The organism is Bradyrhizobium sp. LVM 105, assembly GCF_003957705.1.
GTDB lineage: Bacteria > Pseudomonadota > Alphaproteobacteria > Rhizobiales > Xanthobacteraceae > Bradyrhizobium > Bradyrhizobium frederickii.
This window is the reverse complement of the sequence record NZ_QZMV01000002.1, coordinates 457,343-515,013: the sequence shown is the minus strand read 5'-3', so window position 1 is coordinate 515,013 and position 57,671 is coordinate 457,343. Positions and strand designations below refer to the sequence as shown.

The following is a 57,671-nucleotide window of genomic DNA, read 5'->3' as shown; positions in this document are numbered from 1 at the left end:
GAGACGACGTTGCCGGGCTGCTTGTCCGCGATCCAGCGCTTGCCGACCGCATGGGTCACGTAGAACGTGCCGTGCATGACGATGTTGGCGACGGCGTCGAAGCCGCGCGGCGACAGTTCCTCGGTGCGCGAGATGAAATTGCCCGCGGCGTTGTTGATGAGGTCGGTGAGGCCGCCGTCGCGAAAGATGTTCTCCACCATCTCCTCGACCGCGACGGCGTTGCGGATGTCGACGCCGTGGCTGGTGACGCGGCCGCCATAGAGATCCATCAGCTCGGTCGCGGTCTCGTCGCACACGATCTTGCGGCGGCCGCAGATGTGCACCTCGGCGCCGAGTTGCAGGAAGCGCGCCGCCATCGACTTGCCGAGACCGGTGCCGCCGCCGGTCACGAGAATGCGCCGGCCGGCCAGAAGATTTTCTTGGAACATGGTGGTTTCCCCCGTAGGGATTGTCAGTTAATTGGTCGATTGACTAAATCTGGCCGCCAGCGTCCTGTAAAGCGGGAACCGGTCAAGCACAGGGGAGAATTCGTCCATGGAAGATCGCGTCTCGATCTCGATCTCGGAAGGCGTCGCCGACGTGCGCCTGGTGCGCGCCGACAAGATGAACGCGCTGGATCAGGCCATGTTCGAGGCGCTTGTCGCCGCAACCGAGCGGCTTTCCAAGGAAAAAGGCCTGCGCGCCGTCGTGCTCTCCGGCGAGGGCCGCGCCTTCTGCGCCGGGCTCGACATGGGACGTTTTGCCGCCATGAAGGAGAAGGGCGGCAACGGAATTCCGGGTGGCGAAAATCGCGATCTCACCAAGCGCACCCACGGCCAGGCGAACTTTGCGCAACAGGCGGTGTGGGGCTGGCGCCAGCTTCCGGTGCCGGTGATCGCGGCCGTGCACGGCGTTGCCTTCGGCGGCGGCTTCCAGCTCTCGCTCGGCGCCGACATGCGCTTTCTCTCGGCGGATGCGCGGATGTCGATCATGGAGATCAAATGGGGCCTCGTGCCCGACATGGCAGGCACGCCGATCCTCGCGAGCCTCGTGCGCGACGACATCCTGCGCGATCTCACCTACACCGGCCGCATCTTCTCTGCGCAGGAAGCGATGACATACGGTCTCGCCACGCGCATCTGCGACGACCCGCGCGCGGCCGCTCTCGAGACCGCGCGCGAGATCGCGGGAAAAAGCCCCGATGCGATCCGCGCCGCCAAGCGGATGCTGAACAATCTCTCGGTCGATCCGGGTCCGGCGCTGCTCGCCGAGTCGGTCGAGCAGCAGAAGCTGATCGGCAGCCCGAACCAGACCGAAGCGGTGCGCGCCAACATCGAGAAGCGCGCGCCGAATTTTGCGGATTGATGGTCTCTCCGTCATGGCCGGGCTTGTCCCGGCCATCCACGTTCTTGATGCAAGCGATGAACCAAGGACGTGGATCACCGGGACGAGCCCGGTGATGACGGCCAACTGACACCGTCGCTGACAACAAAGAAGAACAACAATGAGCGAAACGTCTGACTTCCTCGGCATCGTCTGCGGCGACCGCCGACGCACCCACGCTGAAATCGCCGCCCGCGCCGACCGCATCGCCTCCGGCCTCGCCAAGCTCGGCGTCCGCCCGGGCGATTGCGTCTGCATGCTGATGCGCAACGACATCGCCTTCCTGGAAGCCGCCTACGCCGCGATGCGGCTCGGTGCCTATGGCGTGCCGATCAACTGGCACTTCAAGCCGGAGGAGATCAACTACATCCTTGGCGACACCGGCACCTACGTGCTGATCGGCCATGCCGACATGCTGCACGCCCTGCGCGATGCGATCCCTGCGGGCGTCACCGTGCTCAGCGTGCCGACACCGCCGGAGATCCTGTCCAGCTACAGGATCGATCCGGATCAACTGACGACGCCAGGCTTCGCGATCGATTTCGAATCCTGGCTCGCGCAGCACCCGCCCTATGACGGCCCGGTGGTGCCGCAGCCGATGAACATGATCTACACGTCGGGCACGACCGGCCATCCCAAGGGCGTGCGGCGCAACGCGCCGACGCCGGAGCAGCAGGCGGCCGGCGAGCGCATGCGCGCGATGATCTACGGGCTCAAGCCCGGCGCCCGTGCGCTGCTGCCGGGCCCGCTCTATCATTCCGCGCCGAATTCCTTCGGCATCCGCGCCGGCAAGCTCGGCGGCGCATTGGTGCTGATGCCGCGCTTCGAAGCGGAGGAGTTTCTGGAAGCGATCGAGCGCTACAGGGTCGACACCATCTTCATGGTGCCGACCATGTTCATCCGCCTGATGAAGCTGCCGGAAGCGGTGCGCAGGAGGTACGACGTCTCCTCGCTGCGCCACGTCATTCACGCCGCCGCGCCGTGCCCGGCCGACGTCAAGCGCGCCATGATCGAATGGTGGGGGCCGGTGATCTACGAATTCTACGGCTCGACCGAATCCAGTGCCGTCACCTTCGCGACCTCGGAGGACGCGCTGAAGAAGCCCGGCACGGTCGGCAAGATCTCGCCCGGCGCCGAGCTGCGCTTCCTCGGTGAGGACGGCCACGTGCTCGGCGTCGGCGAGATCGGCGAGATCTATTCCCGCATGGCCGAGCTTGCCGATTTCACCTACCACAACAAGCCGGACAAGCGCGCCGAGATCGACCGCGACGGCTTCATCACCTCCGGCGATGTCGGCTATATCGACGAAGACGGCTACGTCTTCATCTGCGACCGCAAGCGCGACATGGTGATCTCGGGCGGCGTCAACATCTATCCGGCCGAGATCGAGTCCGTGCTGCACGCCGTGCCCGGTGTGCACGATTGCGCCGTGTTCGGCATCCCCGATGCCGAGTTCGGCGAGGCGCTGATGGCCGTGGTCGAGCCGCAAGCCGGCGTCACGCTCGAGGCCGCCGATGTCCGCGCCGCGCTGAAGGCGCATCTGGCCGACTACAAGGTGCCCAAGCACATCGAGATCCGAACCGGCCTGCCACGCGAAGATTCCGGAAAGATCTTCAAGCGCCGCCTGCGCGATCCCTATTGGGAGCAGGCGGGTCGGAAGATCTGAGGCGGTGCCGTCGGATCGGTAAAGCCGCAGTCTCGTAGGGTGGGCAAAGCGTCCGCCGTAGCTCGAAGAGCGAAGGCGGAGGCGTGCCCACCAAATTCGCTTACGGAGACAGATCGTGGGCACGGCGCAACGCGCCTTTGCCCACCCTACGAGACAACGGATGGGGAAAACACTGTCATGACCGATGAAGCCGTTCATGGAGAACCGCGAGCCGAAATTCGAGGGGCGGTAGCGGGAGACCGGGCGAGGCCGTCTTAGCAGAGACAGATTTCGTGCCTATATGGGCGGTGTCACTGTTTTCTGGATCATGCCATGGCCCCCGTTTCCATTCTCCTCAACATCCTCTGGATCCTCATCGGCGGCGCCTGGATGGCGTTCGGCTGGGTGATCGCCGCGGTCATCATGGCCATCACCATCGTCGGCCTGCCCTGGGCGCGGGCGGCATTCAACATCGCCGTCTACACGCTGCTGCCGTTCGGCTCGCGAGCAGTCAGCCGCTACGAGGTGACCGGTGTCGAGGATATCGGCACCGGCCCGCTCGGGGTGATCGGCAACATCATCTGGTTCGTGCTCGCCGGCTGGTGGCTGGCGCTCGGCCACGTCCTGACGGCCTTGGTGCTCGCCGTCACCATCATCGGCATTCCCTTCGCCTGGGCTCACCTCAAGCTCGCAGGCATCGCGCTGTGGCCGATCGGCAAGGTGATCGTGCCGGCTTGAGGCGCGCGCGGACCGCGCGAGCGCCGCTTTGACCCGTAGCACGTTTGAGGTTGGCTGAAGGACACGATGCTCCCGCCTCTGATCGATGTCGGAAGGAGCCAAGGATGCTGGGGAACGCGAAGGTGGCCACCCGTCTTCCCGCCAAGGATTTGGACCGGGCGCGGGCGTTCTATTCCGAGAAGCTCGGGCTCGACCCGGTCGAACAGCGCGAAGGTGGACTGCGCTACGTCTGCGCCAGCGGCGAGTTCGCGATATTCGTCTCGGCCGGCGTGCAATCCGGCACGCACACCCAGATGGGCTTCGAAGTCGAGGACATCGAGGCCGCGGTGCGGGAGCTTCGCGCCCGCGGAGTCAAGTTCGAGGAATACGACCTGCCCGGGCTGAAGACCGTGAACGGGATCGCCGACATCGCCGGCAATTACGCAAGCAAGGGCGTCGGCGAGAGAGGCGCCTGGTTCCGCGACAGCGAAGGCAACCTTCTTGGAATCGGGCAGCCTGTTCGGAGCTGATAGCTCATAGCATGGGCGGAGCGTGCTGCTCAGCCGCTTCTCGCCTCCCAATCCCTCGCGCTGCCCGACAGGCAAAACACGCCACATCCAGGTCAAGGGACAGGTCCGCAAAATATTCTGATTGACCGAAATCATCGTTTCGGCTAAACCGCATTCCATCCCGGCCCGCCAAAAGGGGCGTTTCGCGATCGTCACGATACGTTGGCCGGGATGCGATGGACGCGGCAGCGCCGGCGCGTGACGGGATGGCAGGGCGGGCGCGGCCTGTGAGCCGTCACGATCCGCGGCACGACACGGCGCGGTCAAAGCGTTTCTTTTCGGCGTCGGGGGCGAGCACGCGCGAGCTTCCGGCTGTCCGGGGAGAAACGTCCGCGGACGGCAAAAGCGTGTGGTCCTGACGCCCGCAGGCTGGCGTCAAGGCTTGCGGTGATGAAGCCGCCCGACCGGGCGCGCGCATCGATCAGCCGCAAGGCGACGGGGGCAATAGTGCATCGCTCCCCGGGGAGAGCGCGCCATAAGCCGTAACACCATTGCGCAGGGAAGGCCGGGAGCCCGGCATCACCTGTGGTCAACCCCGCGTGCGTCTTGTCGCGTGCGGATCTCGGGTGCCAGCCGGCGCCCGGCCTTCCCTGCGCCCTTTCTTCTCGATGGGGCGAAACCGACAGCAAAGCTCGGGCGGAACGCGCCGCGAGGCCGCAAAGGTGTGTGTTTGGGATGAGATTGCAGCTCTCGTGCCCCGGACGCGGCGCATCACGCCGCGTCTTCGTGGCGTGGTGCGCTGCTGAGCCGGGGCCCATCTCTCCACGTGTACCGTGTGGCCTCCTGAGTCCCGGCTCTGCGCAGCAGCGTTGCACGCTGCAGCGCGTCCGGGACACGAGGCGCCAGTGTGCGCCGCGCCAACTTCATCTTGCGCTGCGGTAGAAAAATATCGCACACTCGGCCGTGCCGGGCATCCAAGCGAGCTCGAACCAAGGAGCGAGCCATGTCCCTCCAGACCGTACCCGAGGCCACCGAGCATCGTCCCAACCGCCCTGAGGACGTCCAGGTCACGGAGGCCGAGGCGCGGCTGCGGGACGACATCCGCCTGCTCGGGCGCATCCTCGGCGACACCGTGCGCGACCAGGAGGGCGCCGATGTGTTCGAGCTGGTCGAGCGCATCCGCCAGACCTCGATCCGCTTTCACCGCGACGAGGACCGGCTCGCCCGCCGCGAGCTCGAGCAGATCCTCGACAGCATGTCGACGTCGGAAACGGTGCGGATCGTCCGCGCCTTCAGCTATTTCTCCCACCTCGCCAACATCGCCGAGGACCAGAACAACATTCGCCAGATGCGCGCCCGCAGCGCGGGCAAGAATGGCGGTTCGGGTGTGCTGGCGGAAACGCTCGCCCACGCCAAGGCGGCGGGTATCAGCGCCGACGGCTTGCGCGACTTTTTCAAGACCGCGCTGGTCAGCCCGGTGCTGACCGCGCATCCGACCGAGGTGCGCCGCAAGAGCACCATGGACCGCGAGATGGAGGTCGCGCGCCTGCTCGACCGCCGCGAGCGCGTGGCGCTGACGGCCGAGGAGGCTGATGCCAGCGACGAGCAGCTCCGCCGCGAGGTGCTGACGCTGTGGCAGACCAATCTCCTGCGCCGGACCAAGCTCACCGTGCTCGATGAGGTCGCCAACGGCCTGTCATTCTACGACTACACCTTCCTGCGCGAAGTGCCGCGGCTGCTCAACGCGCTGGAAGACCGGCTGGAGGAGGGCGGCGAGCAGGCCTCCGCCGAGCTCGCCTCGTTCCTGCGCATGGGCAGCTGGATCGGCGGCGACCGCGACGGCAATCCCTTCGTCACAGCCGACGTCATGCGCGGCACGCTGCGGCTGCAGTCGAGCCGGGTGATGCAGTTCTATCTGGAAGAGCTGCACGTGCTCGGCTCGGAATTGTCGATCGCGGCGCATCTCGCCGACGTCTCGGAAGAGCTGCGCAACCTGGCGGAGCGCTCGCCGGACACCTCGCCGCACCGGAGCGGCGAGCCTTATCGCCTGGCGGTCTCCGGCATCTATGCGCGCCTGACCGCGACAGCCGAAAAGCTCGAGGTCGAGATCACGCGCCGGCCGGTCGGCAAGGGTGCGCCCTACGCCAGCGTGAAGGAACTGCAGGCCGATCTCGACGTGCTGCACCGCTCGCTGATCTCCAACAATGCCCGCGTCATCGCCCGCGGCCGGCTGCGGCTGCTCCGGCGCGCGGTGGACTGCTTCGGCTTCCACCTCGCCCGGCTCGACATCCGCCAGAACTCCGCGGTGCACGAACGCACCATCGCCGAGCTGATGGATGCCGCCAATCCCGGCATGTCCTATCTCGCGCTCGGCGAGGACGCGCGCATTTCGCTGCTCACGAACGAGCTGCGCTCGACGCGCGCGCTGGTGTCGCCCTTCGTCAAGTATAGCGACGAGACCATGGGCGAGCTCAACGTGTTCCATGCCGCGGCGGAAGCGCACGCGAAGTTCGGCTCGGACGCCATTCCCCAATGCATCATCTCGATGTGCAAGGGCATGTCCGACATGCTCGAGGTCGCGGTGCTCTTGAAGGAGGTCGGCCTCGTCCATCCCTCCGGCCGCAGCGCCATCAACATCGTGCCGCTGTTCGAAACCATCGAGGATCTGCAGGCCTCATCCGGTATCATGGACCGCATGCTGTCGCTGCACGATTACCGGCGTCTCGTCGACAGCCGCGGCAGCGTGCAGGAGGTCATGCTCGGCTATTCGGACTCGAACAAGGACGGCGGATTCGTCACCTCCGGCTGGGAGCTCTACAAGGCCGAGATCAACCTCGTCGAGGTGTTCGAGCGACATCACGTGCGGCTGCGCCTGTTTCACGGCCGCGGCGGCTCGGTCGGCCGCGGCGGCGGGCCGAGCTATGATGCCATCATCGCGCAGCCCGGCGGCGCGGTGAACGGTCAGATCCGCATCACCGAGCAGGGCGAGATCATCTCGTCGAAATATTCCAACGCCGAGGTCGGCCGCAACAATCTGGAGATCCTCGCCGCAGCGACGCTGGAGGCGAGCCTGTTGCATCCGCGCCAGAGCGCGCCGCGCCGCGAATATCTGACCGCGATGGACGAATTGTCGAACCTCGCCTTCAAGGCCTATCGCGGCCTCGTCTACGAGACCGAAGGCTTCGTCGACTACTTCTGGTCCTCGACCGTCATCAACGAGATCGCGACACTGAACATCGGCAGCCGTCCGGCCTCGCGCAAGAAGACCCGGGCGATCGAGGATCTGCGCGCGATTCCCTGGGTGTTCTCCTGGGCGCAGTGCCGGCTGATGCTGCCGGGCTGGTACGGTTTTGGCAGCGCGGTCGAGCAGTGGATCGCGGAGCACCCCGACAAGGGCATGCCGTTCCTGAAAGAGCTCTACAGCGAATGGCCGTTCTTCCGCATGCTGCTGTCGAACATGGACATGGTGCTGGCGAAGAGCTCGATCGCGATCGCCTCGCGCTATGCCGAGCTCGTGCCCGACGAAGCCTTGCGGGAAAAGATCTTCGGCCGCATCCGCCGCGAATGGCACGCCTCGATCGAGAGCCTGCTCGACATCATGGGCCAGGACCGGCTGCTGCAGGGCAATCCGCTGCTGGAGCGTTCCGTGCGCCACCGCTTCCCCTATCTCGATCCGCTCAACCACGTGCAGGTCGAGCTCTTGAAAGAGCACCGCGCGCAGAACCCGGACGAGCAGGTGCTGCGCGGGATTCAGCTAACCATCAACGGCATCTCGGCGGGCTTGCGGAATACGGGGTAATTTGGGCTGTCGTTCCGGGGCGCCTGAAGGGCGAACCCGGAACCTCGAGATTCCGGGTTCGGCTCTTCGAGCCGCCCCGGAATGACATCATTGATAGACAACCACCCTTACACCGGATCCCAGGTGAAGATGTCGGCGGAGCGGTCGAGCTTGTAGAACGAGCCCTTCAGTGCCGGCATGCCGTGTTCCGCGATCGATTGCGGCGTCCAGCCTTCGCTCCGCTGCACCGAGCGGATCGGGCGGTTCTGGCTGAACAGGAAGATCTCGTTCATGCGCACGCCGAAGATCTGCCCGGTGACGTCCTTGGCGGAATCGCCGAGCAGATAGCCGCAGAGCGGCGCGATCTTCTCCGGGCCCATCTGCTTGATCTTTTCGACCCGCGCCTTCTCGGCCTCGGTCTCGGTCGGGATGGTGCCGATCATGCGGGTCCAGGCGAACGGCGAGACGCAGTTGGAGCGGACGTTGAAGCGGCCCATGTCGAGCGCGATCGACTTGGAGAGCCCGACAATGCCGAGCTTGGCCGCGGCGTAGTTGGCCTGGCCGAAATTGCCGATCAGGCCCGAGGTCGAGGTGAAGTGCACGAAGGAGCCGCTCTCCTGCTCGCGGAAGATCCGCGCCGCGGCGTGGCTGACATAGAACGAGCCCATCAGATGTACCTTGATGACGGCCTCGAACGCCTCCACGCTCATCTTGTGGAAGATCATGTCGCGCAAGATGCCGGCATTGTTGACGACGCCGTCGAGCCGGCCGAAATGATCGGTCGCGGTCTTGACGATCTTGCTGGCCGGAATCGCTTCCGCGACGCTCTCGAAGTTCGCAACCGCCGTGCCGCCGCGCTTCTTGATCTCCTCGACCACCTCCTCGGCCGGCGCCGCGTTCGCGCCGGCGCCGTCGGAGGCACTGCCGGGATCGTTGACGACGACCTTGGCGCCTTCCGCCGCACACAGCAGCGCGATCTCGCGCCCGATGCCGCGGCCTGCGCCGGTGACGATGATGACCTTGTCTTGCAGTGACTTGCTCATGTGGGTTCTCCGCTATCCATTCGAAATTCCGTTGTCATTCCGGGGCGCGCCCCTTGGCGCGAGCCCGGAATCCATGTCTCCGCCGTCGCTTGCTGCACGATGGATTCCGGGCTCGCGCTGCGCGCGCCCCGGAATGACGGCGCGTTACCTCTCGTTCGTAAACACGATCGTGCCACTTGCCGCGAACATGCCGCCGACGCCGTGGCACACCGAAATCCTCGCGTTCGGCACCTGCGCCGGCGCGATGCCGCGCATTTGCCGCACGCTCTCCTGCAGCGCGTACATGCCGTACATGCCCGAATGCATGTAGCTCAATCCGCCGCCATTGGTGTTGAGCGGGAGCTTAGCCCCGGGCCGGGTATTGCCGTCCGCGATGAACTTTCCGGTCTCCTCATAGGGCATGAAGCCGAGGTCGCCGAGCCCGAACAGCGGCAGATGCGCGAACGCATCATAGATCATGAGATGATCGACGTCCTCGTGCGCGATGCCGGCCTCCCTGAAGGCCAGGGGCCCTGCGGTCTTGAACGCGCGCGAGGAATTGAAGGTCTCCATCTGGCTGACCATCGGCGTCTCCACGCTCTCCCCGGTGCCCATGATGTAGACCGGCCTCCGCGGAAAATCCCTGGCGCGGTCGGCCGAGGTCAGGATCAGCGCGCCGCCGCCGTCGGTGACGAGGCAGCATTGCAGCAGACGGAACGGATAGGCGATCATGCGCGAGTTGAGCACGTCGGCGACCGTGATCGGCTCCTTCATCATAGCACGCGGATTCTTCGCCGCCCATTCCCGCTGCACCACGGCTACCGAAGCAAGCTGCTCGTGGGTGATGCCCCAGGTCTTCATGAAGCGCAGCACGGGGATGGGGAACATGCTGGGCGGCCCATAGACGCCGTAGGGCGCCTCGAACTGGCCGTTGAGGCTGTCGGCCGGCGTCGAGCGCGGCAATTTGCCGATCATCGACTTGCCGCTCTCGGCGTGGGTGATCAGCACGGTCTTGCAGAGGCCGGCCTCGATCGCGGCGGCGGCATGGCGGACGTGCAGCATGAAGGAGCAGCCGCCGACCGATGTGCCGTCGACCCAGGTCGGCTTGATGCCGAGATAATGGCAGACCTGCTGCGGCGTCTCGACCGCGGTGGCAAAGCCGTCGATATCGGACAGCTTCAGCCCGGCGTCCGCGATGGCGTTGAGCGCGGCATCCGCGTGCAGCTGGAGCTGCGAGGCGCTGGGGATGATTCCGAGCTCGGTGGTCTCGGCCGCGCCGACGACGGCAACCTGGTTCTTGCGCATGGCCTAACCCTTCGCCGGACGGAAGACGGGAAGGGTGATGTTGTCGTCGAGCGCCTGGAAGGCGACCTCGAGCTTCATGTCGAGCTCGAGCGCTTCGGGGGTCTGCGGGCAGTCGATGATGTTGCTCATCATCCGCGGACCCTCGTCGAGCTCGACCACGGCGATGGCGTAAGGCGGCGTGAAGCCGGGCGCGGCGGGCCGGTGGTTGATCACGTAGCTGTAGAGGAAGCCCTTGCCGCTCGCCTTGAAGATGCTGACCTTGCGCGAGGCGCAGGACGGGCAGAACGGCCGCGGCGGGAAGTAGACATGCGCGCAGGCGTCGCAGCGCTGCAGGCGCAATTCGCCGGCTTTGGTGCCGTCCCAGAAATGCTGGGTCTCCGGCGTCGGTTTCGGTCGCGCGCGCTGCGGTTCGGCCATGTTGGCGGCTCCTCCAGGAGACAGGCTTGGCGCCCGCCTGTTTCGATCTTGATGCGACAATCGGCTATCGTGCGTCAACGGTCCAGCAATACGCATGCATGCCATCATGCGCACAGTGCTTGTGTCGAGCTGAGCCAGCGCTATAGATTGCGCGCGCAAATATTCCGTGAGACAGACATGCCCGATTTTCCGACACTGGCGAAGCTCGCCGAGGACCTCGAAAGCGGCCGCACCACCGCCCGCAAGCTGGTCGAGGCGTGCATCGCCAGGATCGCCGATCCCTCAGGCGAGGGCCAGCGCACCTTCCTCCATGTCGACAAGGACGCCGCGCTCGCGGCCGCGGACGCGATGGACGGCTTGCGCAAGGTGAAGGCCGCGCCGTCGCGCTATGCCGGCATCCCGGTCTCGATCAAGGATCTGTTCGACATCAAGGGCCAGGTGACGCGCGCCGGCTCCCGCGCTCTCGACGATTCCCCGCCGGCCGAGCAGGACGCGGCAACGGTGGCGCGGCTGCGCAAGGCCGGCTTCGTCGTGATCGGCCGCACCAACATGACCGAGTTCGCCTATTCCGGCATCGGCATCAACCCGCATTACGGTACGCCGAAGGGGGGCTGGAACCGGGCCGAGGGGCACGTGCCCGGCGGCTCCTCCTCGGGCGCGGCGGTGTCCGTGCTCGACGGCATGGCGCATGGCGCGCTCGGCACCGACACCGGCGGCTCATGCCGGATTCCGGCGGCCTATAACGGCATCGTCGGCTACAAGCCGACGCAGCGGCGCGTACCGCTCGACGGGTCGGTGCCGCTGTCGTTCTCGCTCGACAGCATCGGGCCGTTGGCGCGATCGGTCAGCTGCTGTGCCATTCTCGATGCCGTGCTCGCAAACGAGCCGATCGCCGCGCTGAAGCCGCGTCCCGTGAAGGGCATGCGGCTCGCGGTACCCACCACGATCGCGCTCGACGACCTCGACGCAGCGGTGGCCGAGACCTTCGAGCGCGCGCTCAAGTCGCTGGCCGATCACGGCGCCATCATCGAGCGCATCGAGATGGCCGAATTCCACGAGATCGGGCCGATGAACGCCAAGGGCGGCTTTGCCGCGTCCGAGAGCTATGCCTGGCATCGCTATCTCATCACCGCCAAGGGCGACGTCTACGATCCCCGCGTCTCCGTGCGGATCATGCGCGGCGAGGCGCAGAGCGCGGCCGACTACATCGATCTCCTCAACGAGCGTCGCTCGCTGATTGCCCGCGTCAATGCGCGCCTCGCGCCCTATGACGCGCTGGTGCTGCCGACCACTGCGAACACGCCGCCGAAGATCGCCGATCTCGCCGACGACAAGGCCTTCACCACGCAGAACCTGCGCGCGCTGCGCAACTGCACCCTGATCAACATGATCGACGGCTGCGCCATCTCGATCCCTGCGCATCGCCAGGGCGACGTTCCGGTCGGCCTGATGCTGGCGGGCGCGGGCGGGTCGGACCGCCGTATCTTTGAACTTGCTGCCGGCATGGAGGCCGTTATTCGTGTTTGACCTCACTTTCACCGTCGACGCCCGGGGGACCACCACGCCGTTGACGCTGGCGATCGACCAGATGGTCATCGCCGGCTGGACCGGCCGCGATCCCGTCGCGCGCGACAAGCACATCAAAGAGCTGCAGGAGATGGGCATCGCCCCGCCGGCGTCGACCCCGATCTACTACCGCGCCTCGGCGCGGCGGCTGACCCAGGAAGACAGCATCGAATGCACTGGCGGCGATTCCAGCGGCGAGGTCGAGTTCGTGCTGATCGGCTGGCAGGGCCGCATCTTCGTCGGTTGCGGCTCCGACCACACCGACCGCAAGGTCGAGGCCTACAACGTCACGGTGTCGAAGCAGATGTGCGACAAGCCGATCGCCTCCACGCTGTGGGAGCTGGAGGACGTCATCGGCCATTGGGACAAGATGATCCTGCGCTCCTATGCCACCATCAAGGGCGAGCGCGTGCTCTACCAGGAGGGCACGCTGGACGCGATGCTGCCGGTCACCGAGCTCATCGCGCGCGGCTTTGATGGCGGCAGGTTCCCCGACGGCTGCGCCATGTTCGGCGGCACCTTCGCCGCCAAAGGCGGCATCCGCCCCGCCGAGCGCTTCGACTTCGAGCTGGAGGACCCCGTGCTGAAGCGCACGATCAGGCACGGCTACGACGTGGTGACGCTGCCGGTGAGGGGATAGCTCGGTTTTGGGGCGGTGGAGGATAGTTGGTTCATAAGCGACGGTTCCGTAGGGTGGGCGAAGCGGAGCGTGCCCACGTCTTGCGAAGACGTGGGCACGGCGCAAGAGCGCCTTTGCCCACCCTGCGAAACTGCGTTGCTGGCTCAACTCTCTCCACGTCATTGCGAGGAGCCCGTGCGACGAAGCAATCCAGTCTGATTCCACGGTGGCACTCTGGATTGCTTCGCTACGCTCGCAATGACAGGGAGATAGTCATCGGAAATCGGGTGGCGGGGTGAACGTCGAGCTGCAAAGGTGATTGTTATGACAATGACCGCACGCAAATCGCCCCAAGCGCCGTTCGCCGACCTCGCATCTCATGTCGATGCCCTCGACTGGCCGCAGATCACCGCCGAGCTCGACTCCCAGGGCTGCGCCGTCCTGAGGAGCCTGCTCACGCCCGATCAATGCCGCGCCGTGGCCGCGCTCTATCCCGATGACGCGCACTTCCGCAGCCGCATCGTCATGGGCCGTCACGGCTTCGGCCGCGGCGAGTACAAATATTTCGCCTATCCGCTGCCCGACCTGATCGCGCAATTGCGGCCGGCGCTGTACGCACATCTTAAGCCCGTGGCCAATCGCTGGAACGAGGCGATGGCGATCGACATCCGCTATCCCGACAGCCATGCCTCATTCCTGAAGCGCTGTCACGAGGCGGGGCAGGCGCGGCCGACGCCGCTGCTGCTGCAATATGAGGCCGGCGACTACAATTGCCTGCATCAGGACCTCTACGGCGAGCACGTGTTTCCGATTCAGGTCGCGATCCTGCTCTCCGAGCCGGGCCGCGATTTCACCGGCGGCGAGTTCGTGCTGACCGAGCAGCGCCCGCGCATGCAGTCACGCGCCGAAGTCGTGCCGCTGGCGCAGGGCGATGCGGTCGCCTTCGCCGTGCACCATCGCCCGGTGCAGGGGACACGCGGCATCTATCGCGTTAATCTGCGCCATGGTGTCAGCCGTATCAGGTCCGGCCAGCGCCACACGCTGGGTGTGATCTTTCATGATGCGAAATGAGCGCGGGCATTGACGTCTGATCTGTTCGACAGCATCGCCGAGGCGCAGCCCTCGCGCGAGGAGATCGCCGACGGCGCCGTGCTGCTGCGCGGTTTCGTCACGCCGGTCGAGAGCGAGCTGATCGACGCCGTGCGCGCCATCGTGGCGCAGTCGCCGTTCCGCCGTATGACCACGCCCGGCGGCCACCTGATGTCGGTGGCGATGACCAATTGCGGCGAGCGCGGCTGGATCGCCGATCACACCGGCTACCGCTACGATCCGGTCGATCCGCGCACCGGAGCGCCATGGCCGGCGATGCCGCCCGTGCTGCGCGATCTCGCCCGCCGCGCGGCGGAGCAGGGCGGCTTTCAGGACTTCGCGCCCGATGCCTGCCTCGTCAATCGCTACGAGCCCGGCACGCGGCTGTCGCTGCATCAGGACAAGGACGAGCTGGATTATTCGGCGCCGATCGTCTCGGTCTCGCTCGGCCTGCCCGCGACCTTCCTGTTCGGCGGCATGGCGCGCAGCGACAAGCCGCGGCGTTTCCGCCTGGTGCACGGCGACGTGGTGGTCTGGGGCGGGGCCAGCAGGCTCGCCTATCACGGCGTGGCGCCGCTCGCCGAGGGCGAGCACGCGCTGCTCGGGCGGAGGCGGATCAATCTCACCTTCCGGAAGACACGCTGACGCGTTTGCTCGCGGGCCTGCCTCGTCTAAGCTGGCGGCAGGGGAGGCGGCGTCATGACGAACATCGAGCATTCGGCCGATACGGGAGCAGGCAGGCGGACCGGCCTTTATCTTGCCGCGCTGCAATTCGTGTTCACGCTGGGCTGGACCACCTACGTCGTCTATCTGCCAAAGCTCGCCGCCGAGGTCGGCATCGCGCCATCAGCCGTCATCCTCATCCTGATGCTCGATCAGGCGATCTTCACCATTGCCGACACCGCAATGGGCCTCGCCGCTGACAAGCTCGCGCCTTATGTCGGCAGGCTCGGCCTGTTCGTCGGGCTCGTGACCGCGATCTCCTGCGCGGCGTTCGTGGCGTTGCCCTTCGTCGCCGGAGCCGGTGCGGCCGCGCAAGTCTGGTTCATTGCACTGATCGTGGTCTGGTCGGTCACCTCCTCCGCGCTGCGCGCGCCGCCGCTGACTTTGCTCGGCAAATACCGCGCCAAGCCGCAGGTGCCGTTCCTCGCGGCGCTGGCGATGCTCGGCTACGGCGTCGCCGGCGCGGTCTCGCCCTATCTCGGCGTCGTGCTGCGCGAGCACGATGCGCGGCTGCCGTTCGTGATCTCGAGCGTGGTGCTGCTGTTGACGGCGCTCGGCCTGTCCCGCATCGAGCATGACGTGGCGCGCGATGTCGCGCCGCCGAAGCCAGACGAGGCGGCAAAGCCGCTCGGCCTCGTTCCGATCGCGTTCATCGTCGCGATGGTCGCGCTCGCCCTCGGCTACCAGCTGCACTTCGCCGTGAACAGCGCGCCGTCCTACTTGCGGTTCGCCGCCCCCGGTGAATTGCAATGGCTGATGCCGGTGTTCTGGATCGGCTTCAACATTGCGATGTTCCCGGCGAGCCTCGTCGTCAAGCATCGCGGCGGCCTGATCGTGATGGGCGCCGCCGGATTGCTCGGCGCGGTCGCGATCGCGGCGGCCGAGTTCGCCGGCAGCCTCAACACGCTGATCGCGGCGCAATTTCTCGCCGGCGCCGCCTGGGGCTGCATGCTCATGAGCGCGATCTCGGCTGCGCTCGCGATCGGCTCGACCGGCGCGGAAGGAAAGGTCACGGGGCTGGTCTTCTCCGCCCTCGCGCTCGGCACGTTTGCGCGCATGGCGGCCGTCGCCGGCGGTCTGCAGAAGATGCCGGAATATGCTCCGTTACTGCACTGGACGCCGGTCGCCTGCTGGTCGGTCGCGGGCGCCGGCCTCCTGGTGATCGCCGCGGCGCGACTGCAGGGCCCGTCCGGTCTCAAGGCTTCGGCGGGTGGATGAACGCCCACGGGCTGACTTCCGAATCGCGCGGCACTTCCACCGAGATCAGATACGGTCCGCTGTGGCTCAGTGCCTTCTCCAGCACGGCCTTGAACTGGTCCGGCGCGGTGACGCGCGCCGCTGCCACGCCAAATGACTCAGCGAGCTTGACGAAATCCGGATTGACGAGATCGGACGCCACCACGCGGCCGTCGAAACGCTCGCGCTGGTCGCGGCGGACATTGCCGTAGGCATTGTTGTTGAACACCAGCGTCACCACGGAGATGTTGAACTGCACGGCGGTGGCAAGCTCCTGCACGCCGAACATGAAGCCACCGTCGCCGGTGATCGCCACCACGGGCTTGTCCGGGTTCGCCACCTTGGCCCCGAGCGCGGTGGGAAAGCCCGAGCCGAGCGTGCCCTGGTAGCCAGAGGTGATGAAGGTGCGCGGCTGGTAGACCGGAAAACCGTACCAGGAGGCGAAACCGACCTGAGACAATTCGTCGGTCACGATCGCGTTCGCCGGCAGTACCTCGCGCAGGATGTTGAGATACGCCATCTGCGGCTGGATGCGCTGGATCTCCGCTTGCGCGGTCGCGGTGGCCTCGCGGATGTCCTCCCGCCGGCCGCGGGTCCGCGCATAGCCGGCCTTTTTCACCGCCGTGACGAGATCTGCCGTTCCGGCTTTGGCATCGGCGACGATGGCGGCATCGACCACGACCCGGCGCATCTCGGTTGGGTCGATGTCGATCCGAACGGATTTCAGCCCCTTCGGCTGATAGGGCCAACGGAAGCCCGATGCCGGCAGCTCGGCGCGGGTGCCGATTGCGATCATCAGATCGGTTGCCGGCCAAAGCTTGTAGGCCGCGGCCATGGTCAGGCCAAGCTCGTGCGCGTTGGAGACGATGCCGCGCCCGCTGCGGAAGGCGACGACGGGCGCATCGATCATCTCGGCGAGTTCGAGGATCTCCTCGCCGGCCTCGATCGCGCCGCTGCCGACGAAGATCATCGGCGCCTTGCTGGCCTTGATCAGCGCGGCCGCCTGCTTCACCAGATCAGGGTCGGGTTGCGGGGCGGGCAGGGGCTCCAGCACCCGCGCAGGGCCGGTGTCGGCGCGTTGGGTGAAGACGTCCCAGGGCATCTCGACCGAGGCCGGACCGCGCCGTCCCGACATCATCTCCTGGAACGCGCGCGCCACGACCGTCGGCGCGTTGCCGGGATATTCGATGCGGTCGGCCCATTTCACATAGGTGCGCAGGGTCGCGAGCTGATCCGGCATCTCGTGCAGATGGCCACGGCCCTTGCCCAGAAACTGCGTCGGCACCTGGCCGGTGACGCACAGCACCGGCTCGTTGCAGCCGAACGCGGTCAGCAGCGCCGCGCTGGCGTTGAGCACGCCGGGGCCGGGCACCACGCTGAACACGCCGGGCCTGCCGCTGGAGCGCGCATAGCCGAACGCCATGTAGCCGCAGGCCTGCTCGTGCCGAGCGCCGATCACCTTGAGCTGGGCCTGGTGGAAGGCGTCGAACAGGCCGTAGACCTGCGCGCCGGGCAGGCCGAACACGGTATCGACGCCGTGGGCGACCAGGCCGCTTACGATTGCTTCGCCGCCGCTGAGGGTGGTCATTGCGCTCATCCACTTCAATTGAGGTTCAGGAATCCTCGATGCCGCCATTTTGGCAGAACTCGCCCGCGGCTTCGAACAACATCAGCCCGCTTGGGCTTCCGCCTTCAGGGCGTCGTGGATGTTGTTCCGCTTCCAGCTGGTGTCCTTGTCGTTGATCTGGATGTCGAACGACAGCGCGAACTTGCTCGCGGCAAAGACCGGATCGAGATGGCGGGAGAGCGCCTGGAAAACCTGCTCGCCGGCCTGTTGCCGCGTCTTGAGGTCGCGGCCCTCGCCGATGCGCAGCACCATGTCGAGAAAGGCGTAGTCCTGCCTGTTGTCGGCGACCGCATAATGCTCGCAACGGATGGCGCGCACGCGGATGCCGCCGAGTGGGAAGATGCCGGTCTCGCTGGCTGCCTTGCGCACCACCTCACACACCTGCTTCATATCGAGCCGGCCGTCGAGATTGGCCGAATATTCGATCGTGAAATGCGGCATCGCGGTTCACTCCCTCGTTATGCCCTCAAGCGAAGTAGCAACTGACCGAGCCGTAGGCGCCATAGTCGGCCTGAATTGTGTCGCCCTTGCGGGTCTCGATCGGACGGATGAAAGACCCCGCAAGCACGACCTGGCCCGGTTCGAGCGCCAGCCCAAGCGGCGCGATCTTGTTGGCGAGCCAGGCGACCGCGGTCGCGGGATGATTGAGCACGCCGGCGGCGAGGCCGGTTTCCTCGAGCTGACCGTTCTTGAAGCACAGCGCGCCGATCCAGCGCAGGTCTGCCTCGAGCGGGCGGATCGGTCGTCCCCCGAGCACGATGCCGGCATTCGCCGCGTTGTCGGCAATGGTGTCGAAAATCTTTCGCGTCGCTTTCGTCTTGGGATCGACGCGCTCGATCCGCGTGTCCAGGATTTCCAGCGCCGGCACGACGAAGTCGGTGGCGTTGAGCACGTCGAACAGCGTGCAGTCCGGGCCTGAGAGCCGTCTGCTCATGACGAAGGCTAGCTCGGCTTCGACCCGCGTCGCGATGAAGCGCCCGGTCGGAATGATCCCGCCGTCGGCAAAGAACATGTCGTCGAGCAGCACGCCGGAATCCGGTTCGTCGATATTGAGCGCGCTCTGCATCGCCTTCGAGGTCAGGCCGATCTTGTGGCCCCGGACGATGCGCCCCTCCGCGATCTTGATATCGACCCAGGCCTTCTGAATCGCGTAGGCGTCGGCGATGGTGATATCAGGGAAATCCTGTGAGAGCTGCCGGATCTGCGAGCGGGTCCTTTCCGCCTGGTGCAGACGCCTCGCGCAAGCTTGGATATCGTCGTCGGAAAGCGCCATTTGCCATCTTACGAATTGGGGTGCGGAAAGATGCTTAACATGTTAAATGAATGCGTCAAACCCCGTTCCGGTTTGCTGCACCGCAAACTTGCCGCGGTTTGAAAGGGCGCCATGGTGAAAAAGCCGGCTGATCCAGCCAACGGGAGCGCGCCCGCCGCACGGCAGGTGCCGATGCGCGATTTCTCGCGCTCGCTGCCGATGTCGCTGCTGCGGGCCCGCGAGGCGGTGATGCGGCAGTTCCGTCCCTCGCTGCGCCAGCACGGCTTGACCGAGCAGCAATGGCGTATCCTGCGCGCGCTGGCGGCGATCGAGGCGGTGGAGGTCACGGAACTCGCGCGCACGGCGTTCCTGCTCGGACCGAGCCTGTCGCGCATCCTGCGCGATCTCGAAGCGCGCAATCTGATCGAGCGCAAGACGGCGAAAGCGGACCAGCGCCGCAGCATGGTCTCGATCTCGAAAGAAGGGGTGAAGCTGATGGCTGCCGTGGCGCCGAATTCGGAGGCGATCTATGCCGAGATCACGCGACGCTTTGGCGCGCACAAGCTGGCCGAATTGCAGGAGATGCTGGGCGAGCTCGAACACAGTCTCGCCGGGCTCGGAAGCGCGGATGATACCCTCGCGGAGGGATGACCCCAGATATGCGTGCGTGCACGGCGAGAGCCATGGACATTCACGCTTTTTTTCGCTCAAAGTGCGGCCCAACTCGATCCGCGGCCAGTGAGCGCAACAGGGAAGGAAAGGCAACGTGGCGAACAAAGTCAAAGAGATCTGGAAGTCGGGCAAGGCCGTGGTCAACGCGTGGCTTGCGATTCCCTCCGGCTTCTCGGCCGAGATGATCGCGCAATGCGGCTTCGACAGCGTCACCGTCGACATGCAGCATGGCGTGCAGGATTATCTGTCGATGGTGCAGTGCTTCCAGGCGATGGACAAGCATCCGATCACGCCGATGGTCCGCGTGCCCTGGAACGAGCCCGGCATCATCGGCAAGGTGCTCGACGGCGGCGCCTACGGCGTGATCTGCCCGATGGTCAATACGCCGCAGGAAGCCAGAAACCTCGTCTCCTATTCCAAATATCCGCCGAAGGGCGTGCGCTCCAACGGCCCGATCCGCGCCGGCATGTACGGCACCGCGGGCTCCTACCAGAAGACGGCCAACGACGAGATCGTGCTGCTGCCGATGATGGAGACCCGGACCGCGGTCGAGAACATGGAAGCGATCCTCGATGTCGAGGGCATCGACGGCGTCTATATCGGCCCGTCCGATCTCGGCTTCTCCTACGGCCTCGAGCCCAAGCTCGACCGCAGCGAGCCCGAGATCCTCGCGATCTACGAGAAGATCATCAAGGAGTGCGGCAAGCGCGGCCTCAACCCCGGCATCCATTGCAGCGGCGCCGAAGGCGCAGCGCGCGCCATCAACATGGGCTTCAAGCTGGTGACGCTGTCGAACGAGGTCGGCCTGATGACGACCTACGCCAAGATGCAGGTCAATGCGACCCGCAAGGATTCCGGCGGCAAGGCCTGAGCTCTGGGCGAATGGCGAATAGGGAGTGGCGAATGGCGCCGCTCCCGTTTCCATTCGCTACTCACCATTCGCTATTCGCCTCCGAAGGAGACCGCCATGACCATCAGCCCCGTCATCCGCCTGCATCCCGATGATGGCGTGGTGATCGCGCGTGCCAGCCTGCCGCCGGGAACGGTGGTGGCCGACGGCGTGACCACGGTCGAGCGCATTCCCTCCGGCCACAAGGTCGCGATCAAGCCGATCGCAACGGGCGAGCCGGTCAAGCGCTACGGCCAGATCATCGGCTTCGCCACGCAAGCCATCGCGCCGGGCCAGCACGTTCACGTGCAGAATTGCGGCATGGGCGATTTCTCCAAGGACTACGCCTATTGCGTCGACGTCAAGCCGACGCCGAATTTCGATCTGCCGGCGACGTTCGAAGGCATCCGCCGCCCGGACGGCCGTGTCGCCACGCGCAATTATATCGGCATCCTCACCTCGGTGAACTGCAGCGCGCATGTCGCAAGCCTCGTCGCCGACGTCTTCAAGAAGAATCCCTTCACCGGCGACAATCCGCTCGCCGATTTCCCCAATGTCGACGGCGTGGTGGCGCTGACCCACAAGACCGGCTGCGGCATGACGCAGAACGAGCCGCTCGCGCTGCTTCGCCGCACGCTCGGCGGCTATGCGCGGCACGTCAATTTCTCTCACGTCATCGTGCTCGGCCTCGGCTGCGAGGTGAACCAGATCGGCGGCCTGATGGAAGAGCAGAAGCTCGCCGGCCGCTTGCGCGCGATGGACATCCAGGAGGTCGGCGGCACCCGCAAGACCGTCGAAGCCGGCATCGCCTTCGTGCGCGAGGCGCTGACTGATGCCAACAAGGTCAAGCGCGAAACCGTGCCGGCGAGCGAGCTCACTGTGGCCCTGCAATGCGGCGGCTCGGACGGCTATTCCGGCGTGTCCGCCAATCCGGCGCTCGGCGTCGCCAGCGATCTCATCGTCCGCCATGGCGGCACGGTGATCCTGTCGGAGACGCCGGAGACCTACGGCGCCGAGCATCTGCTGACGCGCCGCGCCGTCAGCCGCGAGGTCGGCGAGAAGCTGGTCGACCTCATGCGCTGGTGGGACGAATACACGACGCGCGAAGGCGCCGAGATGAACGCCAATCCGAGCCCCGGCAACAAGGCCGGCGGGCTCACCACCATCCTGGAGAAGTCGCTCGGCGCGATGGCCAAGGCCGGCACCACCAACCTCGTCGAGGTGCTGCGCTACGCCGAGCCTGTCACCAAGAAGGGTTTCGTGTTCATGGACACGCCCGGCTACGATCCGGTCGCCGCCACCGGCCAGGTCGCCGGCGGCGCCAATCTGGTCTGCTTCACCACGGGCCGCGGCAGCGTGTTCGGCTGCAAGCCGGCGCCCTCGATCAAGCTCGCCACCAACACGCCCATGTACAAGCGCATGGAAGAGGACATGGACGTCAATTGCGGCACCATCCTCGAAGGCGAGGAGAGCGTCGAGCAATGCGGCCAGCGCATTTTCGATCTCGTCCTCAAGACGGCGTCGGGACAGCCGACCAAGAGCGAGAGCTTCGATTTCGGCGGCGCCGAGTTCGCGCCCTGGGTGCTTGGCGCGACGATGTAATCGCGCCAGGCGCGCCGCGCCGCGCCGACGCAATCAGAGGACGCAGGCAGACGTTCGCGACGGCTTCGGCATCGCGTGTGATCGTCGGTGATGCAACAATCATTCGCTAAGTAGTGATACGGAGGCGGGCGCCTCTCGCAGGACTTCCCGGCTTACATCTGGTTAACATTGTTGCCGTAGACAGGAGGCGATGCGGCTCCACAGCGTGGTGGGCCCGCCCTTTGTCGAGGATCCATCTGATGCAAGCGATACGTCCCACTGGGGTGGAAAATCTCCTCGGTGAGGAAGAGCTGATCGTATCGAAGACCGATCTCAAAGGCCGCATCACCTACGCCAATGACGTCTTTCTCCGCATGGCGAAATACCCCTGGAAGGAGCTGATGGGCGCGCCCCACAGCCTGATCCGCCATCCGGACATGCCGCGCTGCGTCTTCAAGCTGCTGTGGGACACGCTCCAGGCCAAGCAGGAAATCTTCGCCTACGTCGTCAATCTCGCCGGGGACGGCAGCCATTATTGGGTGTTCGCCCATGTCACCCCGACGTTCGACGATCGCGGCAACATCATCGGATATCATTCCAATCGACGCAGGCCCGATCCGGCCCCGGTCGAACGCATCAAGCCGATCTACAAGGCGCTCTGCGCGGAAGAGGCGCGCCACGCCAATGCCAAGGACGGCATGCGTGCGAGCTTCGACATGATGGTCGGTCTGCTCAAGCAAAACGGTGTCGGTTACGATGAATTTGTGCTCTCTCTCTAAGGCGCAGGGAGCGACTGCGGTCGCGTGCCTTCTCGCCAGCGTCGCGTTCGTCGGCTTGCTGCTCGGCTGGAGCGGAAGCATCGGTGCGGCGCCGCTCGGCGCAGCGATCCTGCTGCTCGGCTATTCCGTCTGGTGCCAGCATCGCGCCGCGGTGGCCGTCGATGAAGTCGCCGATGTCTGCCGCAAGGCGGCGCACGGCGATCTCGAAGCGCGGATCCTGAGCGAGCGACAGGCCGGGCGGATCGGCGCCATCCAGAAGTCGGTCAACGACATGCTCGACATCACCGACGCCTTCGTCCGCGAGGCTTCGGCATCGATGGACTATGCCAGCCGCGGCAAGTATTTCCGCAAGATCCTCGCGCGCGGATTGCCCGGCTCGTTCCGCCGCTCGGCCACCGTGATCAATGTTGGCACCGACAGCCTCGGCCGCCGCGTGGTCGAGATCGCCGGCCTCGCCAATCAGTTCGGTACGCATCTCGACGAGGTTGCCGGCAGCCTCATGAGCGCCGCGACCGATCTGGAATCCGACGCCGGCCAGATGGCGGCCGCGGCGGAGGTGACCAACCGCCAGACCTCCGGCATGCGCAGCGCGTCCGAGCAGGCCTCGAGCAACGTTGCGACGGTGGCGAGCGCCGCGGAACAACTCGCATCCTCGATCGCGGAGATCAGCCGCCAGGTGGCCGGCTCGACCGCGAGCACCGGTCGCGCCGTCGACGAGGCCAATCGCGCCGGCAACGAAATTCGCTCCCTCGCGGATGCCGCGCTGCGGATCGGCGACGTCGTCAAGCTGATCAGCGAGATCGCCTCGCAGACCAACCTTCTGGCGCTCAACGCCACGATCGAGGCGGCGCGGGCAGGCGAGGCCGGCCGCGGCTTCGCGGTGGTCGCCTCCGAGGTCAAGAGCCTCGCCAACCAGACCGCGAAGGCGACCGAGGAGATCAGCGCCAAGGTCGGCGAGATGCAGCAATCGACGACCAATTCGGTCGCGGCGGTCGAGGCGATCGCCCAGACCATCGCCGAGATCGACGGCATCACCGCGAGCATTGCGGCCTCTGTGGAGCAGCAGGGCTCCGCGACCCGCGAGATCGCCCGCAGCGTCCACGAGGCCTCCGCCGGCACCTCGCAGGTCTCCTCCAACGTGTCAGGTATCAGCGAAGCCGCTGCCGATACGGGCCGCGTGGCGAGCCGCGTCAACAGCGCCTCCGAGCGCGTCCACGGCGAAGTCGAGACGCTCCGCCGCGAGGTGAGGCAGTTCCTGCAGCGGCTGACCTCGGCGGCGTAAGGCCGCGCGATCGCGGCGAGATGGGGCGGGCTCTCTCCGCTGACTCGGAATCGTAGAATCGTAGGGTGGGCAAAGGCGCACTTGCGCCGTGCCCACGCAACGGAAGCCGTGGGCACGGCGCAAGCGCGCGCCTTTGCCCACCAACGAGACTGCACATGTGGCGCGCCATCCGGCCTACGGTGCGACCGGGATACTTCCTAGGCACGCGCTGCCCGTTGTTAGTGCTTGATCGCACCCACTTCAGGTGTTCTGCTCAAAAAAGCTGCTGGAGCACCGCACCCCGTGTCGATCTACGTCGCACTGCATCATGTCACGCACTACAAGTACGACCGCCCGATCGACCTCGGTCCGCAGACCATCCGCCTGCGTCCGGCGCCGCACACGCGCACGCCGATCCTGAGCTATTCGCTCAAGGTCACGCCATCCAATCATTTCGTGAACTGGCAGCAGGATCCGCAAGGCAACTGGCTCGCCCGCTACGTCTTTCCCGAGAAGACGACCGAATTGAAGATCGAGGTCGACTTCACCGCGCAGATGACGGTGGTCAATCCGTTCGACTTCTTCGTCGAGCCGTACGCCGACAGCTTTCCGTTCGAGTACACGAAGGATCTCAAGACCGAGCTCGCGCCGTATCTCGAGACGGTCAAGCCCGATCGCCTGTTTGCGAAATATCTGGACTCGATCCCGCAGGAAGCCCCGAACACCGTCAACTTCCTGGTCGAGCTCAATCGCGAGCTGCAGAAGAAGATCCGCTACATCATCCGGATGGAGCCGGGCGTGCAGACGCCGGAGGAGACGCTCGCCTCGTCCGCCGGATCATGCCGCGATTCCGCGTGGCTGCTGATCCAGACCTTCCGTCATCTCGGGCTCGCCGCGCGCTTCGTCTCCGGCTATCTCGTACAGATCCGCCCCGACATCGATCCGATCGAAGGGCCGCCGGAAGTGGAGAACGACTTCACCGACCTGCACGCCTGGGCCGAGGTCTATCTGCCCGGCGCCGGCTGGATCGGCTTCGACGCGACCTCCGGCATGCTCGCGGGCGAGGGCCACATCCCGGTCGCGGCCACCCCGCATTATCGCTCGGCCGCGCCGATTTCGGGCGGCGCCGGCTTTGCCGAGGTCGAGTTCGCCTTCGACATGAGCGTGAAGCGCATCCGCGAGGCGCCGCGCATCACAAAGCCGTTCTCCGACGAATCCTGGGCGCGGCTCAACGATCTCGGCGAGCAGGTCGACGGCGATCTCGCGAGCGCGGACGTACGGCTCACGATGGGCGGCGAGCCAACCTTCGTCTCGGTCGACGACCTCGAAGCGGCGGAGTGGAATACGGAAGCCGTCGGCCCGACCAAGCGCGCGCTTGGCGACGACCTGATCCGCCGCCTGCGCACGCGCTTCGGCGCGGGCGGTCTTCTGCATTACGGCCAGGGCAAATGGTATCCGGGCGAAAGCCTGCCGCGCTGGGCCTTTGGCTTGTACTGGCGCAAGGACGGCGTGCCGATCTGGAAGAACGCCGACCTGATCGCCAGCATCGAACATCCGCGGCGCGCCGCGGTGAAGGATGCCGAGACCTTCATCGAGGTCACGGCAGCACGGCTCGGGCTCGATCCCGGCTACATCATCCCGGCTTACGAGGACACGGCCTACTGGCTCCAGAAGGAAGCCGAGCTTCCCGTCAACGTCGATCCCACCGATTCCAAACTGTCCGATCCGGAGGCGCGCGCGCGCATGGCGCGCGTGTTCGACGAGGGGCTGAATACGCCGCGCGGCTTCGTGCTGCCGGTGCAGCGCTGGAATGCGCCGCCGCGCTGGCGCAGCGAGCGCTGGGCTCTCCGGCGCAATCATCTGTTCCTGATGCCGGGCGATTCGCCTCTTGGCCTGCGCCTGCCGCTCGGCTCGCTCGGATACGTGCCGCCCAACCAATATCCCTACATCGTCGAACAGGATCCGATGGAGGCTCGGGGCAAGCTGCCCGTGTTCACGCTCGCCGCGCGCCCGGAATCGCCGCCGCGGGCCGCGCCCGAGCAGCTCAACACGGTCGTCCCGGTGCGCACCGCGCTGTCGGTGGAAGTCCGCGACGGCGTCATCTGCGCCTTCATGCCGCCGGTCGAGCGCATCGAGGATTATCTCGAGCTGGTCGCCGTGCTCGAAGCTACCGCCGAGGAGATGCAGCTCCCCGTCCATGTCGAAGGCTATCCGCCGCCGTTCGATCCGCGCATCGAGGTGATCAAGGTGACGCCCGATCCCGGTGTCATCGAGATCAACATCCAGCCGGCGAAGAGCTGGGGCGAGGCGGTCGAGATCACCACCGGCCTCTACGAGGATGCCGGCAAGGTTCGCCTCGGCGCCAACCGCTTCCTGGTCGACGGCCGCCACACCGGCACCGGCGGCGGCAACCACGTCGTGGTTGGCGGCTCGAGCCCGCCGGACTCGCCGTTCCTGCGCCGGCCGGATCTGCTCAAGAGTCTCGTGCTGTATTGGCAGCGGCATCCCTCGCTGTCCTATTTCTTCTCCGGCCTCTTCATCGGGCCGACCAGCCAGGCGCCGCGCATCGACGAAGCCCGGCACGACAGCATCTACGAGCTCGAGATCGCGCTCTCGCACGTGCCGCCGCCGGGCTATCAGGCGCCGCTGTGGCTGGTCGACCGCCTGTTCCGGCATCTGCTCGTCGACATCACCGGCAACACCCACCGCGCCGAGATCTGCATCGACAAGCTCTATTCGCCGGAGGGACCGACCGGCCGGCTCGGCCTCGTCGAATTCCGCGCGCTCGAAATGCCGCCGGACCCGCGCATGTCGCTGGCCCAGCAGCTGTTGATCCGCGCGCTGATCGCGAAATTCTGGCGCGAGCCGCAACACGGCAAGTTCGTGCGCTGGGGCACCGCGCTGCATGACCGCTTCATGCTGCCGCATTTCATCTGGGACGATTTTCTGGACGTGCTCGGCGAGCTCAAGCAGTTCGGTTACCCCTTCGAGCCGGAATGGTATCTGGCGCAGCTCGAATTCCGCTTTCCCGCCTTCGGCCGCGTCCATCACGGCGGCGTGACGCTGGAGCTGCGCCAGGCGCTGGAGCCCTGGCACGTGCTGGGCGAGGAGGGCTCGGCCGGCGGCACGGTGCGTTATGTCGATTCGTCGGTCGAGCGGCTCCAGGTCAAGGCGGAGGGCTTTGTCGAGGGCCGCCACATCGTCACCTGCAACGGCCGCCGCCTGCCGATGACCTCGACCGGCCGCTCGGCCGAGGCCGTGGCCGGCGTCCGCTTCAAGGCCTGGCAGCCGGCTTCCGGCCTGCATCCGACCATTCCGGTCCACGCGCCCCTGACCTTCGACCTGATCGACAGCTGGAACGGCCGCTCGCTCGGCGGCTGCGTCTACCATGTCGCCCATCCGGGCGGCCGCAGCTACGACACCAAGCCGGTCAACACCTATGAAGCCGAGGCCCGGCGCCTGGCGCGCTTCCAGGACCACGGCCACACGCCGGGGCCCATCCAGCCCCCGCCCGAGGAACGCACAAATGAGTTTCCCCTGACCCTCGACTTGCGGACCACGCTCCTGCAATGAGTATGATGGTGGGGCAGGGAGAGGCGCATGGCCGAGGGCGCAGCCGAAGAGGACGACAAGGCGGGTAGGGCGCCAGGACAACGTGAGAGCCAGCGTGAAGGCCAGCGCCGCTTCGCGCAATGGGTCCGCGACTATCGCCGCCTGCCCGGCATTCCGGATGAGTTCCTGGGCCCCGACGGCGCCCCGCGCGCGGTCTGGAGCCGCTTCTTCGAGGCCTTCGGCGCGCTCGCGCCGGACGAGATCGAGCGGCGATTCGGCATGGCCGACCGCCACCTCCGCGAGGCCGGCGTCACCTACCGGGCCCCCGGCGACAGCGCCGACCGGCCCTGGTCGATCAGCCATCTGCCGCTTTTGATCGACGAGGCCGACTGGCAGCAGCTCTGCGCCGGCATCACCCAGCGCGCCGAGTTGCTCGAACGCGTGCTGCGCGACCTCTATGGCGAGGGACGCCTGGTCGCCGAGGGCGCGCTGCCCGCGGCCGCGATCGCCGGCAGCCCCGAATACCTCCGTCCCGTCTGCGGCGTGCCGCCGCCCGGCGGGCGCTATCTCTCGCTCTATGCCGCCGATGTCGGCCGCGGGCCCGACGGCCGCTGGTGGGTGCTGGGCGACCGCACCCAGGCGCCGTCGGGCGCGGGCTACGCGCTGGAGAACCGCCTGGTGCTCTCGCGCGCCTTCTCCGACCTCTACAAGTCGATGAACGTGCCGCGCGTCGCGCCGTTCTTCGAGGCGTTCCGCGACTCACTGCGCGCGCGCGCCGATCGTGACGAGCCGCGCATCGGCGTGCTGACGCCGGGCAGCTTCAGCGAGACCTATTTCGAGCATGCGACGCTGGCGCGCTATCTCGGCTTCCTGCTGGTCGAGGGCGACGATCTCGCCGTCAGCGACAACCGCATCCACATCCGAACCGTTGCCGGCCTCAAGCGGCTCGACGTTCTGCTGCGCCGGGTCGATTCCAACTCGCTCGATCCGCTCGAGCTCGATGCGTCCTCGCATCTTGGCGTGCCCGGCCTGATCGACGTGCTGCGCAAGGACGGCGTCGTCGTCGCCAACATGCCGGGCTCCGGCGTTTTGGAGGCGCGGGCGCTGCTCGGCTTCCTGCCGGCGCTCAGCCGCCGCCTGCTCGGCGAGGAGCTGAAGATGCCGCATATCGCGACCTGGTGGTGCGGCCAGCGCGTCGCGCGCGAGGAGGTGCTGGCGCGGCTCGACGAGGTCGCGATCGAAGGCGCCTACCGGCGCGGCGTGCCCGGCTTCGACTCCAGCGGTCCGGTGCTCGCGAGCGAGCTTGATGCGAGCGACCGCCAGCGCCTGGTCGAAGCCATCGCCGCGCGCGGCATGGATTATGTCGGCCAGGAGGTGGTGCGGCTCTCGACCATGCCGGTGTGGGAGCAGGGCCAGATCACGCCGCGTCCCTTCGTGCTGCGCGTGTTCGCGGCGGCGACGCCCGACGGCTGGGCCATCATGCCCGGCGGCTTTTGCCGCATCGCCGAGCAGGCGGACGCGCGCGCGGTGTCGATGGGCGACGGTGCGCGTGCCGCCGACGTCTGGGTGGTCTCCGACAAGCAGGTCTCGACCGCGACCTTGCTGCCGGCGACCGACAAGGTCCGCATCCGCCGCATCGCCGGCGTGCTGCCGAGCCGCGCCGCCGACAATCTGTTCTGGCTCGGCCGCTATCTCGAACGCGCCGAGGCAACGCTGCGCCTCGTGCGCGCTTTGGGCTCGCCGAGCGGGCCCAACAAGGGCACCGCGGCCTCGCTGCAATCGGCCGAGCGCATCCAGCGCCTGTTGGTGGCCTGGGGCGCGGTCTCGCAAACCTCGCGCGCGGCCGCAGGGCGCATCGCGGCCGAAGCGCTGCAGAGCGAGGCGCGTTTCGGCTCGGCCCTGTCGCTGGTGCGCGCGGCGCAGCGCACGGCGACCTCGTTGCGCGAGCGGCTGTCGCCCGATGCCTGGCAGGTCATCACCGAGATGGCCGAGCGCCTTGCCTATGAGGTCGAGGACGACGACAGCGTGCTGAGCGCGGCCGAGCTGACCTTGCAGGAGCTGGCGAGCTTCGCTGGCCTGGCGCAAGAAAACATGAACCGCGCCGCCGGCTGGCGCTTCCTCGACATCGGCCGCCGCGTCGAGCGCGCCATCAACACCACGCGCTTCACGCGGCAATTCGCCTATGACGAGGCCGGCGACGAGGACCTCGACATCCTGCTGACCTTGGTGGATTGCCAGATCACCTACCGCTCGCGTTATCTGCTGGCGCCGATCCTGGCGCCGGTGCGCGACCTCGCCGTGCTCGATCCCTACAATCCGCGCTCGGTGGCGTTCCAGGTGGCGACGCTGAACGAGCATATTGAAGCGCTGCCGAGCCTGAAGGAGCACGGCCTGATCGAGAAGCCGCAGCGGCTCGCGGTGGCGATGCAGGCGATGCTGGCAACGGCAGAGGCCGAGAAGCTCGAGGTCAAGATGCTGTTTGCGCTGGAGCAGGACCTGCTCAGCCTCGCGGAGGCGATCGGGCAGCACTACTTCCCGCATGGCCCCAATGCCGCCCGGCCGGAAAAGCTGACGGGGCTGGCGTGATCTACGACATCCGTCACGTCACCACCTACGAATACGAGAGTCCCGTCAGCTTCGCCCGCTGCACGCTGCGGCTGGAGCCCAGAAGCGGCGGCGGCCAGCAGCTGATCTCGCACGGCGTCGAGATCCGTCCGCGGCCTGCCGAGCGCAATTTGCGGCGCGATTTCTTCGGTACGCTCACCGAGAGCGTCGTGATCGAAGCCGCGCATCGCAACCTGCGGATCGACTCGCGCTCGCGCGTCGCCGTATCACGTCGGCCGCCGCCGCGCGACGCCGTCAGTCCGCCCTGGGAAAGCATCCGTGACGTCGCCTTCGAAGCGACGAGCCTCGGGCCGTCCTCGCCGATCGGTTATGTCTTTGCGAGCCCGCTGGTGCCGGTGCTGCGCCCGGTCAGCGCCTATGCGAGTTTGAGCTTTGCACCCGGCGCGGGCATCCTCCAAGGCGCAGTCGACCTCATGCACCGTATCCGCGCCGACTTCCGCTACGATCCCAAGGCGACGGTGATCTCGACCCCGCTCGGCGAGGTCTTCGACAAGCGCCACGGCGTCTGTCAGGATTTTGCCCATGTGATGATCGCGGGGCTGCGCGGGCTCGGCCTGCCGGCGGCCTATGTCAGCGGCTATTTGCGCACCATTCCAGCACCGGGCCAGCCGCGCCTGCAGGGCGCGGATGCCACCCATGCCTGGGTCTCGCTGTGGTGCGGGGCGGAGCTCGGCTGGGTCGATCTCGACCCAACCAACGATCTCCTGATCGGCAACGACCATATCGTGCTCGCCGTGGGGCGCGATTTTTCCGACGTCTCGCCGGTCGACGGCATCATCGTCGGCTCGCCCAAGCAGAAGCTCGGCGTCGCCGTCGATGTGGTGCTGGTGGAGTAGGGCGGGTACTCATAAGCGCCGGCTTACCAACGCAAAGCGGAGGTCGGCCATCTAGAATGTCATCGGCAGCTCGTGACCCATTGCCGAACTTAGGCACCGTCCGTCTTCATTGGCCACCATCGTGCGGAAATTAAAAAGAGCCCCGCAGCAGGAATAGTGACCATAAGCGAAAATATCAACCCGGCTCCGCCTCCGACAAGGGCAGCGAGAATTTGAAGTTGTAAGGATAGCCATCATCGTCCATCGGAACGGATGACCGCATATTGATCGCGGAAATCCGAGGCAAACTAGCAAGGCGAATGCCACCAACGGAATGGACGCGTCCGTAAGAAGCTTGACTAGCCATAAAGCTTCAACGCCGTTGTTACCCCTGACATGACTAAGGCAGGTAAGCACTGTGGCTAGAATGACGAGCGAGCCAACCCACGCCCCAACGACCCTGAAGATCAAACGGAGTCTCATTGAGTATGCCTTGCGATGAGCCAGCGCAACGTCGGCCGTCCCTATTTGCGACCTCCGTTATAATAGCGTCAGGCTGCAATGTCGCCTCTTGGCCCGTTGCGGACCTGCGGTCGAAGAGCCAAAATGTCTGCTTACAGGAGATGAGCCGACCAAGGTGAAGCAGCCCGCCAAGGGCAGCTTTTGACCCGAAGCCGACCCAGGCTCCGTCTGCTTCTGTTGAAATCGTTCCGCGAAGCGTCTTGGTCGTGATAGACCGTGCGTATCCCAAATTCTGCCGATACAATTGGTTTGCATCCACGTCTTCGATCTTCACCGCCTGCCCAGGAGGAGATGAGACCATGACTACGAATGCATTCTCGGACCTGACGCGGCTGATCAACGGCTATCAAATTTCGCAAGCCATTCACGTCGCGGCCCGCCTTGGCATAGCCGACCACCTTAGCCACGGGCCGCTAAGCAGCAACGAACTTGCTCGGCTCAGCGGATCCCATCCGAGGACACTTTATCGACTCTTGCGGGCATTAGCTTCGGTCGGTGTTTTCCATGAGGCTGAGAACAGAACGTTTTCGCTCGCCCCGATGAGCGAGTGCCTTCGCTCTGATTCACCGACCCCACTGGACGGCTGGGCGGCATATGTCGGGCGACCTTATGCCTGGCAGGCTTGGGGCCATCTCGAACATAGCGTACGCACCGGTGAGAGCGCCTTTCGGCATCTCAATGGTCAGAGCGTATGGGAGTATCGCAGCACCCGTCCCGATGAGAACGCGATTTTTAATCGAGCCATGACAGCCAATTCTCGCGGCGCCATTGAGGCTATCATCGCCGCCTATGACTTTAGCCGCTTTCGTCACGTGGCCGACATCGGGGGTGGTCAAGGCCAATTGCTGGCGGGAATTCTCGCGGCAAATAAGGGCTCGCGCGGAACACTGTTTGATCAGCCGCACGTGGTCGAGAAGGCGGTCGAAGTTCTGAAGCGAGATGGTGTCGCCGACAGATGCGAAATCGTTGGTGGCAGCTTCTTTGAAGCCATTCCGGAGGGGGCTGATGCCTATGTGATGCGGGCAATCATTCACGATTGGGACGACAAGGAAGCAATTTCCATCCTGACTACATGCCGTCGCGCGATGACAGCCAATGCGAGACTGCTGCTCGTTGAACGCATTGTGGAGCCGCCGAACGAGGGGCCAATCTCGAAATTCAGTGACCTCAATATGCTCGTCATGCTTGGTGCGCTGGAACGGACTTACGACGAGTATTCCGCGCTGTGTCGAGCGGCCGGATTTGAGACGCGCGGCACGGCTCGCGCAGGCTTGCACTTCCAGATTATAGAGGCTGTTCCAACTTAGGCCGAAAAGTCTGCATTTGCTTCGATTATCTGAATAAGGGCGCATTTCGCGGCTTCCTTAATTCGCGGAACCGTTGATTTGGCTCAACGGTCATTCCCCGCGCGGCCGAACCATCGGCCATGACCACGCCCGCCAAACCGAAGCCAGTTAAGAAGCCAAGCTCTCCCGGCTGGAGGAAGCACGGCGCGTGATCGAGGAGTACGCTGCCGAGTTGCGAGAGATCATTCGCAAGCTTCGCGGCAAGCTGCATTAAGGCCGCCTCAGTTGGCGGCCTCTTTCATTTCAGCCCACTTTGACTTCCGCTGCTGGCCCTTCGGCGAAGTGGCAGTATCGCTCCACGAGGTCCGCTCATTGAGGCATGGCGGACAAGATTTGCTCAGGTTGAGTTCTTCGCATTTTGACCCAAACCGGACTGACATGTAGCGCCATCACACGTCTCCCCTGGTCGATTGCAGACCGATTTCAAAACGTTTGAAGATGAACTCATCGCGCTCGACGATCAGCGCGGGTCCGCGTATCCAATCCCAATCCACGACGGGAGGAGCGCGAACCACATCAAGGCGGTCTACATAATTGTGCAACGGCATTTTGGTGTAGGCCGCGGCGGGCGACACGGAAGGGTCGGAATAGGACACGCCCGTCGGAAACTTTTCCGGAAACGGACTGCAATAGGCGAAGCCACGCATCGCACTATTGCGAAAATCGATGCTTGCTCCAACTCGCGGCCCATCGCGGAGCAAGCTCTCGGCTCGCTGCACCACGTCGGTCGGCCAGGGAAGGGATATCCACCCACCGATATTAGGATAGTACGACGGCGGAAATGCCGCCCCCGGCAGACCGTTGATGATGCCTCCGCCTTGCCGGGTCGGCATCCCGCGGTCGGCGGCGCCGTTATCAAGCCCGAACACCAACTTTCGACGCGGATAGGTTCTTGAGTCGCCGCGGCGGTCTGCATCGGCCTTTCGGGATCCACGAAGGGATCGATTGCATCGTGATCGGCTGACGTCGTGGGGCGCCAATAGCGCGGCTGGCCGGAGGGCCATAACGCGTGCGCCCGCTCTTGCTCCTGGCCGAACAATCTGAACCGCGCATAGCCAAAACAGCCAACCCCCATCGGAACGGGTGCAGGCTTCAGATGCAACCGTTCAGTGGCCGCAGGTCCGCTCGGCGTATGATACGATTCGCGCTTAACCAGGTTGGGCTGCTCGCGCCGAAAGGTCGCGAACTCGCTTGGACCTGCAGGCTCAATCGTACTTCCGCCAAATGAAAGCACGGACATCGGACTGTCATAGGCATCTTCGGAAAGGTAGGCCGTTCCAAACGCTAGCGTTTCGGCGTCATCGAAGACGGCAATGATCGGCAGCAAGTCGCCAGGCACTTTTCCGTTCGCAGTTGTTTCGCCGTTACACGCACGCGGGGGGCGCACCACCAATCCCTTGCCGTCGCTCATGCGACGACCGAACACGCTGGGTATCAGACCGACTTCGAGCGTCCGTCAGCCATCCATGTAATTTGTCTGCTTGACGTTGCAGCCGACGACGATGTCGAAATTCTGGGGCTCGCCTTTGTAGGTGAGACGAACCTTCAAGCGATAATATATGCTGTTGTCGCGCTCAACCGACTTCGTGAAATTCCAGTTGCCGAGCAGCGCAGCCCGGATAGCGGGATGAGAAATTCCGACGGCGGCCAACAGCAGAGCAAGCGCGGCCGCAAGAACGGTGGCATTCGTTGCTCTCATGACAGCCACCGAGCATGGAACTCGATTGGATAGAGAGCCTTCAGCAACAAAATCAAGGCGACGCATACAGCTCCAGCAACCGTAAAGCCGCGCACTCGAAGCCGCCAAACTCGGCCGTCCTCTGAAACAGTCATCCCTCTTCCTTCAGGGTACGTACGCTCTCGCGCACAATGGCTCTGCGGCTTTCGTCTTCCATCCGGGGACGACTGAGATGTCTCGTGAGCCGCCCTTCAGCGCCCCATCCGCGTCGCCTCGCGATCGGGGCCAACAGCAGGCAGGCCAGGTTCAAAGCAACCAGCGCGATCAGTAGATAGAGGCCGTAAAACAAGAAAATGCAGGACGCGCTCCCGACGATAAAAATGAGCAGAACGGTGGGCGGGATTTTGATGGGAAACATGCTCGCCATGGTAACACAACGTCGCTTAGATTCGCGCCCGCCCCACGAACAAGGTTTGCAGACCGCTTAAGTCTGCATTTGGCCCATCAGCGAAGTCGCGGCGCACCTCGTTGAGGTCCGCTTATCGGGCGAGGCAGACTAGATTTGCTCAGGTTGAGTTCTTCCCATCTTGACCCCAAGCGGACATGTTGAGGGCAATTTTTGACTTGAAGCGGACATTTTGGTTGGCCAACTTGGCCTGAAGACCTTGCCTCCCAGTCCGACCTTCGTACAGGCTGGGGGAGAGGATTGCGTTTCGCCACAGCGGCAGATAGGTGGTGCTCGGTTCAGATAGCTAGATACCGAAGACTACGACAACTACGACGACCGACCGCAATCCTGATTTATCGCCAGAGCAATTTCGTATTTGAAGTGACAACGTCATTGCGACGCTCTTGACGGCCCCGTTCCTCCCGGCGTTGAGGTGTTGATCATGTTGAAAAATCGCCTTGTTCTGATCTTGGTGACTACTGTGATTTCGCATTCCGCAAACGCACAAGATGGTGCTGGGGAAGCGGCTATACGCGCCATTGTTGGAGAGCAAGTGTCCGCATGGAACGATGGCGATGGATCCCGCTTTTGCCAATCGGCGGCACTGGACATCTCGGCGTTCAATACATCGGGAACTGATATGTCTGGCAAAGAGGTTTTCTGCCAACGACAGGTTCAAATCTTGGCGGGCATCTTCAAAGGAACGACAAAAAAACAAAACATTCGACGGCTTCGTTTCATCACGAGCGACGTAGCCATCGTGGATATCGATAACGAGATACACGGCCTCAAGGACACACCCAGCGGCGCTGCTCTATCAGGTGATGGCGTAAGCAGAACGCAGCTTATGGAAGTTTTTGTGCGGCGAGATGGTCGCTGGTTAATGGAAGCGTTTTACAACATCGATGTTAAGTCTCCGAAGTAGAGGCAGAGATCGAAGGCTACGTAGGGCGGATAGCGTTGGGACATTGGCGACTCAAGTCCGCTTCTGGCCCATCTCCGACCTAGGGTGAGAGATGCCAACGAGCCGCTATTAGAGGTGGAGCGGACTCTACAAGGCGTGCAGCGCGGGTTTATGAGTACACGCACTGGAAATGGTCGGCGCTCGCCGGTCACCGAACCATGGTCTCGCGATCCCAAGCCTTGTAGTCGGGCGAACCTTGGGTGCGGATAGGACCGTCATAGCCGTATTCCACCATGTGTACGGTCACATAGTCCTCCCCGAAAAATGCGACGCCGTAGGATTGCGGCAGGTCGCAGGCGCTCAGCAGCTTCGCCTCGGAGAAGAGCGGAAAGCTCGCATGGTTGGTGCCGCGCAGCGACGAGACGGGGACGCCGGCAATCGAGCCTGCAAGAGGCAAGTGACAATGCCCGAAGAAGACGTGGCGGATCTTGGCCCGATGGCGATTGATGAGATGCCGGAATGGAGCCTCGTCGAGCAGGCCGATCTGGTCGAACGGGACGAGATGCACCGGCATCGGATTATGGTGCATGAAGAGCAGGAACGGCCCGTCATGTTCGGAAAGCCGTGCCTCGAGCCAGCCGAGACGATTCTCGCAGTAACGGCCGGCGTGCGTTTCCGGATGGGCTGTGTCGAGGAACAGGCAGCGGCCGGCGGCGGTATCGTGGACGCCCTGGACGAAGCCGTTGTCGTCGGCAAGGTCGGGGAAGACGTTCAGGAAGGCGGCGCGCCGGTCGTGGTTGCCGATGCACAGCCGGACCGGCAGCGGATATTCGTCGATGCGCTGCTTGAGCCATTGATAGTCGGCGAGATCGCCCCAGTCGGAGAGGTCGCCGGTGATCACCATCAACTCGGCGTCATGATGGTCTTCCAGGGCGTGCGCCAGCGCGCGCTCGAAATTGACGCGCGGATCGCGGCCGCCGATGGTCGAGCCGGGCGCCGTCAGGTGAATGTCGCTCAGATGAAGCAGCTTCATCGCTATCTCCAGTGATGAGGCACGGGGCGCTAGAACATGATGAGATCGGGTTTGATTGCTACAGCGTAAGTGCACTCCCTCTCCCGCTTGCGGGAGAGGGCTGGGGAGAGGGTCTTTCCGCGATGGGATAACCCCCTAGAGGAGAAAGCCCTCACCCGCGCCTTTGGCGCGACCTCTCCCGCAAGCGGGAGAGGTTGCACCGAGCCCGTGGCAATCAAGTCAACCTAAAGCCATTCCGCTTTAGTGGCGTCCCGTGCCGGCGGATGTCAGGACCCTCAGCGCGCCGCGCCGGTGGTCTTCGGCAGCAGCTTCTGCACGTCCGCGGTCATGTCGGCGAGGACGGCCTCGGGCTCCTTGGCGCGGGCGCCCGAGATGATCGAGTTGAGATGATCCTTGATCACGTCGGTGATCTTCAGGCCGTTGTCGCCGGGGAAGGCGTACCACTTGGTGAGCAGCGCGAGCTGGCTGACGGCGGTGTAGTTGTTGGGGTTCTTGACGTAGAAGTCCTTCAGATAGACGTCGTTGGCGACCTTGTTCGGCGGCATGTAGCCGGTGGTCTCCGCCATGATCGCAGCACCCTTGGGGCCGGTCCAGAACTTCACCGCTTCCCAGGCGGCGTCGCGCTTGGCCTTGTCCTTGGCGAGGATCAGCACGACATTGCCGCCGGCCGGCAGGCGGCCGTTCGGAGAGACGACGTCCGGGAACGGGATCGTTTTCAGCGCGAACTTGCCGCCGGTCATCTGCGTGACCTTGTTGAGGTCCGAGGTCGAGGTGACGTGAAAGCCGGTCTTGCCGGCCGCGAACGCCGCGCGCATCGACGGCTGGTCCAGGTTGGGCATGCTGCCCTCGTTGACGAGCCGCGCGATCATGTTGATGGCGAACTTGCCTTCCGATCCGTCGAAGGCGACCTTGGTCTCGTCGGCATTGAGCATGGTGCCGCCGCGCGCGAACACCGGCGCCTGCCACAGCCAGTTGCCGGTGATGTCCCAGGCATAGGTGACGCCGTTGGTGTCGTTGCCGAGCGCCTTGATCTTCGTGGCGAGCGCGATCAGCTCGTCCCAGCTCTTCGGCAGGTTGTTCACGTCGCCGCCGGCCTGCTTCACGAGGTCGAGATTGACGTAGACGATGGGCAGGGAGATCGCGAAGGGAAGGGCGTAGACCTTGCCGCTGGCGGTGCCGATGTCGAACATCGCCTGGTGAAAGCCCTGCTTGTCGAAATCCTTCTCGGCCGCGATGTAGCCGTCGAGCGGGGCCGGGATGTTCTTGTCGACCAGGACACGGATGCGGTTCAGGCCCTGGAAGGACACGTCCGGCATCTGGTTGGTCACGGCCTCGCGCAGCACCTTCTGGGTGCCGTCCTCGTAGGATTCGTAAGGAGCCCGCATCGTGACCTTGATCTCCGGGTGCACCTTGGCGAACTCCTCGGCGATGCGCTTGTGGGTCTCGGTGAACAGCTCCGGATAGGGATACTGCATCACGATCTCGGTCTGGGACTGCGCGAGGGCAGAGCCGGCCGCAAGCGACAGAGCTGCCGCGGCGATGATGGACTTCAGCATGGATACACTCCTGTTTGAGGTGACGTAGTTACTTGATCCCGGTGAGGGTGATGCCCTCGATGAAGCGGCGCTGGGCGAAGAGGAAAGCGATGACGAGCGGCGCGATGATCACCATCGCCGCGGCCATCAGCGGGCCGTAGCTGGTGCCGGCCTCGTTGTTGCGGAAATGCGCGACGGCAAGCGGTGGCGTCCGCAATTGCTCGCTGTTGAGCACGATCAGCGGCCAGAAATAGTCGTTCCAATGCGCGACCACGGAGAAGATGCCGAAGGCGGTGAGGGCCGGGATCGCGGCGGGCAGCATCACCCGCCAGACGATGCCGAATTCGGAGATGCCGTCCATGCGCGCGGCATCGACGAGATCGTCGGGCACGGTCTTGAAGAACTGGCGCATCAGGAAGATGCCGAACACCGAGATCGTGAAGGGCAGGACCAGCGCGGCATAGCTGTCCAGCAGGCCGATCTTGTGCAGCAGCAGGAAGACCGGGATCGCGGTCGCCTGCGGCGGGATCAGGATCCCGAACAGCACCAGTGCAAACAGCGTCTCGCGACCGAGGAAGCGAAGCTTTGCCAGCGCGTAGGCCGCCGGCAGCGCCACCATGACCTGCAGCACGAAGATCGAGACCGTGACGATGAGGCCGTTGATCAGGAAGCGCAGCAGATTGGCCTTGGCGAAGGCCTCGCGCAGGTTTTCCGCCAGCGCGAACTGGTGTGGGATCAAATGCAGCTCGCTGGAGAAGATCTCGGTTTGCGGCTTGGACGCGGTCGAGATCATCCAGATGAAGGGCGCCAGCATGAGCGCGGCACCCGCGATCAGGAGCACGTGGCGGAGGATCGCCCGGAGCGTGACGGAATGCGTATGGTTCATGTGTAGTGCACGCCGCGATCGGCGAGCCTCGACTTGATGAGCGTGAGCGCGAGAACGAAGACGAGGAAGACGACAGTGATTGCCGCGGCGTAGCCCGAGCGGAAGAACTCGAACCCTTCCGTGTACATGGTGTGGATCAGGACCTCGGTGGATTTCGACGGGCCGCCCTTGGTCAATACGTGCACGGTGTCGAACACCTGGAAGGAGCGGATGCCTGAGATCACGACGACGAAGGTCGTGACCGGCCCGAGCATCGGCCAGGTCACGAGGCGGAAGCGTGCCCAGCCGCTCGATGCCCCGTCGATTTCGGCCGCTTCGTAGAGCTGCTTGGGGATGGAGACGAGACCGGCGAGAAACAGCACCATGTTGAAGCCGACGGCCTGCCAGATGCCGATTGCGCACAGCGCATAGAGCGCGGTGCTGCGGTCCTGCAGCCAGGCGAAGGCCGGCAGGCCCGCGCCGCGCAACAGCCCGTTCACCAGACCGAATTGCGGATGCAGCATGAATTCCCACACCACCGCCATGGCGATCAGGGTCGCCATCACGGGCAGGAAATAGATGGTCCGGTAGAGGCTGCGCAGGCTGGTGCCGCTCTGGATCAGGAGCGCGATCGCAAGGCCTGCGACCACGGCGCCGGGCACCACGATCACGACGTAAGCCAGCGTGTTGCGTAGCGCGGTCCAGAACACCCTGTCGGCGAACAGGTCCTGGTAGTTGGCGAGCCCGATCCAGGAGAAATGCGGCGCGCCGAGCTGATAATCGGTGAAGGAGAGGGCGATCACGCCGGCGAGCGGACCAAGCAGCATGACCAGCATGAGGGCTACGGCTGGCGTCACCAGGGCGTAAGCGGAATATGTGCGCCGGCTGCCATGCGCCGGCAACGCCCGCTTCGCGGCGGCAGCCGGGACGATCGCCGCGTCAATGGTCATGGAGCCGTCAGACATGGGCGGCCTCACGGATGCGCTCGGCCTGCTCCGCTCTCGGTTCGACCCGCTTCCCGGCCGCATCGAACAGCCGCACCGCGTCGGGGGCGAAACCGAACGCGACGGGACTGCCCATCGCAGGCAAGTGCCTGACGTCGGCGAGCCGCGCGATCAGGCGCACGCCGGCGCCTTCGATCGCAAGGTGCACGAAGGCCTCCGCGCCGAGGTTTTCCAGATGAACGACGCTTCCGGAAAATGGCCCCGCGCCCAGTTCGATCCGCTCCGGGCGCACGCCGACACGGCAGTCGCCCGCGGTCGCGCCGCACGCAAGCCGCAGAGCGATTCCCAGCACGTCGATGCCGCCGTCCTTCCGGATCCGGCCGGGAAGGATATTGATCTTGGGGCTGCCGATGAATTCGGCAACACGGATGTCGTCGGGATCGTTGTATATTTCCGCGGGCGTGCCGGCCTGGATCAGTTCTCCGCCCATCATGACCGCGATCCGGCTCGACATGGTCATCGCCTCGGCCTGGTCGTGCGTGACATAGATGAACGTTGCCTTGAGACGGCGATGCAGCTCGGCGAGCTCTGCGCGCATATGGACACGCAGCTTTGCGTCGAGATTGGAGAGCGGTTCGTCGAACAGGAAGGCTCGTGGCTCGCGCACCATGGCGCGTCCGACAGCGACGCGTTGCCGCTGTCCACCGGACAATTGCCCGGGCTTGCGCCGCAGCAATGGCGCGATATCGAGCTGCTCGGCGATGGCTGTGATGTCGGCGCGGATGACGCGTTCCTTGGCGCGCCGGCCCGGCAGCAACGGGCCGAGCAGCGGCAGCCGTTCGATCGCTGAGAGACGCCGCATCCGCAACGGCACCGCAATGTTGTCGAAGGTGCTCAGATGCGGATAAAGCGCATATGATTGAAACACCATCGCGAGGTTGCGCGCGCTGGGACGAATGTCGTCTACGGGGCCGCCGTCGATGCGGACCTGCCCGGAATTCTGCGGCTCCAGCCCGGCGATGATCCGGAGCAGGGTCGACTTGCCGCAGCCGGAAGGACCGACCAGCGAGATGAACTCGCCATCCTCGATCCGGAAATCGATGCCCTTCAGGACGTCCGTGCCGTCAAAGGACTTGCGGATTGCGGAAAGTTCGATCTGCGCCATGCGCGCTTAGTCCCCTGCTGGCCTTGTTGCGGCGCATGAGGAGTAGGGAGCGCATCTGACATTCACATAACGGTCAATGGCCGTCCTTATGGTCATCCCAGGTTTTGCTTTTGCCGGGTTCGGCAGACGGAGATCGACTTGGGGTTGTTGTCGTGGCGTTGACGTCCTCGCGCGTCCGGGCGGTCAATGCGGTGTTCGAGACCGGCAGCTTTGCCGCCGCAGCAAGGCGGCTTGGGGTGTCGCAGCCGGCCGTTGCCCAGCTTGTGCGCGATCTGGAGGCCGAGTTCGCGGTTGCGCTGTTCGACCGGCACGGCCAGACTCTGATCGCGACGCCGCTGTGCCGCCGGCTCTACGCAGCGACGAGCCGCATGCAGGCGATCGAGGCGGACGCACTGGCCATCCTGCAGCAGCGCGATGAGCTCACGGGAGGCGAGCTTCGCATTGGGCTCGGCAACGCCATGCCCGGCATGGCGTTGATCGCGGCCTTTCGCAACCTGTATCCGAAGATCCAGATCAACATCGAGATCGGCAGCTGGTCGGCGATCATGGCGGCGGTGGTCGATCAGCGTGTCGACGTTGCGGTGCTGCCGGAGGTGCCGCAGGACAATCGCTTCCGTCGCGAACCCTGCGTGCAGCAGCGCGTCGTCGCGATCTGCCACCCCGTCCACGACCTCAGTCGGGAATCGCGCGTGTCCGCCGTCAGCTTGTTGCAATATCCACTGGTGTTTCGGACTCGGGATTCCGCGACCCAGCGCGTCGTGGACCGGGCGTTTCGCGCCGTCAATCTGCGCGCGAGCCCGGCGATCGTCGTCAACACGCGCGAGGGCATGCTGGAGGCCGTCGCCAACCGGCTCGGTGTCGGCTTCGTCTGGGAGCACGGCTCGAGCCGTATCGATCGCATCGCCAAGGTGGCGATCGCGGAAATCGAGGCGGAATCGCCCGAATATATCTTCTCGCTGGCCGGCAAACGCGGCAAGCTGGTCGAGCTGTTCTATTTGGCCAGAAGCCTTTCGCGCTCGGCCGATGGCGCCGACATCTTGTCCGCCCCGTAAGGCGGTCGTCAGGCCTGGATCTTTCCGGCTGTCGCCCTCAGGGTGTATCAGATGCTAGACGCAACCGCTATGTTGCGCAGCGGCAATGTAACATATTTACGAATTTTTGATGCGGAATTTGGTCAGCCGGCCCAAGATGGGCTATGCTGGCACCGCGTCGAGAACAACAGAGGCGTCGGGAGAGAGCGTGGGACACCAGCGGCGGACGGGGCTGCAGCCATGATAACCTTACCGAGACTGGCGGCTGAATCCCTCGAGGACTTCCTCGGTAAGTTCATGCGTCGCCGGTACGATGAGACTTCTGCCAATATCGTCGAGAGCGCGACCCGCACCGCGATGGAATGCATCGGCAACAGCGATGCGCTCTATCACAATATCGAGCACACGATGCTGGTGACGCTGGCGGCCCAGGCCATCCTGCGCGGCCGGAGTCTCCATACCCATCTGTCGGCTGAGGACTACGTCCATATCCTGATCGCCTGCCTCGCCCACGACATCGGCTATGTGCGCGGGCTGTTCGAGGAGGACGACGCCGACGGCTTCGTCATCGACGCGTCCGACACCAAGATCTCGCTGCCGCGCGGTGCATCCGACGCGAGCCTGATGATGTATCACGTCGACCGCTCGAAACTATATGTGACGCGGCGGTTGCGGCATATTCCCGGGCTCGATCCGGAGCGCGTTGCCCGCGCCATCGAGGGTACGCGCTTTCCGGCGCGCCAGGGCCAGGAATACGACGACGAGGCCTCGATCCTGCGCGCGGCCGACTTCATCGGCCAACTCGGCGATCCCAACTATCTGCGCAAGGCCAACGCACTCTATTACGAGTTCGAGGAAGTCGGCATGAATCGCCAGCTCGGCTACGATTCGCCGGCCGACATCGTGAACCGCTATCCGCAGTTCTATTGGAACAGCGTCGCACCGCACATCCAGACCGAGATCGGCTATCTCAACAAGACCGAGATCGGCCGGCAATGGATCGCCAACCTCTACAGCAACGTGTTCCGCGCCGAGCGCGACATCTCGCTGTCCGGGCCGCAGACATAGGCCCGTTGTAGCCCGGATGAGCGCAGCGATATCCGGGGCCGGCGGCGCCGCATCCCGGATGTCGCTGCGCTCATCCGGGCTACGATAGTGCGCAAAATCCGTGAGCAAAACCATGCAACAAAAAACCATCACCACGGACATCCTCGACATCGCCTATCGCGAATACGGCGCGCCCGACGGCTGGCCCTGCATTATGGGCCACGGCTTTCCCTACGACGTGAACGCCTATGCCGAGACCGCGCCGATCCTCGCCGAGGCCGGTGCGCGGGTGCTGGTGCCTTGGCTGCGCGGCTATGGGCCGACGCGTTTCCGCAGCGCCTCGACCTTGCGCTCCGGCGAGCAGGCAGCACTCGGCGCCGATCTCCTGGCCTTCATGCACGCGCTCGATATCCGGCGCGCAATCGTCGGCGGCTATGATTGGGGCGGGCGCGCGGCCTGCGTGGTCGCAGCGCTTTATCCGGATCGCGTGATCGGGCTGGTCAGCGGCAATTCCTACAACATCCAGAACATCGCCCGTGCCATGGAACCGGCCTCGCCGCCCGAGGAGGCGGCACTCTGGTATCAATATCTCTTCCACAACGAGCGCGGCCGCCGCGCGCTGGAGCGCAACCGGCGCGGCTTCGCCCGCCAGCTCTGGGCGATGTGGTCGCCGAAATGGGCGTTCGACGACGCAACGTTCGAGCGGAGCGCGGTGTCGTTCGACAATCCCGATTTCGTTGATGTCGTGATCCATTCCTACCGGCACCGTTACGCGCTGGTCGCGGGCGATCCCGCCTATGCGGAAATCGAGGCGCGGCTCGCCAGCCAGCCGCAGATCCGCGTCCCGGCCATTGCGATCGACGGCGACAGCGACGGCGTCAATCCCGGCACCGCCCATCACGCGCGCAAGTTCGAGGGCTTCTTCGAGCGGCGCGTCTTCACCGATGCCGGTCATAATCTGCCGCAGGAGCGGCCGGCCGAATGGGCGTAGGCCGTGATCGACGTCCGGACGGCGGCTGCGGCATAGGCAGTCCAAGCTCCGCCCCTCCCAATTTTCCCTGATCGGCGGGAACCTTTTCCGATTGCAGCCGTCCAAGCTGTGGGGCCGCTTAACCTATGCGGCTCATTGCAGGGGAGGATCCCGATGATGTCGCACGTGCGTAAGCTCGAACGTGTCGCGGTGGCGCAGGCGCCGGTCGAACGGCCGGACAGGGCGGAGGTCGAGCAGGCGGTCCGGACCATGATCCGCTGGGCCGGCGACGATCCCGGGCGTGATGGCCTGCGCGAGACGCCGGACCGGGTCGCACGCGCCTTCGAGGAGTATTTCTCCGGATACGCGCAGGACCCGACCGAGATCCTGCAAAAGACCTTCGAGGAGATCGAAGGCTATGACGAGATGATCGTGCTGCGCGGCGTTCGCTTCGAGAGCCATTGCGAGCACCATATGGCGCCGATCGTCGGCCGCGCCTGGGTCGCCTATATTCCGCAGGGGCGCGTCGTCGGCATCTCCAAGCTTGCGCGCGTGGTGGACGTCTACGCCAAGCGGCTCCAGATCCAGGAGAAGATGACCGCGCAGATCGCCAATACCATCAACGACGTGCTCAAGCCGGAAGGCGTCGGCGTCATCATCAAGGCGACGCATCATTGCATGACCACGCGCGGTGCGCACAAGCCCGAGACCGATCTCGTCACCAGCCGCATGCTGGGCGTGTTCCGCGACAATGCGCTGACGCGCCAGGAGCTGCTGGGGCTCGCCAATTCGGACGATTGACCCGCGCGCGCAAGAAGGAGGCGTCGCCATGGCCGAGGACAACAAGCCGAGCGGACCCGATCTGAGCAAGAGCGTATCGCTGAGCGCGTTCAAGGACGGCAAATTGCTCGGTCACGTCGGCGAGGAGGACGTCCTGCTGGTGCAGGCGGGCAGCGAGATCTTTGCGATCGAGCCGGCCTGCAGCCATTATCACGGTCCGCTCGCCGAGGGCCTGGTGGTAGGCGATACCATCCGCTGTCCCTGGCATCATGCCTGCTTCTCCTTGCGCACGGGCGAAGCCACCCGCCCGCCGGCGTTGAATGCATTGGCGGTCTGGGAGGTCACGCGCGATGGCGACAGCATCGTCGTTCGGCGTAAGCGCGAGGCGCTGACGCCGCCGGCCGCACATCGCAGCGCGCCGACGTCGGAGAAGTTCGTCATCGTCGGCGGCGGCGCCGCCGGCTTCTCCGCCGCCGAGACGCTCCGGCGCGAGGGCTTTGCCGGCGCCATCACCATGCTGAGCAATGACGGCGCGATGCCGGTCGACCGGCCCAACCTCTCCAAGGATTACCTCGCGGGCAACGCGCCGGAGGATTGGTTGCCGCTGCGCGACGAGGGCTATTACCAGGACGCCGGCATCGATCTCAGGCTCAACACCGACGTCGTCACGATCGATGCGAAGACGCGCAGCGTCACGCTCCGAAATGGCGACAAGCTGCCGTTCGACCGGCTGCTGCTCGCGACCGGCGCCGAGCCGGTCAAGCTGCAGATTCCCGGCGCGGACCAGCCGCATGTTCACACCTTGCGCTCCGTCGCCGACAGCCGCGCCATCATCAAGGCCGCAGGAAGTGCCAGGCGCGCGCTGGTGATCGGCGCCAGCTTCATCGGTCTCGAGGTCGCGGCCTCCTTGCGGGCCCGCAAGATCGAGGTGCATGTGGTCGCGCCGGAGGAGCGGCCGATGCAGAAAGTGCTCGGCGCCGAGATGGGCGATTTCGTCCGGTCCCTGCACGAGGAGAACGGCGTCGTCTTCCACTTGAAGGATACGGTGGAGAGGCTCGACGGCATGCGCGCGACGCTGAAGAGCGGGGCCGTCATCGAGGCTGACCTCGTCGTCGTCGGCATCGGCGTCAAGCCGCGCCTCGCGCTCGCCGAGCAGGCGGGGCTGGCGGCCGATCGTGGCGTCAGCGTGAGCGAATATCTGGAGACCAGCGTGGCCGGCATCTTCGCGGCCGGCGACATCGCCCGCTGGCCCGATCCGCATTCGCGGCAGACCATCCGCGTCGAGCACTGGGTGGTGGCGGAGCGGCAGGGGCAGACGGCGGCGCGCAACATGCTTGGCAGGCGCGAGCGCTTCGACGCCGTGCCGTTCTTCTGGAGCCAGCACTACGACGTGCCGATCAACTATGTCGGGCACGCCGAGAACTTCGACGACATCGCGATCGACGGCAGCATCTCCGGAAAGGACTGCCTGTTGAAGTACCGCAAGGGCGGTCGCGTGCTCGCGGTTGCTTCAATTTATCGCGATCTCGATAATCTCAAGGCCGAATTGGAGATGGAGCGCTCACGCGGCTGAAGCCGGGGCGCCCGATCTTGATTTGCGTCAACGTTGCGGCGGGTAAGGGCTGATCTGCTGGCTGTTGTCCCGGTGCGGTGCGTGCTATCCTGGCGTGTGCCCGCGGGCTTCGCATGCAGGAGTGGCCAATGACAAGTGCTTCAGATGCACCTCACCCTTCCAGTCTCGGCTCGGGTATCTCGGCGCTACATGCCAAATGGGGCTGGATCGTCGCCCTCGGCGTCGTTTACCTCATCGCCGGCTTCGTCGCGCTCGGCAGCATGATGATGGCAACGGTGGCGAGCGTGATCGTGGTCGGCGCGATGATGATCGTTGCCGGCGTGACCGAGGTGATCGGCGCATTCCAGATGAAGAGCTGGGGAAGATTCCTGATCTGGGCCTTGCTTGGTGTGCTCTACATTGTAGCCGGCTTCCTCACCTTCGCGAATCCGCTCTTTGCCGCCGTGCTGCTCACTCTCTTTCTCGGCGCTTCGCTGCTGGCCTCTGGCGCAGTCAGGCTGTTTCTCGCTTTCAGCATGAAGCGCGAGAGCCCGTGGGTCTGGGTGGCGCTGTCGGCCGTCGTCACGCTGCTGCTCGGGCTTTTGATCCTGGCGCGCTGGCCGGTGAACAGCGTCTACATCCTCGGCCTGTTTCTCGGCATCGACCTGATCATGGCGGGTGCGGGCTGGGTCAGCCTTGGTCTCGGCTTGAAGTCGCGCCGCTAGCTCCTGCGCGCTGAGTGCCGGGCCATCAGCAACTCGACGCAAGACCACCTCGCCGAACTCCGCTGAGCTGGCGCGCTGACAAAAAAGCAGCGCGCCGTGCGTTCACGCCACGATCTCGTGCGGCGACAATCATCGGAGAGAAACCATGAAAGCCGCTCTGGTCCTGGCCGCAGCGCTGGCTGCCGCCTGCCTGTCGACGCCTGTCTCCGCGCAGAAGTCCTACGGTCCCGGCGTCAGCGACACCGAGATCAAGATCGGCAACACGATGCCCTATAGCGGACCGGCTTCGCCGCTCAGCATCACGGGCCGAGTCATCGCGGCCTATTTTGACGAGGTCAACGACAAGGGCGGCGTGAACGGCCGCAAGCTCAATCTGATCTCGCTGGACGACGCGTTCTCGCCGCCCAAGACCATGGAGGCGGCGCGGCGCCTCGTCGAGGGCGACGGCGTTGCCTTCATCTTCGCCACCATGGGCACGGCGCCGAGCTCGGCGATCGCGAAATATCTCAACAGCAACAAGGTGCCGCAGCTGTTTTTGATCAGCTCGGCCTCGAAGTGGAACGATCCGGCCAACATGCCCTGGTCGATGGCGCTGCCCTGGGCGCCGAACTATACCAGCGAAGCCGCGATCGACGTCGCCTATGCCCGCGCCAAGAACCCGAATGCGCGCTTTGCGGTGCTCTATCAGAACGACGATGCCGGCAAGGAATATCTGCGCGGCGTCAAGGAAGCCCTTGGGGCCGACGCCGACAAGGCGATCGCGATGGCCTCGAGCTTCGAGGTCGCCGATCCCACCGTCGATTCCCAGGTGCTGACGCTGGCGAGCACCAAGGCCGACGTCTTCATGATCTATTCGGTGACGCCGCGCGCCTGCGCGCAGGCGATCCGGAAAGCCCATGAGGTCGGCTGGCACGCGATGCGCTTCATCGCGAGCGGCTGCGCCAACAAGGCAACCGTGATGGTGCCCGCGGGCCTCGATGCCGGGAAGGGCGTGCTGTCGCTCGGCGCGCTCAAGCCGTTCGTCGAGACGCCGAAGGACGATCCGGCGATGTCGGCCTATATCGACTTCATGAAGAAGCGCCTGCCCAATGCCGACGTCAACAACGTCGCCGGGCTCTACGGCTACACCGTCGCCGAAGCGCTGGTGGTGCTGCTGAAGCAATGCAAGGACAACCTCACGCGCGAGAACATCATGGCGCAGGCCGCCAACCTGAAGAACGTGCCGCTGTCGCTGCTGATGCCCGGCATCACCCTCAACACCACGCCGCAGGATTTCCGGCCGATCAAGGACGGCTACATGCTCCAGTTCGACGGCAACGACTGGGTTATCGCGAGCGAGCTGTTGCGCGGGACGTGAGCGGTATCTCTCCGCGACTCAGAAATCGTGGGGTGGGCAAAGGCGCCTTGCGCCGTGCCCACCACCTCTCTCGGTCGCAAACAATGCGTGGGCACGCTTCGCTTTGCCCACCCTACGACACTGACGCGCGACGAGGCGAACAGGAGGACCCATCATGGACTTTCAACACTCTCCCCGTTCGCTGGAGCTTCAGGACCGCGTCCGCCAGTTCATGCGGACGCATGTCGAGCCGGTCGAGGAGCTCTATTACGAGCAGGTGAAGCCGGACGCCGCGCGCTACAAGACGCCGCCGGTGCTGCAGGACCTGAAGAAGCTCGCGCGCGAGCAGGGGCTCTGGAACCTGTTTCTATCCGGCGAGCACGGACCGGGCCTCACCAACCTCGAATACGCGCCCGTGAAGGAGATCATGGGGCGCATCCTCTGGGCGCCAGAGGTGTTCAACTGCTCGGCGCCCGACGTCGGCAACATGGAGGTGCTGGCGAACTACGGCACCAAGGCGCAGCAGGAGCGCTGGCTGAAGCCGCTGCTGGAGGGGCGCATCCGCTCCGGTTTCTCGATGACCGAGCCGCAGGTCGCTTCCAGCGACGCCACCAACATCCAGTGCGCCATCACGCGTGACGGCAGCGACTACGTCGTCAACGGGCGGAAGTGGTTCACCTCGGGCGCGATGAACGAGGATTGCGAGATCCTGATCGTGATGGGCAAGACCGCGCCCGACGATCCCGACCGTCATCGCCAGCAATCCATGATCCTGGTGCCCAGGAACACGCCCGGCGTGCGCATCGTCCGCGACATGCTGACCTACGGCTATGACGACGCCCCGGTCGGCCACCCCGAGATCGTCTACGACAATGTCCGCGTGCCCGCCGAAAACATCCTGCTCGGCGAGGGGCGCGGCTTCGAGATAGCGCAGGGGCGGCTCGGTCCCGGCCGTATCCATCATTGCATGCGGCTGATCGGATGCGCCCAGCGTGCGCTCGAACTGATGTGCCAGCGCGCGGTGTCGCGTGTCGCCTTCGGCAAGCCGCTCGCCGAGCAAGGCTCGGTGCGCGAGGACATCGCGCACTCCTTCTGCGAGATCGCGCAGGCGCGCCTGCTGACGCTGCAGGCCGCCGACAAGATGGACCGCGAGGGCAACAAGGCCGCGCGCGACCTGATCGCCGCGGCCAAGATCGTGGTGCCCAGCATGGCCGCCCGCGTCATCGACCGCGCCATCCAGATCCACGGCGCCGCCGGCGTCTCGCAGGACACCTTCCTCGCCCGCGCCTACGTCTACGCCCGCTTCATCCGCATCGGCGACGGCCCGGACCAGGTGCACCTGGCCGCGGTGGGGAAGGAGCTGATCAGGCGCGGCGGGGTGATGGGGTAGGGCCCACATCGCGGTGCGCCGTGATGACATCCTGCCGGTGTGGTGCCCGACGAGTCAAAGCGGGTTCGTAAAATCCGCAAGCCGGCGCGCCGCTAACTCATTGATTTCGCTGCTGTCGGCTACTGTGCATGGGGTTGTTTTCGCGCTTTTGGGGGGCGCGGGAGCCGCCGACGGCTTCGCAAGGCCCGGTCCGCGCCGTCACCCCGCCTTGGCAATCCGCCCGTCCGCCGACCCCGCGCGCAGGTTCTGGAAGAACGTCTCCACCTCGCGCGACAGCGTGTCCGCGGTCTCGGCGACGCTGCCCGCCGCCGTCAGCACCGAGGATGCCGCCGCATCGGTCTCGCCGATGGCGTCGCGCAGCGAGGTGATGTTGGCGACCAGCGTCTCGTTGCCCTGCGCGGCGCTCTGCGCGTTGGACGAGATCTCGCGCGTGGCGGCGTCCTGCTGGCCGACGGCTCCGGCGATCGCCGAGGTCACCTCGTTGATCTCGCGTACCGCGCCGCCGATCTCGCGCACGGCGTCGACCGCGTTGCGGGTCGAGGCCTGGATCATCGCGACGTTCTCGCTGATCTCGGCGGTGGCCTTGGCGGTCTGGCCCGCGAGCGCCTTCACTTCATGGGCGACCACGGCAAAGCCGCGGCCGGCATCGCCGGCGCGCGCGGCCTCGATGGTGGCGTTGAGCGCCAGGAGATTGGTCTGCTCGGCGATGGCCTGGATCAGATTGAGCACGCCGTCGATGCGCTGCGTGGCCGCGGCAAGGCTCTCGATCTCGGAGATCGACTTCTCGGTGCGCTGGCCGGTCTGCTCGACCGCGCCGGCGCTCTGCCGCACCTGGCGGCCGATCTCCACCACCGAGGCGGACAGTTCCTCGGCCGCGCCCGCCACCGCCGTGACGTTGTGCGCGGCCTGCGCGGTGGCGTTCGCCGCCGTGCCGGCGCGGCTGTTCGCATCCGCGGTGACGCGGGTGATGGTCTGCGCGGTCTGGCGCATGACGGAGGCGTTGTCGCTGAGGCCGCGCATGATCGCGCCGATCGCCTCGCGAAATTGCTCGACGGATCGCTCGATGTGGCGGGCGCGCTCCTCGCGGGCGGCGGAGTCCTGCGAGACCTGCGAGGCGAGGTTGCGGTTGCGGCGCATGGCTTCCTGAAAGACCTGGATCGCGCGGGCGAGCGCGCCGATCTCGTCGGCGCGGTCGGAGTGCGGCACCACGACGTCCTCGGTGCCGTCGGCGACCTGCTTGATGGTCGCGGTGATCGCGGCGAGCGGCCTGGCGATCGAGCGGGCGATGATGACGATGCCGATCACGACCAGGGCCAGCGCCACGCCGCCGAGGCAGGTCAGCACGAAGGACAATCCATGGTTGGCCGCGGTCTGCTGCGCGATCTGCCTGGCCCGCTCGGCATAGACCTTGGACAGCGCCTCGAGATCCTTGTTCAGCGCCGAGCGCACGGCGCGGTTGGCGTCGTTGTCGCCCCATTCGCGGCCCGCGGCCGCATTGATCTCGACGCCGCGGCGCACCAGCTCCTTGCGGAACTCGACGAATTGCTCGATACGTTTCTTGAAGGTAGCGAACTGCTCGGCATCGTCGGCCTTGACGATGGTCTCCCAGCGCTTCACGACGTCCAGGATCTGCGCGTTGAACTTGAGCAGGCCGTCGCCGTATTTCTTCACCACGGCGGGCTCGGTCGACATGTAGACGCCGCGCGATTCCATCACGACCGCATAGACCAGCGAGTTGACCCGCTCGACGTTCAGCGCGGCGGCGTTCGCCGTCTCGATCGCGTTGGTCAGGTCGGCGCTGCGGCGGCTGTTGTAGTCGGACAGCGTGGCGATCGCCGCCGTGAGCAGTGCGAACAGCGTGAAGATCGCATAGAGCTTGGTGGCAAGCGTGAAGCGGCCTGCCAGCTTGGCGGCATTCCCAGATCGGTCTGATGTCATGGTACTCAGGGGGCCGGAATGGCCTGAAACGGCCGGTGAACGGGGGCGTGTAAAATTGATGCAAAACTATGCAGAACGAAGATGGATGCCGCGTTAACGCGTCGGTCGGCTCTGTTGGCCATTGCTCGAAGGAAAGCTATGATATTTCAGCGTCTTGATCCGCGGATATAGTGTCCGGACAGTCTTGGGCTCGGCCAGCGGCCGACGAACCCCGGAGAGGCCCTTGGTCTACCGCCACACCATCGACGCCACGACCTACACGTTCCCGGACCTGCGCGATCTGCTGGCCAAGGCGACCCCGCCGCGCTCCGGCGACCGGCTGGCCGGGATCGCCGCCGACACCGCCGAGCAGACGATCGCGGCCCGGATAGCGCTCGCCGACGTCCCGCTCGGCCAATTCCTGCAGGAAGCGGTCATCCCCTATGAGGCCGACGAGGTCACCCGCCTCGTCATCGACAGCCACGACGCGGCGGCCTTCGCGCCGGTGGCATCCCTGACGGTTGGCGCCTTCCGCGACTGGCTGCTGTCGGATGCCGCAACGCCCGAGGTCCTGCGCAGGCTGGCGGGCGGCATCACGCCGGAGATGGCGGCTGCGGTGTCGAAGCTGATGCGCAACCAGGACCTGATCCTGGCGGCGCGGAAATGCGAGGTCACCACCGCCTTCCGCAACACCATCGGCCTGAAGGGGCGGATGAGCACGCGGTTGCAGCCCAACCATCCATTCGACGATGCCAGGGGCATCACCGCCTCGATCCTCGACGGCATCCTGCTCGGGGCGGGCGATGCCTGCATCGGCATCAATCCGGCGAGCGACGATCCGGCCGTGATCGCGCAATTGCTGCGCCTGCTCGACGAGATCATCGCGCGGCTGACGATTCCGACGCAGGCCTGCGTGCTGACCCATGTCACGACGACGCTGTCGCTGATCGGGCAGGGCGTGCCGGTCGATCTCGTCTTCCAGTCGGTCGCCGGCACCGAGGCCGCCAACCGCAGCTTCGGCATCGACCTTGCGCTTTTGCGGGAGGCGCAGCAGGCCGGGCTGTCGCTGCGGCGCGGCACCGTCGGGCAGAACGTGATGTATTTCGAGACCGGCCAGGGCTCGGCGCTGTCGGCGGGCGCCCATCACGGCGTCGACCAGCAGACCTGCGAGGCGCGCGCCTATGCGGTCGCCCGCGCCTTTGCCCCGCTCTTGGTGAACAGCGTGGTCGGCTTCATCGGCCCGGAATATCTCTATGACGGCAAGGAAATCATCCGCGCCGGGCTGGAGGATCATTTCTGCGGCAAGCTGCTCGGCCTGCCGCTCGGGATCGATATCTGCTACACCAACCACGCCGAGGCGGACCAGGACGACATGGACAACCTGCTGACGCTGCTCGCCGCCGCCGGCGTCACCTTCATCATGGGCGTCCCCGGCGCCGATGATGTCATGCTGAACTACCAGTCGACGTCTTTTCACGACGCGCTCTATGTCCGTGACGTCTTCGGCTTGCGCCGCGCCCCGGAATTCGACGATTGGCTGGCGCGGTCGGGCATCGCGGGCGCCGATTTCCGGATTGCCGGCGATGCGGGCCTGCTGCCCGATTTTGCCTCGCGGCTGATCGCCTGAGCGAAGGAAGGCCCTTCTCAGGAAACCATTTGGCGCCCGCGGGATTATGCTTTCGCCACAATATTGAGAAATTCCGGCGGCAGCATTACGCTATGTGTCTGGCTGGCAATTTCCGCAACCAGGTCGAGCGTGGCGGGGGAGCTTAGATGCGAGCTGAAAGTAACGGAACGTCCCGGCGGATCCTCTGTGTGTTTCCGCGCTACACCTCCTCGTTCGGTACGTTCGAGCACTCCTATCCGCTGACCGATGGCGTCCGAGCCTTCATGCCGCCGCAGGGGCTGTTGCTGATCTCGGCCTATCTGCCGCAGGATTGGCAGGTCAAATTCGTCGACGAGAACCTCCGCCGCACGACCAGGGAAGAGTTCGAATGGGCTGAGGCGGTCTTCGTCAGCGGCATGCACATCCAGCGCCAGCAGATGAACGACATCTGCCGCCGCGCGCATGAGTTCGACCTGCCGGTTGCACTCGGCGGCCCCTCCGTCAGCGCCTGTCCCGACTACTACCCGTCATTCGACTATCTCCATGTCGGCGAGCTCGGCGATGCCACCAACCAGCTGATCGAGATCCTGTCGCGCGACACCTCCCGCCCAGAGAGCCAGGTGGTGCTGACCACCAAGGATCGCGTGCCGATGACGGAATTTCCGATCCCGGCCTACGAGCTTGCCGACGTGAAGAAATATTTTCTCGGCAGCATCCAATATTCCAGCGGCTGTCCCTATCAGTGCGAGTTCTGCGACATCCCGGGCCTCTACGGCCGCAACCCGCGCATCAAGACGCCGCAGCAGATCATCGCCGAGCTCGACCGCCTGCGCGAATGCGGCATGACCGACACGGTCTATTTCGTCGACGACAATTTCATCGGCAACCGCAAGGCGGCGCTGGACCTGTTGCCGCATCTGATCGAATGGCAGAAGCGGACCGGCTACGTGGTCCGGCTGGCCTGCGAGGCGACGCTCAACATCGCCAAGCGGCCCGAGATCCTCGAGAAGATGCGCGAGGCCTACTTCATCACCATCTTCTGCGGCATCGAGACGCCCGATCCCGACGCGCTGAAGGCGATGCAGAAGGACCACAACATGATGGTCCCGATCCTGGAAGGCGTGCGCACTATCAACTCCTACGGCATGGAGGTCGTCTCGGGCATCATCATGGGGCTCGACACCGACAAGCCGAATACGGGGGATGCGCTGCTCGCCTTCGTCGAGGAATCGCGCATTCCGCTGCTCACCATCAATCTGCTGCAGGCGCTGCCGAAGACGCCGCTGTGGGACCGGCTCGAGCGCGAAGGCCGCCTGATCCACGACGACGGCCGCGATTCCAACGTCGATTTCCTGCTGCCTTATGATGAGGTCGTCGCCTCCTGGAAGCAGGCCATGGCGCTCGCTTACGCGCCCGAGAAGGTCTACGCCCGCTACCAGCATCAGTGCGATCATGTTTACACGCAGCGTCTCAAGGTGCCGGTGCCGGACGAGATGAAGACCTGGCCCAACATCCGCCGCGGCCTCGTCATGCTGCGCAACATCTTCTGGAAGGTCGGCGTGCTCGGCGACTACAGGCGCGTGTTCTGGAAGTTTGCGCTGGGACGCATCAAGCGCGGCGATCTCGAAGGCCTGATCGGATGCACCCTGATCGCGCATCATCTCATCACCTTTGCGCGCGCGGCCTCCAGCGGCAGGCAGAACGCCTCGAACTACTCGATCCGGCTGCGCGAGGCCGCCGTTCCCGCCGAATGAGCGACAAGTCCGTTCCGGCCCGCCCAACCATTGACCTCAGGTCATTCACGCCCGCGCGCGTTGCCCTGGGCCGCACTGGTGCAAGCGTGCCGACCAAGGCGCTGCTCGACTTCACGCTCGACCATGCCCGCGCCCGCGATGCCGTGCATGCCGCCTTCGATGCGCCGCGCCTGCTCGCCGATCTCGGCGCGCTGGGACTTGCCGTCACCGAGGCGAGGAGCCAGGCGGTCGACCGCAGGGACTATCTGCGGCGGCCGGATCTGGGGCGACGGCTCGAGCTCGGCTCGGTCGAGGTTTTGACGCGCGCGGCTTCCGCGCCATGCCAGCTCGCGCTGGTGATCGGCGACGGGCTGTCCGCGGCGGCGGTCCACGCCCATGCGGCGGCCCTGGTGAAGCGCCTGCTGCCGTTGCTGGCGGAAGGGGATGCTGTCGCGCTCGGCCAGGTCGTCGTCGCCTCAGGCGCGCGCGTTGCGCTCGGCGACGAGATCGGCGCCATTCTCGGCGCGCGCATGGTCGTGACGCTGATCGGCGAGCGGCCCGGCCTGTCGGCGCCGGATAGTCTCGGCGCCTATCTGACTTTCGCGCCGAAGCCCGGCCGCACCGATGCCGAGCGCAATTGCGTGTCCAACATCCACGAGGCTGGGCTCAGCTATGACGAGGCCGCCTTCAAGATCGCCTGGCTGGTCCGCGAGGGGCTGGCCCGGCAGGTCAGCGGCGTGGCGCTGAAGGACGAGAGCGCGGACCGCGCGCCGCGTCGAATTGGCACATTTCCCCCGGATGACCGGGGGCAGGGACCCGAAATCGCCACATCTTGATCGATTCGCCCGCACTTCGCCTGCTTGCGAGAAGGGCAATTGACCTGCTAAACCCCTCGCGGCGATTTTCCGCGCATTTTCAAAGGGCAAGCCTCCCATTGGTATGGCGTTTTCAAGCCGTTCGCGGGGGCGCAATAAGCTCTCAAGACCGAGCCGATTTAGGAACTGGATAAGGCATGCTCGAAAAGCACAGCGAGAATGAGGTTCATGTCGACAAGGTCGAGCAGGGACCTGCGTCCTCGATCGCCTTCGGGCTGGAGCGCCTCGGGCTGATCGCCGTCCGGGCGCCGATCGTCTCCTGCATCGTCCTGCTCGTCCTGATCGTCGGCGCCGTGTTCGGCATCCACAGGATCAAGATCGACGATTCGCTGTCGCAGCTGTTCCGCTCCGACAGCCGCGAATTCAAACAATATGAAGAGGTGACGAAGAAGTTCCCGGCCGAGGAGTTCGACGTCCTTGTCGTGGTCGAGGGCAAGAACCTGCTGGCGCGCAACAATCTGGAGAAGCTGCGCGACTTCGTTACCGACCTGCAATTGGTCGAAGGCACGCGTGGCCTCGTCTCGCTGTTCTCGGCGCGTCAGGCGCCGGCACCGGGCAAGCTGCCGGCGGCGCTGTTCCCGGCCGAGCTGCCCGAAGGCGCCGACTACGACAAGTTCATCGAGACCGTCAAGAACAACGAGATCATCCGCGGCAAGCTGCTGTCGGAGGACGGCACGCTGGCGCTGGTCGTGCTCTCGCTCGATCCGGAGGTGGTCGCTTCCAACAAGCTGACCAAGACCGTCGCCGATATCCGCGCGCTGATGAAGGAGACGCTCGGGGACACCGGCCTCAACGTGCAGCTCTCCGGCGTGCCAGTGATGCAGCTCGAGATCCGCAACGCGGTCGAGCGCGACGGGCTGACCTACAACATCCTCGGCATCCTCGCCGGCTGCATCATCGCCATCATCTTCTTCCGCAAGATCTCGTTCATGATCGCGGCGGCGTTCCCGCCGATGATCGCGATCCTGCTGGCGCTCGGCGCGCTCGGCTGGGCCAATTTCAACCTCAACATGTTCCTGAACGTGATGACGCCGCTCATCATGGTGATCAGCTTCTCGGACTCGATGCAGCTCACTTTCGCCGCGCGCGACCGGCTGATCGCAGGCCAGGACAAGTTTACCGCATTCAAGAACGCGGTGCTGGTGGTGGGCCCTGCCTGCGTGCTGACGCACGGCACCGCCGGCATTTCCTTCATCGCGCTGCAATTCTCGGACTCCGACCTGATCCG

The 57,671-nt window shown here is 65.2% G+C and carries 49 protein-coding genes (2 of these 49 running past the window's edge); 32 read left to right on the top strand and 17 right to left on the bottom strand.

Features of this window, described 5'->3' with window-relative positions; genetic code table 11:
- On the bottom strand, positions 1–428 hold the 5' portion of the coding sequence (locus D6B98_RS07690) for an SDR family oxidoreductase (protein WP_126256402.1). 445 nt of this gene lie to the left of the window's left edge; the window shows 428 of its 873 coding nt (coding positions 1–428); the start codon lies at positions 426–428; its stop codon lies off the left edge, out of view.
- Positions 429–534: 106 nt separating this feature from the next.
- Here D6B98_RS07690 and D6B98_RS07685 point away from each other — a divergent pair, with 106 nt between their 5' ends.
- From D6B98_RS07685 to ppc, 5 genes are all read left to right on the top strand, one after another.
- Positions 535–1,344: a crotonase/enoyl-CoA hydratase family protein gene (locus D6B98_RS07685; RefSeq protein ID WP_126256401.1), complete on the top strand. Its 810-nt coding sequence runs from the start codon at positions 535–537 to the stop codon at positions 1,342–1,344.
- A gap of 139 nt (positions 1,345–1,483) precedes the next feature.
- Positions 1,484–3,028 carry an acyl-CoA synthetase gene (locus D6B98_RS07680; protein WP_126256400.1) on the top strand — a complete coding sequence of 515 codons (1,545 nt, stop codon included), beginning with the start codon at positions 1,484–1,486 and terminating at the stop codon, positions 3,026–3,028.
- A gap of 312 nt (positions 3,029–3,340) precedes the next feature.
- Positions 3,341–3,745 carry a YccF domain-containing protein gene (locus D6B98_RS07675; protein WP_126256399.1) on the top strand — a complete coding sequence of 135 codons (405 nt, stop codon included), beginning with the start codon at positions 3,341–3,343 and terminating at the stop codon, positions 3,743–3,745.
- Positions 3,746–3,849: 104 nt separating this feature from the next.
- Positions 3,850–4,254 carry a VOC family protein gene (locus tag D6B98_RS07670; RefSeq protein WP_126256398.1) on the top strand — a complete coding sequence of 135 codons (405 nt, stop codon included), beginning with the start codon at positions 3,850–3,852 and terminating at the stop codon, positions 4,252–4,254.
- Positions 4,255–5,236: 982 nt separating this feature from the next.
- A complete protein-coding gene (gene ppc, locus D6B98_RS07665; RefSeq protein WP_126256397.1) occupies positions 5,237–8,032 on the top strand; it encodes a phosphoenolpyruvate carboxylase in 2,796 nt (931 codons plus the stop codon).
- Positions 8,033–8,139: 107 nt separating this feature from the next.
- Here ppc and D6B98_RS07660 read toward each other — a convergent pair whose 3' ends face one another.
- The 3 genes from D6B98_RS07660 to D6B98_RS07650 form a co-directional block, all read right to left on the bottom strand.
- Positions 8,140–9,054 carry an SDR family NAD(P)-dependent oxidoreductase gene (locus tag D6B98_RS07660; RefSeq protein ID WP_126256396.1) on the bottom strand — a complete coding sequence of 305 codons (915 nt, stop codon included), beginning with the start codon at positions 9,052–9,054 and terminating at the stop codon, positions 8,140–8,142.
- 144 nt (positions 9,055–9,198) lie between these two features.
- Positions 9,199–10,338, bottom strand: a complete 1,140-nt coding sequence (locus D6B98_RS07655) for a thiolase C-terminal domain-containing protein (RefSeq protein WP_126256395.1) — start codon at positions 10,336–10,338, stop codon at positions 9,199–9,201.
- A gap of 3 nt (positions 10,339–10,341) precedes the next feature.
- Positions 10,342–10,755: a Zn-ribbon domain-containing OB-fold protein gene (locus tag D6B98_RS07650; RefSeq protein ID WP_126256394.1), complete on the bottom strand. Its 414-nt coding sequence runs from the start codon at positions 10,753–10,755 to the stop codon at positions 10,342–10,344.
- Positions 10,756–10,932: 177 nt separating this feature from the next.
- Between D6B98_RS07650 and D6B98_RS07645 the strand changes: the two genes are divergently transcribed.
- The 5 genes from D6B98_RS07645 to D6B98_RS07625 all read left to right on the top strand — a co-directional run bounded on the left by D6B98_RS07645 (position 10,933) and on the right by D6B98_RS07625 (position 15,970).
- Positions 10,933–12,282 (top strand): amidase, encoded by a 1,350-nt coding sequence (locus D6B98_RS07645; RefSeq protein ID WP_126256393.1) that lies wholly within the window; start codon positions 10,933–10,935, stop codon positions 12,280–12,282.
- Positions 12,275–12,961 carry a DUF2848 domain-containing protein gene (locus tag D6B98_RS07640; protein WP_126256392.1) on the top strand — a complete coding sequence of 229 codons (687 nt, stop codon included), beginning with the start codon at positions 12,275–12,277 and terminating at the stop codon, positions 12,959–12,961. The genes D6B98_RS07645 and D6B98_RS07640 overlap by 8 nt, the downstream gene beginning before the upstream one ends.
- A gap of 303 nt (positions 12,962–13,264) precedes the next feature.
- A complete protein-coding gene (locus tag D6B98_RS07635; protein ID WP_126256391.1) occupies positions 13,265–14,011 on the top strand; it encodes a 2OG-Fe(II) oxygenase in 747 nt (248 codons plus the stop codon).
- Between the two features lie 9 nt (positions 14,012–14,020).
- Positions 14,021–14,674 (top strand): DNA oxidative demethylase AlkB, encoded by a 654-nt coding sequence (gene alkB / locus D6B98_RS07630; RefSeq protein ID WP_126256390.1) that lies wholly within the window; start codon positions 14,021–14,023, stop codon positions 14,672–14,674.
- A gap of 54 nt (positions 14,675–14,728) precedes the next feature.
- On the top strand, positions 14,729–15,970 hold the full coding sequence (locus tag D6B98_RS07625; RefSeq protein WP_126256389.1) for an MFS transporter: 1,242 nt from the start codon (positions 14,729–14,731) through the stop codon (positions 15,968–15,970).
- Here the strand turns inward: D6B98_RS07625 and D6B98_RS07620 are convergent.
- The 3 genes from D6B98_RS07620 to hpaH all read right to left on the bottom strand — a co-directional run bounded on the left by D6B98_RS07620 (position 15,948) and on the right by hpaH (position 18,888).
- On the bottom strand, positions 15,948–17,576 hold the full coding sequence (locus tag D6B98_RS07620) for a thiamine pyrophosphate-dependent enzyme (RefSeq protein WP_126256388.1): 1,629 nt from the start codon (positions 17,574–17,576) through the stop codon (positions 15,948–15,950). The two genes, D6B98_RS07625 and D6B98_RS07620, sit on opposite strands and share 23 nt — an antisense overlap.
- Before the next feature lie 81 nt (positions 17,577–17,657).
- Positions 17,658–18,056 (bottom strand): 5-carboxymethyl-2-hydroxymuconate Delta-isomerase, encoded by a 399-nt coding sequence (locus D6B98_RS07615; protein ID WP_126256387.1) that lies wholly within the window; start codon positions 18,054–18,056, stop codon positions 17,658–17,660.
- Positions 18,057–18,081: 25 nt separating this feature from the next.
- On the bottom strand, positions 18,082–18,888 hold the full coding sequence (gene hpaH, locus D6B98_RS07610) for a 2-oxo-hept-4-ene-1,7-dioate hydratase (protein ID WP_126256386.1): 807 nt from the start codon (positions 18,886–18,888) through the stop codon (positions 18,082–18,084).
- 111 nt (positions 18,889–18,999) lie between these two features.
- Here hpaH and hpaR point away from each other — a divergent pair, with 111 nt between their 5' ends.
- The 9 genes from hpaR to D6B98_RS07565 all read left to right on the top strand — a co-directional run bounded on the left by hpaR (position 19,000) and on the right by D6B98_RS07565 (position 32,870).
- Positions 19,000–19,518 (top strand): homoprotocatechuate degradation operon regulator HpaR, encoded by a 519-nt coding sequence (gene hpaR / locus D6B98_RS07605; RefSeq protein ID WP_126256385.1) that lies wholly within the window; start codon positions 19,000–19,002, stop codon positions 19,516–19,518.
- 115 nt (positions 19,519–19,633) lie between these two features.
- Entirely contained in the window at positions 19,634–20,410 is a 777-nt protein-coding gene (locus D6B98_RS07600) for an HpcH/HpaI aldolase family protein (RefSeq protein WP_061020197.1), read from the top strand.
- Positions 20,411–20,506: 96 nt separating this feature from the next.
- Entirely contained in the window at positions 20,507–22,030 is a 1,524-nt protein-coding gene (locus tag D6B98_RS07595) for a UxaA family hydrolase (protein ID WP_126256384.1), read from the top strand.
- Between the two features lie 236 nt (positions 22,031–22,266).
- On the top strand, positions 22,267–22,788 hold the full coding sequence (locus tag D6B98_RS07590; RefSeq protein WP_126256753.1) for a PAS domain-containing protein: 522 nt from the start codon (positions 22,267–22,269) through the stop codon (positions 22,786–22,788).
- Positions 22,766–24,070 (top strand): methyl-accepting chemotaxis protein, encoded by a 1,305-nt coding sequence (locus D6B98_RS07585; RefSeq protein WP_164718459.1) that lies wholly within the window; start codon positions 22,766–22,768, stop codon positions 24,068–24,070. The genes D6B98_RS07590 and D6B98_RS07585 overlap by 23 nt, the downstream gene beginning before the upstream one ends.
- A gap of 282 nt (positions 24,071–24,352) precedes the next feature.
- A complete protein-coding gene (locus tag D6B98_RS07580) occupies positions 24,353–27,622 on the top strand; it encodes a transglutaminase family protein (protein ID WP_126256382.1) in 3,270 nt (1,089 codons plus the stop codon).
- Between the two features lie 27 nt (positions 27,623–27,649).
- Positions 27,650–30,187: a circularly permuted type 2 ATP-grasp protein gene (locus tag D6B98_RS07575; RefSeq protein ID WP_126256381.1), complete on the top strand. Its 2,538-nt coding sequence runs from the start codon at positions 27,650–27,652 to the stop codon at positions 30,185–30,187.
- Positions 30,184–31,062, top strand: coding sequence for a transglutaminase family protein (locus D6B98_RS07570; RefSeq protein WP_126256380.1), 879 nt, complete (start codon positions 30,184–30,186; stop codon positions 31,060–31,062). Before D6B98_RS07575 ends, D6B98_RS07570 begins: the two co-directional genes overlap by 4 nt.
- An 800-nt stretch (positions 31,063–31,862) precedes the next feature.
- Entirely contained in the window at positions 31,863–32,870 is a 1,008-nt protein-coding gene (locus tag D6B98_RS07565) for a methyltransferase (RefSeq protein ID WP_126256379.1), read from the top strand.
- Positions 32,871–32,895: 25 nt separating this feature from the next.
- On the opposite strand, the gene D6B98_RS07560 is transcribed toward D6B98_RS07565, so the two are convergent.
- From D6B98_RS07560 to D6B98_RS07545, 4 genes are all read right to left on the bottom strand, one after another.
- Positions 32,896–33,120, bottom strand: a complete 225-nt coding sequence (locus D6B98_RS07560) for a hypothetical protein (RefSeq protein WP_126256378.1) — start codon at positions 33,118–33,120, stop codon at positions 32,896–32,898.
- A 178-nt stretch (positions 33,121–33,298) separates the two neighbouring features.
- Positions 33,299–33,778 (bottom strand): hypothetical protein, encoded by a 480-nt coding sequence (locus D6B98_RS07555; protein ID WP_126256377.1) that lies wholly within the window; start codon positions 33,776–33,778, stop codon positions 33,299–33,301.
- A 587-nt stretch (positions 33,779–34,365) separates the two neighbouring features.
- Positions 34,366–34,674: a hypothetical protein gene (locus D6B98_RS07550; RefSeq protein ID WP_126256376.1), complete on the bottom strand. Its 309-nt coding sequence runs from the start codon at positions 34,672–34,674 to the stop codon at positions 34,366–34,368.
- A gap of 64 nt (positions 34,675–34,738) precedes the next feature.
- Positions 34,739–35,014 carry a hypothetical protein gene (locus tag D6B98_RS07545; protein WP_126256375.1) on the bottom strand — a complete coding sequence of 92 codons (276 nt, stop codon included), beginning with the start codon at positions 35,012–35,014 and terminating at the stop codon, positions 34,739–34,741.
- Between the two features lie 463 nt (positions 35,015–35,477).
- Here D6B98_RS07545 and D6B98_RS07540 point away from each other — a divergent pair, with 463 nt between their 5' ends.
- A complete protein-coding gene (locus D6B98_RS07540; RefSeq protein WP_126256374.1) occupies positions 35,478–35,960 on the top strand; it encodes an SgcJ/EcaC family oxidoreductase in 483 nt (160 codons plus the stop codon).
- Between the two features lie 187 nt (positions 35,961–36,147).
- Here D6B98_RS07540 and D6B98_RS07535 read toward each other — a convergent pair whose 3' ends face one another.
- From D6B98_RS07535 to D6B98_RS07510, 5 genes are all read right to left on the bottom strand, one after another.
- A complete protein-coding gene (locus tag D6B98_RS07535) occupies positions 36,148–36,972 on the bottom strand; it encodes a phosphodiesterase (protein ID WP_126256373.1) in 825 nt (274 codons plus the stop codon).
- Between the two features lie 275 nt (positions 36,973–37,247).
- Positions 37,248–38,528, bottom strand: a complete 1,281-nt coding sequence (locus tag D6B98_RS07525) for an ABC transporter substrate-binding protein (RefSeq protein WP_126256372.1) — start codon at positions 38,526–38,528, stop codon at positions 37,248–37,250.
- 28 nt (positions 38,529–38,556) lie between these two features.
- Positions 38,557–39,393, bottom strand: a complete 837-nt coding sequence (locus tag D6B98_RS07520) for a carbohydrate ABC transporter permease (protein WP_126256371.1) — start codon at positions 39,391–39,393, stop codon at positions 38,557–38,559.
- On the bottom strand, positions 39,390–40,337 hold the full coding sequence (locus D6B98_RS07515; RefSeq protein WP_126256370.1) for a carbohydrate ABC transporter permease: 948 nt from the start codon (positions 40,335–40,337) through the stop codon (positions 39,390–39,392). The genes D6B98_RS07520 and D6B98_RS07515 overlap by 4 nt, the downstream gene beginning before the upstream one ends.
- Positions 40,330–41,481, bottom strand: a complete 1,152-nt coding sequence (locus tag D6B98_RS07510; RefSeq protein ID WP_126256369.1) for an ABC transporter ATP-binding protein — start codon at positions 41,479–41,481, stop codon at positions 40,330–40,332. Before D6B98_RS07510 ends, D6B98_RS07515 begins: the two co-directional genes overlap by 8 nt.
- A 152-nt stretch (positions 41,482–41,633) precedes the next feature.
- Between D6B98_RS07510 and D6B98_RS07505 the strand changes: the two genes are divergently transcribed.
- The 8 genes from D6B98_RS07505 (at position 41,634) to D6B98_RS07470 (ending at position 50,312) form a co-directional block, all read left to right on the top strand.
- Positions 41,634–42,533 (top strand): LysR family transcriptional regulator, encoded by a 900-nt coding sequence (locus tag D6B98_RS07505; protein ID WP_126256368.1) that lies wholly within the window; start codon positions 41,634–41,636, stop codon positions 42,531–42,533.
- Between the two features lie 219 nt (positions 42,534–42,752).
- Positions 42,753–43,580: an HD domain-containing protein gene (locus tag D6B98_RS07500; RefSeq protein ID WP_126256367.1), complete on the top strand. Its 828-nt coding sequence runs from the start codon at positions 42,753–42,755 to the stop codon at positions 43,578–43,580.
- A 112-nt stretch (positions 43,581–43,692) separates the two neighbouring features.
- Positions 43,693–44,550 (top strand): alpha/beta fold hydrolase, encoded by an 858-nt coding sequence (locus D6B98_RS07495; protein ID WP_126256365.1) that lies wholly within the window; start codon positions 43,693–43,695, stop codon positions 44,548–44,550.
- Between the two features lie 153 nt (positions 44,551–44,703).
- Entirely contained in the window at positions 44,704–45,330 is a 627-nt protein-coding gene (gene folE, locus D6B98_RS07490) for a GTP cyclohydrolase I FolE (protein ID WP_126256363.1), read from the top strand.
- 28 nt (positions 45,331–45,358) lie between these two features.
- Positions 45,359–46,882, top strand: a complete 1,524-nt coding sequence (locus tag D6B98_RS07485) for an FAD-dependent oxidoreductase (protein ID WP_126256361.1) — start codon at positions 45,359–45,361, stop codon at positions 46,880–46,882.
- Between the two features lie 128 nt (positions 46,883–47,010).
- Complete coding sequence (locus tag D6B98_RS07480; RefSeq protein WP_126256359.1) at positions 47,011–47,586, top strand: HdeD family acid-resistance protein; 576 nt, start codon at positions 47,011–47,013, stop codon at positions 47,584–47,586.
- A gap of 145 nt (positions 47,587–47,731) precedes the next feature.
- Positions 47,732–48,943: an ABC transporter substrate-binding protein gene (locus D6B98_RS07475; protein WP_126256357.1), complete on the top strand. Its 1,212-nt coding sequence runs from the start codon at positions 47,732–47,734 to the stop codon at positions 48,941–48,943.
- 154 nt (positions 48,944–49,097) lie between these two features.
- Positions 49,098–50,312, top strand: coding sequence for an acyl-CoA dehydrogenase family protein (locus tag D6B98_RS07470; protein WP_126256355.1), 1,215 nt, complete (start codon positions 49,098–49,100; stop codon positions 50,310–50,312).
- A 198-nt stretch (positions 50,313–50,510) separates the two neighbouring features.
- Here the strand turns inward: D6B98_RS07470 and D6B98_RS07465 are convergent, their stop codons facing one another.
- The gene (locus tag D6B98_RS07465; protein WP_126256353.1) at positions 50,511–52,250 is read right to left on the bottom strand and encodes a methyl-accepting chemotaxis protein; all 1,740 of its coding nucleotides are present in this window, start codon (positions 52,248–52,250) and stop codon (positions 50,511–50,513) included.
- A gap of 223 nt (positions 52,251–52,473) precedes the next feature.
- On the opposite strand from D6B98_RS07465, the gene D6B98_RS07460 reads away from it, so the two are divergent.
- From D6B98_RS07460 to D6B98_RS07445, 4 genes are all read left to right on the top strand, one after another.
- Positions 52,474–53,856 carry an ethanolamine ammonia-lyase subunit EutB gene (locus tag D6B98_RS07460; RefSeq protein WP_126256351.1) on the top strand — a complete coding sequence of 461 codons (1,383 nt, stop codon included), beginning with the start codon at positions 52,474–52,476 and terminating at the stop codon, positions 53,854–53,856.
- Positions 53,857–54,002: 146 nt separating this feature from the next.
- Positions 54,003–55,589: a B12-binding domain-containing radical SAM protein gene (locus D6B98_RS07455; RefSeq protein WP_126256349.1), complete on the top strand. Its 1,587-nt coding sequence runs from the start codon at positions 54,003–54,005 to the stop codon at positions 55,587–55,589.
- Complete coding sequence (gene eutC / locus D6B98_RS07450) at positions 55,586–56,404, top strand: ethanolamine ammonia-lyase subunit EutC (protein ID WP_126256347.1); 819 nt, start codon at positions 55,586–55,588, stop codon at positions 56,402–56,404. The genes D6B98_RS07455 and eutC overlap by 4 nt, the downstream gene beginning before the upstream one ends.
- A gap of 176 nt (positions 56,405–56,580) precedes the next feature.
- Positions 56,581–57,671: the beginning of an efflux RND transporter permease subunit gene (locus D6B98_RS07445; protein WP_126256345.1), read on the top strand. 1,276 nt of this gene lie beyond the right edge of the window; only the first 1,091 of its 2,367 coding nucleotides appear in the window; its start codon is at positions 56,581–56,583; its stop codon lies off the right edge, out of view.

Bases quoted from the DNA above. Each gene is read 5' to 3' on its own strand.
- D6B98_RS07560 (WP_126256378.1), bottom strand. From the start codon at position 33,120: ATGCAGCTTGCCGCGAAGCTTGCGAATGATCTCTCGCAACTCGGCAGC.
- hpaH (WP_126256386.1), bottom strand. From the start codon at position 18,888: ATGGCGCTTTCCGACGACGATATCCAAGCTTGCGCGAGGCGTCTGCAC.
- D6B98_RS07510 (WP_126256369.1), bottom strand. From the start codon at position 41,481: ATGGCGCAGATCGAACTTTCCGCAATCCGCAAGTCCTTTGACGGCACG.
- D6B98_RS07470 (WP_126256355.1), top strand. From the start codon at position 49,098: ATGGACTTTCAACACTCTCCCCGTTCGCTGGAGCTTCAGGACCGCGTC.
- D6B98_RS07625 (WP_126256389.1), top strand. From the start codon at position 14,729: ATGACGAACATCGAGCATTCGGCCGATACGGGAGCAGGCAGGCGGACC.
- ppc (WP_126256397.1), top strand. From the start codon at position 5,237: ATGTCCCTCCAGACCGTACCCGAGGCCACCGAGCATCGTCCCAACCGC.
- D6B98_RS07525 (WP_126256372.1), bottom strand. From the start codon at position 38,528: ATGCTGAAGTCCATCATCGCCGCGGCAGCTCTGTCGCTTGCGGCCGGC.
- D6B98_RS07515 (WP_126256370.1), bottom strand. From the start codon at position 40,337: ATGTCTGACGGCTCCATGACCATTGACGCGGCGATCGTCCCGGCTGCC.
- D6B98_RS07675 (WP_126256399.1), top strand. From the start codon at position 3,341: ATGGCCCCCGTTTCCATTCTCCTCAACATCCTCTGGATCCTCATCGGC.
- D6B98_RS07655 (WP_126256395.1), bottom strand. From the start codon at position 10,338: ATGCGCAAGAACCAGGTTGCCGTCGTCGGCGCGGCCGAGACCACCGAG.
- D6B98_RS07485 (WP_126256361.1), top strand. From the start codon at position 45,359: ATGGCCGAGGACAACAAGCCGAGCGGACCCGATCTGAGCAAGAGCGTA.
- hpaR (WP_126256385.1), top strand. From the start codon at position 19,000: ATGGTGAAAAAGCCGGCTGATCCAGCCAACGGGAGCGCGCCCGCCGCA.
- D6B98_RS07685 (WP_126256401.1), top strand. From the start codon at position 535: ATGGAAGATCGCGTCTCGATCTCGATCTCGGAAGGCGTCGCCGACGTG.
- D6B98_RS07550 (WP_126256376.1), bottom strand. From the start codon at position 34,674: ATGCGTCGCCTTGATTTTGTTGCTGAAGGCTCTCTATCCAATCGAGTT.
- D6B98_RS07680 (WP_126256400.1), top strand. From the start codon at position 1,484: ATGAGCGAAACGTCTGACTTCCTCGGCATCGTCTGCGGCGACCGCCGA.
- D6B98_RS07520 (WP_126256371.1), bottom strand. From the start codon at position 39,393: ATGAACCATACGCATTCCGTCACGCTCCGGGCGATCCTCCGCCACGTG.
- D6B98_RS07615 (WP_126256387.1), bottom strand. From the start codon at position 18,056: ATGCCGCATTTCACGATCGAATATTCGGCCAATCTCGACGGCCGGCTC.
- D6B98_RS07495 (WP_126256365.1), top strand. From the start codon at position 43,693: ATGCAACAAAAAACCATCACCACGGACATCCTCGACATCGCCTATCGC.
- D6B98_RS07575 (WP_126256381.1), top strand. From the start codon at position 27,650: ATGGCCGAGGGCGCAGCCGAAGAGGACGACAAGGCGGGTAGGGCGCCA.
- D6B98_RS07500 (WP_126256367.1), top strand. From the start codon at position 42,753: ATGATAACCTTACCGAGACTGGCGGCTGAATCCCTCGAGGACTTCCTC.
- D6B98_RS07535 (WP_126256373.1), bottom strand. From the start codon at position 36,972: ATGAAGCTGCTTCATCTGAGCGACATTCACCTGACGGCGCCCGGCTCG.
- D6B98_RS07670 (WP_126256398.1), top strand. From the start codon at position 3,850: ATGCTGGGGAACGCGAAGGTGGCCACCCGTCTTCCCGCCAAGGATTTG.
- D6B98_RS07660 (WP_126256396.1), bottom strand. From the start codon at position 9,054: ATGAGCAAGTCACTGCAAGACAAGGTCATCATCGTCACCGGCGCAGGC.
- eutC (WP_126256347.1), top strand. From the start codon at position 55,586: ATGAGCGACAAGTCCGTTCCGGCCCGCCCAACCATTGACCTCAGGTCA.
- D6B98_RS07480 (WP_126256359.1), top strand. From the start codon at position 47,011: ATGACAAGTGCTTCAGATGCACCTCACCCTTCCAGTCTCGGCTCGGGT.
- D6B98_RS07620 (WP_126256388.1), bottom strand. From the start codon at position 17,576: ATGACCACCCTCAGCGGCGGCGAAGCAATCGTAAGCGGCCTGGTCGCC.
- D6B98_RS07545 (WP_126256375.1), bottom strand. From the start codon at position 35,014: ATGGCGAGCATGTTTCCCATCAAAATCCCGCCCACCGTTCTGCTCATT.
- D6B98_RS07595 (WP_126256384.1), top strand. From the start codon at position 20,507: ATGACCATCAGCCCCGTCATCCGCCTGCATCCCGATGATGGCGTGGTG.
- D6B98_RS07540 (WP_126256374.1), top strand. From the start codon at position 35,478: ATGTTGAAAAATCGCCTTGTTCTGATCTTGGTGACTACTGTGATTTCG.
- D6B98_RS07475 (WP_126256357.1), top strand. From the start codon at position 47,732: ATGAAAGCCGCTCTGGTCCTGGCCGCAGCGCTGGCTGCCGCCTGCCTG.
- D6B98_RS07645 (WP_126256393.1), top strand. From the start codon at position 10,933: ATGCCCGATTTTCCGACACTGGCGAAGCTCGCCGAGGACCTCGAAAGC.
- D6B98_RS07585 (WP_164718459.1), top strand. From the start codon at position 22,766: ATGAATTTGTGCTCTCTCTCTAAGGCGCAGGGAGCGACTGCGGTCGCG.
- D6B98_RS07565 (WP_126256379.1), top strand. From the start codon at position 31,863: ATGACTACGAATGCATTCTCGGACCTGACGCGGCTGATCAACGGCTAT.
- D6B98_RS07650 (WP_126256394.1), bottom strand. From the start codon at position 10,755: ATGGCCGAACCGCAGCGCGCGCGACCGAAACCGACGCCGGAGACCCAG.
- D6B98_RS07465 (WP_126256353.1), bottom strand. From the start codon at position 52,250: ATGACATCAGACCGATCTGGGAATGCCGCCAAGCTGGCAGGCCGCTTC.
- D6B98_RS07455 (WP_126256349.1), top strand. From the start codon at position 54,003: ATGCGAGCTGAAAGTAACGGAACGTCCCGGCGGATCCTCTGTGTGTTT.
- D6B98_RS07635 (WP_126256391.1), top strand. From the start codon at position 13,265: ATGACAATGACCGCACGCAAATCGCCCCAAGCGCCGTTCGCCGACCTC.
- folE (WP_126256363.1), top strand. From the start codon at position 44,704: ATGATGTCGCACGTGCGTAAGCTCGAACGTGTCGCGGTGGCGCAGGCG.